The sequence below is a fragment of the Kineococcus deserti genome (genome assembly GCF_050871945.1).
GTDB lineage: Bacteria > Actinomycetota > Actinomycetes > Actinomycetales > Kineococcaceae > Kineococcus.
Map to the genome: position 1 here is coordinate 57672 of NZ_JBJLSI010000006.1, position 56371 is coordinate 114042.

At 72.9% G+C, this 56371-nt stretch carries 63 protein-coding genes (2 of these 63 only partly in view); 34 read left to right on the forward strand and 29 right to left on the reverse strand.

Going from position 1 to position 56371, the window contains the following annotated elements; all coding sequences use genetic code 11:
• From ACRYR2_RS06730 to dxs (ACRYR2_RS06745), 4 genes are all read left to right on the forward strand, one after another.
• On the forward strand, positions 1–455 hold the 3' end of the coding sequence (locus ACRYR2_RS06730; protein ID WP_432562067.1) for a ribonuclease D. 814 nt of this gene lie to the left of the window's left edge; 455 of the gene's 1269 nt are visible here — the last part of the coding sequence; its start codon lies beyond the left edge, outside the window; it ends in the stop codon at positions 453–455.
• A gap of 113 nt (positions 456–568) precedes the next feature.
• Positions 569–991, forward strand: coding sequence for an ATP-binding protein (locus ACRYR2_RS06735; protein ID WP_432562068.1), 423 nt, complete (start codon positions 569–571; stop codon positions 989–991).
• A gap of 84 nt (positions 992–1075) precedes the next feature.
• On the forward strand, positions 1076–1879 hold the full coding sequence (locus ACRYR2_RS06740) for a hypothetical protein (RefSeq protein ID WP_432562069.1): 804 nt from the start codon (positions 1076–1078) through the stop codon (positions 1877–1879).
• A gap of 49 nt (positions 1880–1928) precedes the next feature.
• On the forward strand, positions 1929–3869 hold the full coding sequence (dxs, locus tag ACRYR2_RS06745) for a 1-deoxy-D-xylulose-5-phosphate synthase (RefSeq protein ID WP_432562070.1): 1941 nt from the start codon (positions 1929–1931) through the stop codon (positions 3867–3869).
• 25 nt (positions 3870–3894) lie between these two features.
• On the opposite strand, the gene ACRYR2_RS06750 is transcribed toward dxs (ACRYR2_RS06745), so the two are convergent.
• Positions 3895–4761 (reverse strand): phosphotransferase, encoded by an 867-nt coding sequence (locus ACRYR2_RS06750; protein ID WP_432562071.1) that lies wholly within the window; start codon positions 4759–4761, stop codon positions 3895–3897.
• Between the two features lie 269 nt (positions 4762–5030).
• On the opposite strand from ACRYR2_RS06750, the gene ACRYR2_RS06755 reads away from it, so the two are divergent.
• The 3 genes from ACRYR2_RS06755 to ACRYR2_RS06765 all read left to right on the forward strand — a co-directional run bounded on the left by ACRYR2_RS06755 (position 5031) and on the right by ACRYR2_RS06765 (position 7703).
• Positions 5031–5540 (forward strand): DUF1648 domain-containing protein, encoded by a 510-nt coding sequence (locus ACRYR2_RS06755; RefSeq protein WP_432562072.1) that lies wholly within the window; start codon positions 5031–5033, stop codon positions 5538–5540.
• Between the two features lie 13 nt (positions 5541–5553).
• Positions 5554–6603 (forward strand): FAD-dependent monooxygenase, encoded by a 1050-nt coding sequence (locus ACRYR2_RS06760; protein ID WP_432562073.1) that lies wholly within the window; start codon positions 5554–5556, stop codon positions 6601–6603.
• Between the two features lie 167 nt (positions 6604–6770).
• Complete coding sequence (locus ACRYR2_RS06765) at positions 6771–7703, forward strand: cell wall-binding repeat-containing protein (RefSeq protein WP_432562074.1); 933 nt, start codon at positions 6771–6773, stop codon at positions 7701–7703.
• On the opposite strand, the gene dxs (ACRYR2_RS06770) is transcribed toward ACRYR2_RS06765, so the two are convergent.
• The 8 genes from dxs (ACRYR2_RS06770) to ACRYR2_RS06805 form a co-directional block, all read right to left on the reverse strand.
• Entirely contained in the window at positions 7631–9601 is a 1971-nt protein-coding gene (gene dxs / locus ACRYR2_RS06770; protein WP_432562075.1) for a 1-deoxy-D-xylulose-5-phosphate synthase, read from the reverse strand. The genes ACRYR2_RS06765 and dxs (ACRYR2_RS06770) overlap by 73 nt on opposite strands.
• 116 nt (positions 9602–9717) lie before the next feature.
• Positions 9718–10089 carry a hypothetical protein gene (locus ACRYR2_RS06775; RefSeq protein WP_432562204.1) on the reverse strand — a complete coding sequence of 124 codons (372 nt, stop codon included), beginning with the start codon at positions 10087–10089 and terminating at the stop codon, positions 9718–9720.
• 354 nt (positions 10090–10443) lie between these two features.
• The gene (locus ACRYR2_RS06780; RefSeq protein ID WP_432562076.1) at positions 10444–12870 is read right to left on the reverse strand and encodes a SpoIIE family protein phosphatase; all 2427 of its coding nucleotides are present in this window, start codon (positions 12868–12870) and stop codon (positions 10444–10446) included.
• Positions 12871–13553: 683 nt separating this feature from the next.
• The gene (locus ACRYR2_RS06785; protein ID WP_432562077.1) at positions 13554–13958 is read right to left on the reverse strand and encodes a YybH family protein; all 405 of its coding nucleotides are present in this window, start codon (positions 13956–13958) and stop codon (positions 13554–13556) included.
• A 417-nt stretch (positions 13959–14375) separates the two neighbouring features.
• A complete protein-coding gene (locus tag ACRYR2_RS06790; protein WP_432562078.1) occupies positions 14376–15389 on the reverse strand; it encodes a nitroreductase family deazaflavin-dependent oxidoreductase in 1014 nt (337 codons plus the stop codon).
• A gap of 10 nt (positions 15390–15399) precedes the next feature.
• Positions 15400–16665, reverse strand: a complete 1266-nt coding sequence (locus tag ACRYR2_RS06795; RefSeq protein ID WP_432562079.1) for a nucleotide disphospho-sugar-binding domain-containing protein — start codon at positions 16663–16665, stop codon at positions 15400–15402.
• Positions 16653–17273, reverse strand: a complete 621-nt coding sequence (locus ACRYR2_RS06800; protein WP_432562080.1) for a TetR/AcrR family transcriptional regulator — start codon at positions 17271–17273, stop codon at positions 16653–16655. Before ACRYR2_RS06800 ends, ACRYR2_RS06795 begins: the two co-directional genes overlap by 13 nt.
• A 180-nt stretch (positions 17274–17453) precedes the next feature.
• Entirely contained in the window at positions 17454–18065 is a 612-nt protein-coding gene (locus ACRYR2_RS06805; RefSeq protein WP_432562081.1) for a YdeI/OmpD-associated family protein, read from the reverse strand.
• A gap of 61 nt (positions 18066–18126) precedes the next feature.
• Here ACRYR2_RS06805 and ACRYR2_RS06810 point away from each other — a divergent pair, with 61 nt between their 5' ends.
• Complete coding sequence (locus ACRYR2_RS06810; protein WP_432562082.1) at positions 18127–18387, forward strand: hypothetical protein; 261 nt, start codon at positions 18127–18129, stop codon at positions 18385–18387.
• 98 nt (positions 18388–18485) lie between these two features.
• Positions 18486–18875 (forward strand): hypothetical protein, encoded by a 390-nt coding sequence (locus ACRYR2_RS06815; RefSeq protein ID WP_432562083.1) that lies wholly within the window; start codon positions 18486–18488, stop codon positions 18873–18875.
• 129 nt (positions 18876–19004) lie between these two features.
• On the opposite strand, the gene ACRYR2_RS06820 is transcribed toward ACRYR2_RS06815, so the two are convergent.
• Positions 19005–19250: a hypothetical protein gene (locus tag ACRYR2_RS06820; RefSeq protein WP_432562084.1), complete on the reverse strand. Its 246-nt coding sequence runs from the start codon at positions 19248–19250 to the stop codon at positions 19005–19007.
• 185 nt (positions 19251–19435) lie between these two features.
• Positions 19436–19660, reverse strand: a complete 225-nt coding sequence (locus tag ACRYR2_RS06825; RefSeq protein WP_432562085.1) for a hypothetical protein — start codon at positions 19658–19660, stop codon at positions 19436–19438.
• A 55-nt stretch (positions 19661–19715) separates the two neighbouring features.
• Between ACRYR2_RS06825 and ACRYR2_RS06830 the strand changes: the two genes are divergently transcribed.
• Complete coding sequence (locus tag ACRYR2_RS06830; protein ID WP_432562086.1) at positions 19716–20036, forward strand: EthD family reductase; 321 nt, start codon at positions 19716–19718, stop codon at positions 20034–20036.
• A 190-nt stretch (positions 20037–20226) separates the two neighbouring features.
• Positions 20227–20697 (forward strand): NUDIX domain-containing protein, encoded by a 471-nt coding sequence (locus tag ACRYR2_RS06835; RefSeq protein ID WP_432562087.1) that lies wholly within the window; start codon positions 20227–20229, stop codon positions 20695–20697.
• Between the two features lie 298 nt (positions 20698–20995).
• On the opposite strand, the gene ACRYR2_RS06840 is transcribed toward ACRYR2_RS06835, so the two are convergent.
• Positions 20996–21433: an HIT family protein gene (locus ACRYR2_RS06840; RefSeq protein ID WP_432562088.1), complete on the reverse strand. Its 438-nt coding sequence runs from the start codon at positions 21431–21433 to the stop codon at positions 20996–20998.
• 74 nt (positions 21434–21507) lie between these two features.
• Entirely contained in the window at positions 21508–21957 is a 450-nt protein-coding gene (locus tag ACRYR2_RS06845) for a DMP19 family protein (protein ID WP_432562089.1), read from the reverse strand.
• 473 nt (positions 21958–22430) lie between these two features.
• Between ACRYR2_RS06845 and ACRYR2_RS06850 the strand changes: the two genes are divergently transcribed.
• From ACRYR2_RS06850 to ACRYR2_RS06865, 4 genes are all read left to right on the forward strand, one after another.
• Positions 22431–23129 carry a hypothetical protein gene (locus ACRYR2_RS06850; protein WP_432562090.1) on the forward strand — a complete coding sequence of 233 codons (699 nt, stop codon included), beginning with the start codon at positions 22431–22433 and terminating at the stop codon, positions 23127–23129.
• 96 nt (positions 23130–23225) lie between these two features.
• The gene (locus tag ACRYR2_RS06855; protein ID WP_432562091.1) at positions 23226–23708 is read left to right on the forward strand and encodes a hypothetical protein; all 483 of its coding nucleotides are present in this window, start codon (positions 23226–23228) and stop codon (positions 23706–23708) included.
• 167 nt (positions 23709–23875) lie between these two features.
• Positions 23876–24511 carry a DUF305 domain-containing protein gene (locus ACRYR2_RS06860; RefSeq protein WP_432562092.1) on the forward strand — a complete coding sequence of 212 codons (636 nt, stop codon included), beginning with the start codon at positions 23876–23878 and terminating at the stop codon, positions 24509–24511.
• A 135-nt stretch (positions 24512–24646) separates the two neighbouring features.
• Complete coding sequence (locus ACRYR2_RS06865; protein ID WP_432562093.1) at positions 24647–25228, forward strand: DUF4396 domain-containing protein; 582 nt, start codon at positions 24647–24649, stop codon at positions 25226–25228.
• Here the strand turns inward: ACRYR2_RS06865 and ACRYR2_RS06870 are convergent.
• Positions 25216–25836, reverse strand: a complete 621-nt coding sequence (locus tag ACRYR2_RS06870) for an HIT domain-containing protein (RefSeq protein WP_432562094.1) — start codon at positions 25834–25836, stop codon at positions 25216–25218. The two genes, ACRYR2_RS06865 and ACRYR2_RS06870, sit on opposite strands and share 13 nt — an antisense overlap.
• Before the next feature lie 263 nt (positions 25837–26099).
• Here ACRYR2_RS06870 and ACRYR2_RS06875 point away from each other — a divergent pair, with 263 nt between their 5' ends.
• The 3 genes from ACRYR2_RS06875 to ACRYR2_RS06885 all read left to right on the forward strand — a co-directional run bounded on the left by ACRYR2_RS06875 (position 26100) and on the right by ACRYR2_RS06885 (position 28092).
• On the forward strand, positions 26100–26357 hold the full coding sequence (locus ACRYR2_RS06875; RefSeq protein WP_432562095.1) for a hypothetical protein: 258 nt from the start codon (positions 26100–26102) through the stop codon (positions 26355–26357).
• 188 nt (positions 26358–26545) lie between these two features.
• Positions 26546–26950: a YciI family protein gene (locus tag ACRYR2_RS06880; protein ID WP_432562096.1), complete on the forward strand. Its 405-nt coding sequence runs from the start codon at positions 26546–26548 to the stop codon at positions 26948–26950.
• Positions 26951–26955: 5 nt separating this feature from the next.
• Entirely contained in the window at positions 26956–28092 is a 1137-nt protein-coding gene (locus ACRYR2_RS06885; protein WP_432562097.1) for an RNA polymerase sigma factor, read from the forward strand.
• On the opposite strand, the gene lepB is transcribed toward ACRYR2_RS06885, so the two are convergent.
• Positions 28079–28756, reverse strand: coding sequence for a signal peptidase I (lepB, locus tag ACRYR2_RS06890; RefSeq protein WP_432562098.1), 678 nt, complete (start codon positions 28754–28756; stop codon positions 28079–28081). The genes ACRYR2_RS06885 and lepB overlap by 14 nt on opposite strands.
• Positions 28757–28842: 86 nt before the next feature.
• Between lepB and ACRYR2_RS06895 the strand changes: the two genes are divergently transcribed.
• From ACRYR2_RS06895 to ACRYR2_RS06915, 5 genes are all read left to right on the forward strand, one after another.
• Entirely contained in the window at positions 28843–29181 is a 339-nt protein-coding gene (locus ACRYR2_RS06895) for a hypothetical protein (RefSeq protein ID WP_432562099.1), read from the forward strand.
• Positions 29182–29242: 61 nt separating this feature from the next.
• Positions 29243–29668 carry a hypothetical protein gene (locus ACRYR2_RS06900; RefSeq protein ID WP_432562100.1) on the forward strand — a complete coding sequence of 142 codons (426 nt, stop codon included), beginning with the start codon at positions 29243–29245 and terminating at the stop codon, positions 29666–29668.
• On the forward strand, positions 29665–30138 hold the full coding sequence (locus ACRYR2_RS06905; RefSeq protein WP_432562101.1) for a hypothetical protein: 474 nt from the start codon (positions 29665–29667) through the stop codon (positions 30136–30138). The genes ACRYR2_RS06900 and ACRYR2_RS06905 overlap by 4 nt, the downstream gene beginning before the upstream one ends.
• Before the next feature lie 10 nt (positions 30139–30148).
• The gene (locus ACRYR2_RS06910) at positions 30149–31075 is read left to right on the forward strand and encodes a serine hydrolase domain-containing protein (protein WP_432562102.1); all 927 of its coding nucleotides are present in this window, start codon (positions 30149–30151) and stop codon (positions 31073–31075) included.
• A gap of 2 nt (positions 31076–31077) precedes the next feature.
• Positions 31078–31683: a DinB family protein gene (locus ACRYR2_RS06915; RefSeq protein WP_432562103.1), complete on the forward strand. Its 606-nt coding sequence runs from the start codon at positions 31078–31080 to the stop codon at positions 31681–31683.
• Here ACRYR2_RS06915 and ACRYR2_RS06920 read toward each other — a convergent pair.
• Positions 31672–32241, reverse strand: a complete 570-nt coding sequence (locus ACRYR2_RS06920) for a TIGR03086 family metal-binding protein (RefSeq protein WP_432562104.1) — start codon at positions 32239–32241, stop codon at positions 31672–31674. The genes ACRYR2_RS06915 and ACRYR2_RS06920 overlap by 12 nt on opposite strands.
• Before the next feature lie 105 nt (positions 32242–32346).
• Entirely contained in the window at positions 32347–32904 is a 558-nt protein-coding gene (locus ACRYR2_RS06925; protein ID WP_432562105.1) for an NAD(P)H-dependent oxidoreductase, read from the reverse strand.
• 115 nt (positions 32905–33019) lie between these two features.
• On the opposite strand from ACRYR2_RS06925, the gene ACRYR2_RS06930 reads away from it, so the two are divergent.
• Positions 33020–33631: a TetR/AcrR family transcriptional regulator gene (locus ACRYR2_RS06930; RefSeq protein ID WP_432562106.1), complete on the forward strand. Its 612-nt coding sequence runs from the start codon at positions 33020–33022 to the stop codon at positions 33629–33631.
• A gap of 86 nt (positions 33632–33717) precedes the next feature.
• Here the strand turns inward: ACRYR2_RS06930 and ACRYR2_RS06935 are convergent, their stop codons facing one another.
• The 4 genes from ACRYR2_RS06935 to ACRYR2_RS06950 are packed head-to-tail and all read right to left on the reverse strand — an operon-like array spanning position 33718 to position 37747.
• Positions 33718–34251, reverse strand: coding sequence for a GNAT family N-acetyltransferase (locus ACRYR2_RS06935; protein WP_432562107.1), 534 nt, complete (start codon positions 34249–34251; stop codon positions 33718–33720).
• Positions 34248–34631 (reverse strand): ATP-binding protein, encoded by a 384-nt coding sequence (locus ACRYR2_RS06940; RefSeq protein ID WP_432562108.1) that lies wholly within the window; start codon positions 34629–34631, stop codon positions 34248–34250. Before ACRYR2_RS06940 ends, ACRYR2_RS06935 begins: the two co-directional genes overlap by 4 nt.
• Positions 34632–34682: 51 nt before the next feature.
• Positions 34683–35525, reverse strand: coding sequence for an HDOD domain-containing protein (locus tag ACRYR2_RS06945; RefSeq protein ID WP_432562109.1), 843 nt, complete (start codon positions 35523–35525; stop codon positions 34683–34685).
• A complete protein-coding gene (locus tag ACRYR2_RS06950) occupies positions 35522–37747 on the reverse strand; it encodes a putative bifunctional diguanylate cyclase/phosphodiesterase (RefSeq protein WP_432562110.1) in 2226 nt (741 codons plus the stop codon). The genes ACRYR2_RS06945 and ACRYR2_RS06950 overlap by 4 nt, the downstream gene beginning before the upstream one ends.
• Positions 37748–37992: 245 nt before the next feature.
• Between ACRYR2_RS06950 and ACRYR2_RS06955 the strand changes: the two genes are divergently transcribed.
• Both ACRYR2_RS06955 and ACRYR2_RS06960 read left to right on the forward strand, forming a co-directional pair.
• Positions 37993–39099 (forward strand): MFS transporter, encoded by a 1107-nt coding sequence (locus tag ACRYR2_RS06955; RefSeq protein WP_432562111.1) that lies wholly within the window; start codon positions 37993–37995, stop codon positions 39097–39099.
• Positions 39096–40457 carry a hypothetical protein gene (locus ACRYR2_RS06960; RefSeq protein ID WP_432562112.1) on the forward strand — a complete coding sequence of 454 codons (1362 nt, stop codon included), beginning with the start codon at positions 39096–39098 and terminating at the stop codon, positions 40455–40457. Before ACRYR2_RS06955 ends, ACRYR2_RS06960 begins: the two co-directional genes overlap by 4 nt.
• 3 nt (positions 40458–40460) lie before the next feature.
• Here ACRYR2_RS06960 and ACRYR2_RS06965 read toward each other — a convergent pair whose 3' ends face one another.
• A complete protein-coding gene (locus ACRYR2_RS06965) occupies positions 40461–41951 on the reverse strand; it encodes a hypothetical protein (RefSeq protein WP_432562113.1) in 1491 nt (496 codons plus the stop codon).
• A gap of 4 nt (positions 41952–41955) precedes the next feature.
• Between ACRYR2_RS06965 and ACRYR2_RS06970 the strand changes: the two genes are divergently transcribed.
• The gene (locus tag ACRYR2_RS06970; RefSeq protein WP_432562114.1) at positions 41956–42246 is read left to right on the forward strand and encodes a hypothetical protein; all 291 of its coding nucleotides are present in this window, start codon (positions 41956–41958) and stop codon (positions 42244–42246) included.
• Between the two features lie 63 nt (positions 42247–42309).
• Here ACRYR2_RS06970 and ACRYR2_RS06975 read toward each other — a convergent pair whose 3' ends face one another.
• Positions 42310–45159 carry an aconitate hydratase gene (locus ACRYR2_RS06975; protein ID WP_432562115.1) on the reverse strand — a complete coding sequence of 950 codons (2850 nt, stop codon included), beginning with the start codon at positions 45157–45159 and terminating at the stop codon, positions 42310–42312.
• Between the two features lie 404 nt (positions 45160–45563).
• Between ACRYR2_RS06975 and ACRYR2_RS06980 the strand changes: the two genes are divergently transcribed.
• Complete coding sequence (locus ACRYR2_RS06980; protein ID WP_432562116.1) at positions 45564–45938, forward strand: hypothetical protein; 375 nt, start codon at positions 45564–45566, stop codon at positions 45936–45938.
• Between the two features lie 32 nt (positions 45939–45970).
• Complete coding sequence (locus ACRYR2_RS06985) at positions 45971–46171, forward strand: hypothetical protein (protein ID WP_432562117.1); 201 nt, start codon at positions 45971–45973, stop codon at positions 46169–46171.
• A gap of 73 nt (positions 46172–46244) precedes the next feature.
• Here the strand turns inward: ACRYR2_RS06985 and ACRYR2_RS06990 are convergent, their stop codons facing one another.
• Together ACRYR2_RS06990 and ACRYR2_RS06995 are read right to left on the reverse strand one after the other, a co-directional pair.
• Complete coding sequence (locus tag ACRYR2_RS06990) at positions 46245–47576, reverse strand: class I SAM-dependent RNA methyltransferase (RefSeq protein ID WP_432562118.1); 1332 nt, start codon at positions 47574–47576, stop codon at positions 46245–46247.
• Positions 47577–47592: 16 nt separating this feature from the next.
• Entirely contained in the window at positions 47593–49641 is a 2049-nt protein-coding gene (locus tag ACRYR2_RS06995; RefSeq protein ID WP_432562119.1) for an APC family permease, read from the reverse strand.
• A gap of 74 nt (positions 49642–49715) precedes the next feature.
• Between ACRYR2_RS06995 and ACRYR2_RS07000 the strand changes: the two genes are divergently transcribed.
• From ACRYR2_RS07000 to trmB, 5 genes are all read left to right on the forward strand, one after another.
• Positions 49716–50381: a potassium channel family protein gene (locus tag ACRYR2_RS07000; RefSeq protein ID WP_432562120.1), complete on the forward strand. Its 666-nt coding sequence runs from the start codon at positions 49716–49718 to the stop codon at positions 50379–50381.
• Positions 50381–51040 carry a potassium channel family protein gene (locus tag ACRYR2_RS07005; RefSeq protein ID WP_432562121.1) on the forward strand — a complete coding sequence of 220 codons (660 nt, stop codon included), beginning with the start codon at positions 50381–50383 and terminating at the stop codon, positions 51038–51040. The genes ACRYR2_RS07000 and ACRYR2_RS07005 overlap by 1 nt, the downstream gene beginning before the upstream one ends.
• A gap of 32 nt (positions 51041–51072) precedes the next feature.
• The gene (locus ACRYR2_RS07010) at positions 51073–53484 is read left to right on the forward strand and encodes an ATP-binding cassette domain-containing protein (protein WP_432562122.1); all 2412 of its coding nucleotides are present in this window, start codon (positions 51073–51075) and stop codon (positions 53482–53484) included.
• A gap of 76 nt (positions 53485–53560) precedes the next feature.
• Entirely contained in the window at positions 53561–53929 is a 369-nt protein-coding gene (locus ACRYR2_RS07015; RefSeq protein WP_432562123.1) for a hypothetical protein, read from the forward strand.
• Between the two features lie 40 nt (positions 53930–53969).
• Positions 53970–54662 (forward strand): tRNA (guanosine(46)-N7)-methyltransferase TrmB, encoded by a 693-nt coding sequence (gene trmB, locus ACRYR2_RS07020; protein WP_432562124.1) that lies wholly within the window; start codon positions 53970–53972, stop codon positions 54660–54662.
• A 12-nt stretch (positions 54663–54674) separates the two neighbouring features.
• Here trmB and ACRYR2_RS07025 read toward each other — a convergent pair whose 3' ends face one another.
• The 4 genes in view from ACRYR2_RS07025 to ACRYR2_RS07040 are tightly spaced (at most 24 nt apart) and all read right to left on the reverse strand, a layout consistent with a single transcriptional unit that may run on beyond the window.
• Positions 54675–54827, reverse strand: coding sequence for a hypothetical protein (locus ACRYR2_RS07025; RefSeq protein WP_432562125.1), 153 nt, complete (start codon positions 54825–54827; stop codon positions 54675–54677).
• Between the two features lie 24 nt (positions 54828–54851).
• Positions 54852–55598, reverse strand: coding sequence for a class I SAM-dependent methyltransferase (locus tag ACRYR2_RS07030; protein WP_432562126.1), 747 nt, complete (start codon positions 55596–55598; stop codon positions 54852–54854).
• Between the two features lie 5 nt (positions 55599–55603).
• Positions 55604–56284, reverse strand: a complete 681-nt coding sequence (locus ACRYR2_RS07035) for a DUF3159 domain-containing protein (protein ID WP_432562127.1) — start codon at positions 56282–56284, stop codon at positions 55604–55606.
• Positions 56281–56371: the 3' portion of an OB-fold nucleic acid binding domain-containing protein gene (locus tag ACRYR2_RS07040; protein ID WP_432562128.1), read on the reverse strand. The gene runs 311 nt beyond the window's last position; the window shows 91 of its 402 coding nt (coding positions 312–402); the start codon falls outside the window, past its right edge; its stop codon occupies positions 56281–56283. The genes ACRYR2_RS07035 and ACRYR2_RS07040 overlap by 4 nt, the downstream gene beginning before the upstream one ends.

The following is a 56371-nucleotide window of genomic DNA, read 5'->3' on the forward strand; positions in this document are numbered from 1 at the left end:
CCCTGCCCCGCACCCCGCAGACGCTGGCCGGCACCCCGGGTTTCACCGGTCGCGCCTCGCGGACGAAGCTGACCACGTGGGCCGAGGCCGTCGCCCGCGGCCTGGCCACGCCCGAGGCCGACCTGCCGGCCCAGTCCCCCCGCAGCGACGGCCCGCCGCCGCCGCGGGTGTGGGCGGCCAAGGACCCGCTGGCCGCGGCCCGGCTGAGCGCCGCCCGCGCCGCGGTGACCTCCATCGCCGAGCAGCACGGCCTGCCGGTGGAGAACCTGCTGCAGCCGGACGCGCTGCGCCGGGTGGTGTGGACGCCGCCGGAGCCGCTGGACGCCGCCGGGGTGCGCGCCGCACTGGCCGCCCGCGGAGCGCGGCCCTGGCAGCTGGACCTGGTCAGCGGCCCGGTCGCCGAGGCGGTGCTCGCGGCGCGCCCCGAGGAGAGCGCCGACTCCCCCACCGGCTGAGCGTCCTGGCACCTCCGCACACGTCTCGAATTGCCGGACGGGCCCGCGTGCGTCAAGGTCGGAACCACGTCACGAAGTGGTGACGTCAGGTGTCGAAGGCGACGGAGGTGGACGTGGAGCGTCTCACCCTGGACGAGCAGTTGTCGGCGGCCGCGATGGCCCGGCACTGGGTGTGCGAGCACTGCCCCGACGAGCACCTCCCGGCCGCCCGTCGCTGGATCGCCGAACTGCTCACCAGCGAACTGGTCCGCAACGCCGTGCAGCACGGACGGGGTCCGGTGGTGCTGTCGCTGACCCACGACGAGGAGGGGATCCTCGTCGGCATCACCGACAGCGACGACGGAACCCCCCGGCTGCGCGACCAGACCCCCCAGGCCACCGAGGGCCGCGGCATCGCCCTCGTGGACGCGCTGGCCACCACCTGGGGCGTCTACAGCAGCGAGGACTCCCCGGCCGACGACGACGGCGGCTGGCCCCGGCCGCGCGACGAGGGGTCCTCGGGCAAGACCGTGTGGTTCCACCTCGCCGCCACCTGAGGGGTGCTCACCGGAGGTGGCCGACTGGCCCGTCCGGGGGAAGCCGAGGGGGAGGCGGCCCCGCGCTCGCCTACCGTCGGTGAGGTGAGCACCGATCAGCCGCGCCCCGTCCGGGCCGTCCTGCGACGCAGCGTGCTCGCCGCCAGCGTCCTGGACGACCTCGACGTCGACCTGGACGACGACGGCGTGCGGATGCCGGGCTGCGCCCCGCTGCAGTGGGCGGACCTGGCGCGGGCCGCCGGCGAGGACTCGCCGCAGGAGGCCGTCCGGCTGCGGGTGGCCGACCTGCTGCACGCCCACCTCGAACTGCACCGGTCCCGCGCGCGCGTCGTCCCGCTGGCCGTTCCGGTCGGCGCCGACCGGCACCCGCGGTTCGGCTGGTCGCACCGGGAGTTCCTCGGCGGCGCCGTGCACCTCGGGCTCGGCGTCGTCGTGGTGCGGGGGCGCTCCGAACGGGCTCTGCCGCTGCCGGTGGTCTCGGCCCGGGCGACCGGGCGTCCCGCCCAGCCCGGCGCGCAGGACCTGGCGCGGCTGGAGGAACTCGGCGACCTCGTCGTGCAGCGGCTGCGCCGCGACGCCTGCGGCCGCGGGAACGGCGTCCTGCGTCCGGTGGGTGGCTGTGACGTGCCGACCCTGCTGACCGCGGCGACCCTGCGTGAGCACCTGGTCGCCGAGACGGAGGGGTCGGTGTTCCGCGCCGTGGCGGTCCCCGACCGCACCCGCGGCTGGTTCGACCTGGCCCGCATCGATCCGGCCTACGTCGGTGCGGCGTGGACGGCCACCGACCCCGCCTCGCGCGGGTTCCGGCGCGCGGTGTTCGTGACCCGCTCGGAGGTGGCGCTGGCCCCGACGAGCCCGCGCCTGGTGGAGAACGTGCTGGCAGACTGACCTGGCTGTGCCCGCAAGTCGTGGTGCCCGCAAGCCGAGAGGAGCACTCGTGAGCCTGCTCGAGTCGATCCAGTCCCCCAGCGACCTCAAACGCCTCTCGCACCCCCAGGTGCTCGAGCTGGCCGCCGAGATCCGCCGGTTCCTCGTCGCCGAGGTCGCCAAGACCGGCGGGCACCTGGGCCCGAACCTGGGTGTGGTGGAACTGACGCTGGCGATGCACCGGGTGTTCGACTCGCCCAAGGACCCGTTCGTCTTCGACACCGGTCACCAGTCGTACGTGCACAAGCTCGTCACCGGCCGTCAGGACTTCTCCCGGCTGCGCGAACGGGGCGGCATCGCCGGCTACCCGCAGCGCAGCGAGTCCGAGCACGACATCGTCGAGTCCTCGCACGCCTCCTCGTCGCTGTCGTGGGCCGACGGCATCTCCCGCGCCTTCCAGCTGCGCGGCCAGACCGACCGGACGGTGGTGGCCGTGGTGGGCGACGGCGCCCTGACCGGGGGCATGACGTGGGAGGCGCTGAACAACATCTCCCACGACAACGACCGCCGGCTGGTCATCATCGTCAACGACAACGGCCGCTCGTACGCCCCGACGATCGGCGGGATGGCCCGGTACCTGAACTCGGTGCGCACCCGCCGCGAGTACCGCACCCTGCACGAGAAGAGCCAGGCCGCGGCCAACCGGTTCGGCGCCGGCGCCCGGGCCGTCTACCGCGGTCTGCGCGGCGGCACGCACGGTTTCCTGGCGCGGTTCACCGGCAACGAGGCGCTGTACTCCAACCTCGACGTCAAGTACATCGGGCCCGTCGACGGGCACGACCAGCAGGCGGTGGAGCAGGCCCTGGAACAGGCCCGCGACTACGGGACCCCGGTGATCGTGCACGCCATCACCGAGAAGGGCCACGGCTTCGAGCCGGCCCTGCGCGACGCGGCCGACCAGTTCCACGCCGTGGGGCGCATCGACCCCACGACCGGAGAACCCCTCGAGGCCTCCTCGGGCCGGTCCTGGACGTCGGTGTTCGCCGACGAACTCGCCGACGTCGGCGACCGGCACCCCGAGGTCGTCGCGATCACCGCGGCCATGTTGCGTCCCACCGGGTTGCACCGCTTCGCCGAACGCCACCCCGACCGGGTGTTCGACGTGGGCATCGCCGAGCAGCACGCGGTGACGACCGCCGCCGGCCTGGCCTACGGGGGTCTGCACCCGGTCGTGGCGCTGTACGCCACGTTCGTCAACCGCGCGTTCGACCAGGTGCTCATGGACGTCGCCCTGCACCGGGCCGGTGTCACCTTCGTCCTGGACCGCGCCGGCGTCACCGGACCGGACGGCCCCAGCCACCACGGCATGTGGGACCTGGCCCTGCTGCAGGTCGTTCCCGGCATCCGCATCGCCGCGCCGCGTGATGCCGCCACGCTGCGCGAGGAACTCGCCGAGGCCGTCGCCGTCGAGGACGCCCCCACGGTGCTGCGCTTCCCGCGCGGCGCGGCGGGACCGGACGTTCCGCGGTCCTCGCGGTTGCCCGACGGGGTCGACGTGCTGTCCGAGGCCGCCGACGGCGCCCGCGACGTGCTGCTGGTCGCCGTCGGGGCGATGGCCACGACCGCGCTGGAGGCGGCGGCCCTGCTGCAGGCGCAGGGCATCGGCGCGACCGTGGTCGACCCGCGCTGGGTGGTGCCCATCGCCACCTCGCTCGTCGAGCTCTCGCGCGAGCACCGTCTGGTGGTGACCATCGAGGACGGGGTGCGGGTCGGTGGCATCGGCACCCGGTTGCGGCAGGACCTGCGCGCCGCCGACGTCGACACCCCGGTGACCGAACTCGGGTTGCCCGACGAGTTCCTCGAGCACGCCTCGCGCGGGCAGATCCTCGCCGACGCCGGGCTGACCGCCCAGGCCATCGCGCGCGACGTCATCGACCAGGTGATCGGGACGAAACTGCCGCAGGCCCGGCCGCTGCGGCCGTCCCAGTTCTCCGAGGGGCGCGGGCACTAGGGCGCGCGGGGTTCTCGCCCACCCGTCAGTCCAGCAACGTCCGCAACCACCAGCCGGGCGCTCCGCGGTAGTCCTCGGGAGGATCGGGCCAGGCCTCCAGCGCACGTTCCCAGCTGTGGGCGCGGGTCACCCGGCCCAGCCGCACCCCCAGTTCGACCGCCCGGGCCGCGTCGGCGTCGGCCAGTTCCGGCCAGGCGGACAGGTAGGCCTCGCGGGCCGCTGCACGGCCCTCGCGCAGCTCCGGCACGTCGAGGGCCACCAGCAGGCTGGCGAAGGGGTGCCCGACGCACGCGTCGCCCCAGTCGAAGGGCCGTCCGCCGCGCTGGAAGACGTTGCCGTCGTGCAGGTCGTCGTGCTGCAGCGTCGGCGAGGGGCCCAGCTCGGTGAGTTCGGCCGCCTCCTCGCTCACCCGGGACAGCACCGCGAGGGCCTCCGGAGCCCACCGGTCGGCGAGCCCGGCGAACACCGCGGGCAGCGTGGCCGGTCGCAGGTCCGGCACCCCCAGGGCCACGAGGTCGTCGGCGTGCGCCTCGGTGGCCCGCTGGGTCCGGGCGTACCCGACCAGCACCTCGGCCCACCGGCGGGCGGCGGCGGCGGGTGGCAGGGGAACCTCCCGGACCGTCGGCCCGCCGTCGGGCAGCAGGATCCAGCCCTCGTCGGGTTCCACGGCCAGTGGGACGAGCGCGTGCGGAACCTCCCAGCCCGCCAGCGCGTCGAGCAGCAGCACCTCGTGCCGGGTCAGCGGTGGGCAGGCCTTCAACCACACCGGGCCCGAGGCCGTCGCGATCCGCCACACCCTCGACCACGGGCGGTCCTTGACCAGTTCGACCTCGGCGGACGGGCCCGCCGGCCCACCCAGGACCGACAGGGCCCAGCGCACAGGGGCGTCCACGCGCCCAGGATGCCACCGGCGCGTGACGCAGGCGGGAACCAGCGCCGGGCAGCGGCTCACCTCCCGGGGCCGGGTCGCTCGGAGTTTCCTCGACGCCTGCGACGACGCCGCCGGGATCTGCTGCAGCGGGGGGCAGGGCGGGGTCACGGCGTCCGGCGCGGGCGCTCGATCGACTGCGCGGTGCCGTGGTCGACGAGAGCGGACCCGGCGCCTGACCCGCCCCGCCCCGGGGCACCGCCACCGCGGGCGCGGTGGCTACCGTGGAGCAGGTGCCGAGGCCCCGCCGAAACCCTGCGCTGCCGGTCTTCGTCGGCACGACCGTGCTGGCGTTCGCGGCCGTGGTGCTGGCCGCGTTCCTGTTGCCCGACCGCGTGCCGACGCACTTCGGCGGCAGCGGCGCGGCCGACGACTGGAGCAGCCGTGCGGGGGCGCTCACCTTCCTGAGCCTCCTGACGGCGGGGATGACGGCGTTGTTCGCGGGCCTGGCGTGGTGGATGCCGCGCGTGGGCTGGGAGTGGGTCAACCTGCCGGCCAAGCAGCGGTGGGCCGAACTCGGTCTGCAGGACGAGGTCCGGCGCCGGCTGCGCACGGACGTGCTGTGGACGGGTTCGGCGATGTCGCTGTTCGAGATCGCCGTGACGTCCGCAGTGGTCGACGCCGCGCGTTCGGGAACCGACCGGTTGCCGGGGTGGGCCCTGGTCGCCTTCGTCGTCTGGCTGGTGGTGTTCGTCGGGTACGCGGCCTCGACGCCGCTGCGGTACCGGCCACCCGCGGGCTGAGTACCCTCGCCGTGTGCGAGGACGTGCGGTGGTCGTCGGCGCAGGCATCGCCGGCCTGGCCGTCGCCCGGGGGCTGGTCGCGGGTGGCTGGGACGTGCAGGTGCGTGAACGTGCCGGCGCACCGCCGGGCACGGGAGCCTCGCTGGGCATGTGGCCGCACGCGGTCACCGCGCTGGAACGGCTGGGGCTGGGCGAACTCGTCCGGCACGGAACGGTGGTCGCGGCCTCGGGTGAGTTGTTGCGGCCCGACGGCCGGCGCCTGGCCCGCGTCGAGCCGCCGGGGGCGATGCGCCTGGTCGGGCGCCCCGACCTGCTGTCCGCGCTGGCCGACAGCCTGCCGGACGGGGTCGTCCGGTGGGGTGTGCGGACGTCCTCGGTCGCCGGACTACCGGCCGCCGACGTGCTCGTGGCCGCCGACGGGATCGGCAGCGTCGTGCGCCGCGAGGTGTTCGGGCCCGCGACGGCGCCGCGCGGGCTGGGCACCGTCGCGGTGCGCGGCACCGCGAACCTGCCGCGCCCGGACCTGAGCGAGACCTGGGGCGAGGGACGGATGTTCGGCCTGACCGCCCGGGTCGACGGGCGCACCAACGTGTACGCCTGCTTCCGCGGCACGCTGGCCGCACCGGCCGAGGCCGCCGATCCGGTCGCGCTGCTGCGGCGGGTGTTCGCCGGCTGGCACGAGGCGGTGCGGGCGGCGATCGAGACCCTGGACCCGGCTTCGCTCGACGTGCGAGCCCTGCAGGACCTGCGTCCGCTGCCCCGCACGACCCGCGGGAACGCCGTCCTGGTCGGCGACGCCGCCCACGCCATGGCACCCAACCTGGGCCGCGGCGCCTGCGAGTCCCTCGTCGACGCGGTCGTCCTGGCCGACCGCTTGAACTGCGCCCCCGACGTGGCCACCGCACTGCGCGCCTACGACCGCGCACGGCGCCGTCCGACCGCGCGGCTGGTGAGGATCTCGCGCCTGCTGAACCGGGCGAGCACCGCCGAGCACCTGACCGGGTTGCGCGACGGTCTGCTCGCGGCCGCCGGAGGAGTTCTCGCGGTGGGCTCGCGCCAGTAGTTCCGGCGGGGTGCAGGTGCGGGTGGTGGCGGAGTTTCCGTGCCCGACGGGCTCGTGGACCTCCGGGAGTGACCGCGTAGGGTCACCACATGCGTACCAAGAGTCATATGGCGGTTGCCGGAGGTGTGCTCTGCGCCCTCCTGCTCGGGGCGCAGCCGGCACAGGCGGTGAGCACCCCCTTCGCCTACGAGGGCACGGTGCGCGCCGCCGGCGGCGACCGGTACGCCACGGCCGCCGCCCTCTCGCGCGGTTCCTTCGCCCCCTCGCCCGGCTCGTCGGTGTTCCTCACCAGCGGCGAGGACTTCGCCGACGCCCTGGCCGCCGGACCGGCCGCCGCGGTGGAGGACGCGCCCCTGCTGCTGACCGCCGCCCGCACGCTGCCCGAGGCCACCCGCGCCGAACTCACCCGGCTGCGACCGGAGCGGGTGCACGTCATCGGCGGCGTCGGCCGGGTCGGGGAAGAGGTGCTGGCCGCCGTCCGCGCCGTGCTGCCGGGGGCGAGCGTGGACCGCACCGCCGGCGGGGACCGGTACGCCACGGCGGTCGCGGTGGCCCGCACGTTCTTCCCCGGGCAGCAGGACTCCTTCGTGCTGGCCCAGGGGAACGCCTTCGCCGACGCCGTCTCCGGTGCGGCCCTGGCCGGCGGGCGTGCCGAGCCCCTGCTGCTGACCGCACCCACCGACGTGCCCGACGTGCTCGCCTCCTGGCTCAGCGACGTGGACGCCGGGCGGGTCACCGTCGTCGGCGGCACGAGCTCGGTCCCGCAGGAGGTGGTCCGCGAGGTGGACCTGTTCCTGTCCGCGGTCGACGCGGTGCAGCGGCTGGCCGGCGGCGACCGGTACGAGACCTCCGCGGCCGTCGCCCGCAGCGGTCACCCGGAGGCGGAGGTGGCGGTGTTCGCCACCGGCCAGAACTTCCCCGACGCCCTGGCCGCCGTACCCGCAGCGGCCGTCAACTCCGCACCGCTGCTGCTGGTCCCGGGAACCTGCACGCCCGCGAGCACCGGTGCCTACCTGAGCGCGAACACCTACCTGCGCGGGACGATCGTCGTCGGCGACGAGGGCGTGCTCACCGCCTCCTCGACCGGGCGCACCTGCTGAGTGGCCTCGGCCCGCACCCCGGGCAGGCCCTGGGCGACGGCCTCGACCAGGGCGCGGGCGACGTCCTGCGGCGCCAGACCCACCTCGTCGAGGATGTCGTCGCGGGTGCCGACGTCCAGGAACCGCTGCGGCAGGGCGAAGACGTGCACCGGGGTGGTGAGGCGCCGTTCCCGCAGCAGGGCCGCGAGCGCCCAGCCGAAACCGCCGACCTCGCAGCCGTCCTCGAGCACGGCGACGTGCCGGTGCCGGGCGGCCAGGTCCACGAGCGCCTCGTCGACCGGGACGACCCAGCGGGGGTCGACGACGGTCACGCCGACGCCGTGCGCGCGCAGGCGCTGCGCCACGTCCAGCGCCCGGGGCACCAGGGCGCCCACCGCCAGGAGCAGGACGTCGTCGCCGGCGGCCCAGTCCAGGCCCTCCAGGACGTCGGCCTGCCCGGCCCGCGCGATCGCGGGGATCTGCGCGGGAACCTTGCCCTTGCCGAACCGCACGACCGTGGGAGCGTCCTGGACCGCGAGCGCCTCACGCAGTTCCTCGCGCAGGGTGACGGCGTCGCGGGGGGCGGCCAGCCGCAGTCCCGGCACCAGCCGGCACATGGCCAGGTCCCACATGCCGTGGTGGCTGGGGCCGTCGGGGCCGGTGACCCCGGCGCGGTCGAGCACGAAGGTCACCCCGGCGCGGTGCAGGGCGACGTCCAGCAGCAGCTGGTCGAAGGCGCGGTTGAGGAACGTGGCGTACACGGCCACGACCGGGTGCAGTCCCCCGGCGGCCATCCCGGCCGCCGAGGTCACGGCGTGCTGTTCGGCGATGCCGACGTCGAAGACGCGTTCGGGATGGGCCCGGGCGAACTCCTCCAGGCCCACGGGGATGCGCATGGCGGCGGTGATGCCCACCACGTCGCGCCGGGTGGCGGCCACCTCGACGATCTCGTCGGAGAACACGCTGGTCCACGACCGGCCGGAGCTGGCCTGCGCCTCCCCGGTCTCGGGGTCGATGACGCCGACGGCGTGGAAGTGGTCGGCGTCGTCGGCCAGGGCCGGCTGGTAGCCGCGGCCCTTCTGGGTGATGACGTGCACGATGACGGGTCCGCCGAAGGAACGGGCGCGGCGCAGGGCGTGCTCGACGGCTTCGGTGTCGTGGCCGTCGACGGGGCCGACGTACTTCAGGCCCAGGTCCTCGAACAGCCCCTGCGGGGCGACGATGTCCTTCAGGCCCTTCTTCATGCCGTGCAACGTCTCGTAGGCGAGCCGGCCGGGGGCGCCGCCGCGGCGGAGCGACTGCTTGCCCCAGTCCAGCAGCTTCTCGTACTCCCGGGTGGTGCGCAGGGTGGCCAGGTGCGAGGCCATGCCGCCGATGGTGGGGGCGTAGGAACGTTCGTTGTCGTTGACGACGATGATGACGGGGCGGTCGGCGGCGGCGATGTTGTTCAGCGCCTCCCAGGCCATCCCGCCGGTCAGGGCGCCGTCGCCGATGACCGCGACGACGCGCCGGTCGTTCTCGCCGCGCAGCTCGAAGGCCTTGGCCAGCCCGTCGGCCCAGGACAGGGACGTGGAGGCGTGGGAGTTCTCGACGACGTCGTGCTCGCTCTCGGCGCGGCTGGGGTAGCCGGCGAGGCCACCGGCCTCGCGCAGCCGGCTGAAGTCCTGCCGGCCGGTGAGCAGCTTGTGGACGTAGCTCTGGTGGCCGGTGTCGAAGACGAGCCGGTCGTGCGGGGAGTCGAAGACGCGGTGCAGGCCGATGGTCAGTTCCACGACGCCGAGGTTGGGACCGAGGTGCCCGCCGGTGCGGCTGACGGCGGCGACGAGGAAGTCGCGCACCTCGCCGGCCAGCGTGGGCAGCTCCTCCGGGGCGAGGGCTTTGAGGTCCTGCGGCCCCTGGATCTTCTCGAGCAGCCCCATGCGGGGTGGCCTCCTGTGTCGCGGCGGTGGAGCGGACGGACTCGGGCGAGTGTAGGAGCCCCGGCGAACGGCAGCGTCCCGAACCCGCCCGGGCGGCTCAAGCGTTCACCAGCGGCTCACAGTCGGGGCACGAACCTCTTGCCCTGCACGGCCTGGTGCAGCAGGTCGACGGCACGAGCGACCCGCCGCAGCCGCAGTTCCTCGCGGTCCAGGACGTCGAAGACCTGCGGTGCGGCCTCCGGCGGCAGGTGCCGGGCCAGGTCGTGGCGGGCGGTGCTGCGGGCCCGGGTGACGGCGTCCTGCTGCGCGGCGACGTGGTGGCCGACCAGCCAGACCAGCAGCAGGGGGTGGTTGCGGACGGCGGGGTAGGTGCGGTACTCGGGCGGCGCCTGGTCCAGCAGCCACGCCGCGGCCGGGACCTGCCAGTCCTCCACGTCCGGGGGCGGGACCTCCTGCGGCCACCCCGGTGGTCCGTGCCGCCTGCTCATCTCGAACACACGTTCGAGAGTAGACCGCCGTGACGGGTCCCCGTGTCGTGAGGCAGGACATCGGTGAAGCTTCCAGCCGTCGTGGTGGTGACACCTCCCGGCCGCGCGGCGCTGCCCTGGTGCAGTTCGCCGGTCACCGCGGAGCGCGCGGACCTCACCTGTGCGGCAGGCTCCGCGCCCGGGATGAGTGCGCGGCCGGCGGGCGGGCACGGCCAGGGCGAGCAGCACCGCCGGAGCCGTCAGCGGCTCACCCGCGCCGCCCCGACCGCACGGTCACGGACGTCACGGACATGCGGAAGGGCCGTACCGTCGCGACCGTGTGGAGTTCCTCGTGCGGCCGACCTCGGGTTCACATCAGTCCCGGCGGCCAGCGCGCACCTGAGACGTCGTGCGCGGTCGGGCCAGCACCAGAGTGGTGTCATCATCAGCACCGCCAGGCACCGCGGTCAGCAACCGATCAGCCAGAGCGTGCATCTGCCGATCGACACCGTCGAGCACGAACGGCTCGTCGTCGGCGCTGACTGCATCGTCTGCACCCCTCAGATCGGCGGCCGATCGGCCGGCCGCCTCAGCAAGCAGGGCGAGGGTCTGCTCCAAGCCGGCGTCGCGGCGCTCGACGAGGCCGTCGCTGTACAGCAACAGCAACGCATCCTCCGGCCACGGCAGACGGACCACCTCCTCCGCCGCTCCACTGGTCACCCCGAAACCCAACCCCAGCATCGGCCGGGAGGGAAGGTCCAGGACGTGCCCGGCTCCAGCGCTGATCAGCAACGGTGCGGGATGCCCGGCGCTGGCCAATTCCACCACCGCTGGGCGGCCGCGGCCCTCGTGGGCCACTGCACGGCCCGCTGTCTCGCCGGTGGCTGCGTGGTCCAGGACGGCCACGACAGCGGTGGCGGTGTGCCCGCCGGGCAGGGTGGCGACCAGCGCGTCCAGCCGGTCCAACGCCGAAGCCGGCGAGTGGCCTTCGAGCAGGTAAGCACGCAGGGCGGTCCGCAACTGCGCCATCGCCGCCGCGGCCGCCACCCCGTGCCCGGCGACGTCACCGACGACCAAGGCGATTCGGTGCTCGTCCAGCGGCAGGACGTCCCACCAGTCACCGCCGAGCTGGCCACCGGCGGCCGGTCGGTACCGGCTGTGCACGGCCACACCGGGCACCATCGGCGCCTCGTCCAGCACGATGGCGCGCTGCAGGGTTTCGGCGATGGTGATCTGGTCCCGCGAGCGCCCCAGCATGATCCCGGTGACCTGGCTGCGCAGCCGCTCCGCGGTCGCGCCGTGCCAGGGCCGCCAGGGGGTGCTGCGACCCAGGACGACTTCGCGCCACTTCTCGAAACTCAACCGCGGGCTGATCCGAACCTGCGAGCCCTCTTGGCGGGCGATCTCGGCGTTGTGCGGATCTCCGCCCCAGTCCACGACCTGGGGCTGCTCGGGACGCACCCACAACAGCCATCCGTCACCGTCGATCCCCACGCGCAACGCCCCTGCGGCGAGATCCGCCACATCGGCCAGACCGGGATCCAGCAACGACAGGTGATCGGTGAACGTGGCCGCACCGTCCTGACGGCTCAGCACCCGCGCGATGCGCCGCAGCGTGGCGTACGGCGGGACCTGCCCGCAGGTGCGCAGCTGATGCCCGTCCCACGCCGCCGCCCCACCGGCGTCCAGCAGCTGCAACAACCGCTGATCCTCGATCAGCGTGGCCAACGGTTCCCGGCCGCTGGCCGAGACCGACGCCAGGACCTCCGACATCAGCTCCTGAGCCGCCAGCGCCTGGTCGCGCTCTCGGGAGCGGACCCGCTCGGCGATCAACTGCGAGGCGGTCTGCCCCAGGAATTCAGCCGCCGAACGTGCGTCGTAGGACGGCCGGTGCGGACCGCGGTAGTGGTGGCAGGCCACCAAACCCCACAAACGCCCCTCCACGATGAGGGAAACCGACATGGACGCGTCCACACCCATGTTCTTCAGGTACTCGATGTGGATGGGTGAGACGCTGCGCAGCACCGAGTGCGACAGGTCCAGCGGCGCCCCGGTCCCCGGATCCAGCAGGGGCTGCAGCTGCGAGGGAACGTAACCGACATCGGCGATCAGCCGGGTCCAGTTCTCGGTGTACAGCCGGCGCGCCTGAGCCGGGATGTCCGAGGCCGGGTAGCGCAACCCGTGGAAGGCGTTGAGATCCGCGCGGCGGTCCTCGGCCACGACCTCACCGTTCCACTGGGCATCGAACCGGTAGACCATCACACGGTCGAATCCGGTCAGGATGCGGATCTCCCGGGCCAGGCGGTCACACAGCACGGTGACGTCCGCACTTCCCGCCAGCCGCCCCACCGCGGCCCGCGTCGCGCGGTAGGACACACCCACACCACCGTCGGGGGCAGGGGTGGGTTCCACCTCCACGACCAACCGGTCGCCGGACGCGTGCAGGACCACGTCGACTGCGACCGCCTGCCCGCCGACCTCGAGTTCGGCGTGCAGTGGCTCCTCGAGGTTGTCCAGCGACTCCGCCTCGCTGATCCGGCCGGCCAGTTCAGGGCCCATCAGCTCCGTCAGGGTGGCCCTCGGGACACGTCCCAGACGATCACCGAAGAGCTCGATCGCATTGCGGGAAGCGACAACCACTCGACGTGTCGAACGGTCCACAGCCAGCAGGACACCGTGCGGCTGGATCGCCCCGGGCACGTGGATGGGTTCGCTCTCGCAGGTGGTCAGGTCGGCCACCGGGTAGGCCGGAGTCAGCTGCTGAGGATCTCCAGGTACTCCTGCCGGGGTGGGGGTCACCACGCCCGGTCCCCCTGGGCGTCTGCGGGTTCAGGTGCCTCCCCGAGCACGAGAAGCTCGCTCGGATGGAGCCGGCCTCTGATGATGTCGTGCACCTGCCGCCCCTCATGCATCGGCCATCCATTGTGACCCACCGTCACCAAATGGTACGGGATGAAAGACAGGACCGCGCTGAAAGGTTCCCGGGCTGACGGTCTTGGTGCCCGCTGTGCGCGACGTCACGGGCTCGCGCGGTGGGAACGGTGGGCGCTGAGGTCCAGATGACGTCACACCGTCCCCAGTTGCGTCGGCCCGCACTGGTCGACGCCCCTCTGCACTCATGGGCACCCGCCGGTACCGCCCAAAGCTCATTCCCGGCCCAGGTGGGTGAAGTTCCCGGCTCACCCACCGCGGTCCTTGAGAGGGCTTTCGGACGTGGTGGTGGTCGGGGGCGCTTCAGCGTCCGCGCCGGCGGCGGTGCTGCGGCATGAGGGGCACAGTCGTGCCCGGTCGAGGCCGAGGTGGCGAACTCGTTGCCGCACTTACCTGGCGCGAAAGCGCGGTCATCCCCCGCGGTGGGCTCCGCCGGGGTGGAGCGCTGCTCGCCGGGACGAACCAGGAGAGGCAGCAGAGGACGGACGAAGTGAGGAACTCGTGGCCTGCGGGTGCGCGCACCGGCGGGGTGGGTCCGCTGCGCGCTGAGGTCCTCAGCTGCTCTCGGGCGTCTCAGGACCGTCGGCGGCGAAGGGGTAGTCGATGAGGAACAGCCAGGAGCCGTCGGGTTGACGTCGGGCGACTTGGCAGGTGGTTCCGCTGGCCTGTCCGTCGCCGACCTGCAGCGTCCAGTCGTTGCTGAGCAGGGCCAGATCACCGCAGGCCACGGCGTAGCGGGTGCGGATGGTCATCTTCCCGGCACTGGCCAAGGTGCCGGCGATCTGCTGACGGATGGCGTCCTTGCCGGTCCAGACGGCGCGGTCCTGATCGATCATGCTGGCCTCGGCGGAGAACATCGCCAAGATGCCGTCGAGGTCCTTGGCATTGATGCGAGTTTCGATCTGGGAGTGCAGGTCGGACAGTGCGTACCCGGTGGTCCCGGTGGTTCCGGCGGTCATGGCGGGCCTCCTCCTCGTCGGCGTCGTTGCCGCTGGCAGGGCTCATCCTGCTCTGGCGGGCTCGGTGAGCCAACCCCCGCCGGGGTCGGGAAGTCAGCGCCTGCGGCCGGTAGCCGACGGATCGACCGCACATGGCACGGAGCGGTGAGTACAACGGTGCCGGCTCGTGAGCTCGACGCGGTAGTGACGCTTCTGCCGCGCTCCCGCAAGGCCTTCCGACGACCCGCCGTTCGTGCACGTGTCGGCTCCACGTGTCAGGCCGCTGCCAACACCGCCACACTGCGTCGCGATGTCACCGTTCCCCTGACCGACGTTCGCCGGGCCGGACCTGGCAACTGCGCGTGGAGTGCCGCGGCCCGCCGAGGCAGCGCCACCTCGGTCTCTTCTCCGGGCGGCGCGTCGACGTTTCACCCCGGCCTACTCCGGTGTGCCGGCGCGCCGCCCCCAGTGGGCCATCACCGCGGCCATCACCAGGCACGTCGCGATGACCGGAGTGGCGATCGGGTCGCGGCCAGCGGGGCTGAGCACCGCGCGCGTCTCACGCTCGATGAGGTAGGCCGGCACCATGACGGTGCCCAGCACGCCCAGGGTGCGAGCCGCCACCGGATGCCGACCCCGGGCCAGGCCGACGGTGGCCACCGCCTGCAGCGTCATCATCGGCACCGGCGCGGAGTAGCCGGTGCCGTACAGCCAGGAGTCTCGCCCGATGCGCTCGGGCCGCCCGCGCCAGCGCAGCAGCGTCACGTCGAAGGCTGCGCCGCGGCGCAGCGCGAGGACCTGCCCGGCCAACTGGGCGGCGAGCTGGGCGGCCGCGGCGGCCGCGAGCCGGCGTTGCCGCGATGCCGCACTGCTGACCGCCCCGCTGACCGACCCGCTGACCGACCCGCTGACCGACCCGGAGGCCCGCGCCCGCAGGGCCGCCAGCACCGCCGCGCCCTGCGCATCGACCGGTTCCAGAACCACGACGGGCAGCTGTCGAGAGGTCCGACGCTGGTAGTCCTCCAAGATGGCGGCGGCCTGAAGGGCACGCTGCCACAGCCGCTCCCGCTCGGCTCCGGCCGCCGTACGCGCCACCGCGGTGAACTCGCGGGAACCGATCCGGACCCGCACCTCGGGGTCGGCCAGCAGGTTGCGGTACCACTGCGGATACTGCTGGCTGCCGCTGTTGCTGGCGATGACCGCCAGCTGGTCCCCGTCGCGCACGCACCCCAGCACGTGGGTCCTCGGTGCCCCGGAGACCCGGCCGGTGGTGGTCAGCAGACACAAGACGGCCGTGCCCATCCGGCCGCCGATCCTCCCGCCGGTGGCCTGGTACAGGCGCACGTGGCCGCGGAAGACGGCCGAAAGCACCCGGGCGCCGGTCGAGCCCGGGCGTACCGCCATGGCGGTGCGGGCGAAGGCGCGCGAGGCGGTGACGTTGAACGTCTCCACGATGTCCTCCTCAGATCGTCCGGCGCACGTGGCGCGGCAGCGCTTCCAGTTCGTCGATCAGCGCCGGGCAGGTGGCCCGGGCGCGGATGCCCTCCCCCAGCCCACAGGCGGCCCGGCCGAAGGAAGGATCGTGCAGCAGCCGACGCACGCCCGCCGCGATCTCCCCGGGCGGAGCGCTGCGGCGCAAGCCGAGCGCCGCGCCGTGTCGGGTGGCGCGCACGACGTTGTCGTACTGATCCCGGCCCATCGGCAGGCACAGCACCGGCACGCCGGCTGCCAGCGCCTTCAGCAGGGTGCCGTGCCCGGCGTGGGTGATGACCACGGCCGCCTGCGGGAACAGCTGGGTGTGCGGCGCCGAGCGCACCACGTCGACTCCCGGTGCGCCCGCGAACCCGGCCGGGTCCACGGCGGGGCCGGTCGTCACCACCGCCCGCACCGGCAGGGAACCCAGCGCGGCCACGACGCGGCGCAGCACCTCTTCCTGCCCCTTCATGAACGTGCTGGAGAAGTTGGCCACCACCAGCGGCGCGTCCCCGGGAGGTGGCTGGTAGGGCTGCACCCATGGCGGGTCGTCCAAGACGGCGCCGGTGTACCGCACGTTGGCCGGCAACCGAGCGGGCAGGTCGAAGTCGGGGTCGGTGAGCACCAGGACGCGGGCGGTGTGGTCCCACTGCTGCCACACGTCCTTCAACGGCGGCAGGCCGACGTGAGCGCGCGCGGTGTTCAGATCGCCCAGCCCGCCGTTCCACAACCGGCTGAGGACTTCGTCGAGAGCGGCGTCGCGCGCTCGCCCGACCGGCCCGCGGGCCTGGCGCAGGCCCAGTCCCAGTGGTGGCAATCCCGGGGTGGGACGGGTGTAGATGTTCGGGCACAGCGCCGCGGTCGGCACCCCCTGGGACTCGGTGCCGGCCAAGGCCCCCAGCAGGACGCTGCTGACGACCGCGGCATCGGCCGGTTCGGCGGCCAGCTGCTCGCGCACGTCGGCGGCGAAAGCGGCGGCCGGGCCGGTGATGAGGCGGTCGCGCACACGGGCGAACTGCCCCAGCGGAGTGCGGCACTCCCAGTCGCGGAAGTAGTCGTCCTGGCGGGCATCGCTGCGCCGGAACGGTGCCCGGACCCAGCAGCGGTACCCCGCCCCCATCCGGGTGGCGCCCAGTTCCAACGGCGGGTCGGCCAGGACGGTGACGCTGTGCCCGCGTTCGCGCAGGCGGCGCACGACACCGAGCTCAGCCGGGACGGTGCCTCCGCCGTCCCACAAGGCAGCTAGGACGTGCACGTTTCCTCCCGAAGTTCACCGCCCGTCCTCAAGACGGCGCGGAGCATGGACAGCAGGACGGCGCTGGTCGTCGCGCGCGAATGCCCCAGGTCGCGGCGCAGCAACTTCCACGTGCCGACGTCGGTGACGGCGTACAAGGCGGCCAGGGTTCGCCGACGCGGCCCGGCCTTGGTCGGCAGCAGTGCACCGAACACCTCCTCCAGCCAACGGGTGTGTTCGGTGCGGGCGTGCTCGAACGCCTCGGCCAGAGCGGGCAGGCGCGGCTCCAGGGCCAGGAACCGCACGTTGGCGTCGCCGTAGCGTTCGTACTGAGCCACGAGGGCGCGCACGGCCCCGGCAACGTCCCCCGGGCTGGTGCGTCCGCGCTCGGCGAGGATCCGCCGCCCCAGGTGCAGCATCGCCACCAGGAGCAGGTTCTCCTTGGAGTTCACGTGGTTGATGAGGGTCTGCTGGGTGACGCCCGCCGCGCGGGCGACGTCGACGAGGCGGATCTCGTCGTAGGGGCGGGACAAGAACGCCTCGGCCGCGGCCGTGACGATCGCCTCCCGCGTGCGCTCGACAGAGCGCGCTCGCTGCCCCATCCGGTAGCCGCGGGGTGCCTCCGTCACCACCCAATGCTGCTCTTCGTTTGAGCCGGAGTCAAGGGGATTGTGGCCCACGGGCCGCAACCTCGATCCGGGGCGGTGAAGCTGGTGCAACCTCAGGGGAGGATCGCACCCACCCCGCCGCCGGTGAACACACTGAGTGCCGGCAATCGCGACAGCGCTGCAACACCACGCGACACCAGTTCAGGACCAGCCCGCAGGCCGCGCCTTCTGCGGATGCACCGTCTGCCCCCGCGCCAACTTCGCCACGAACTCCCCGATCTTGCGCCGACGGGTCTCCTCGCGCTTCACCGACCCCAACCGGTGGATCAACGCGAACCGGTTCGTCCGCGTCAACACCTCGAACATCGCCGCCGCCGCAGGATCGGCCGCGATCGCCGCCGCCAGATCCGCCGGCACCTGCGCGTCCGCCTGCCCCGCGTACGCCGCCGCCCACCGCCCATCCGCCTGCGCCGCAGCCACCGCCGCCAGCCCCGCCGGCAGCATCCGCCCCTGCCCTTGCAGCCGGGCCACGTTGGCCACATTGCGCTGCGACCAGGAGCTGCGCCGCCCCCGCGGCGTGAACCGGATCAACGAGGTCTGCCCGTCCCGGGCCCTGCCCTGCCCATCGATCCACCCCACGCACAACGCCTCATCCACCGCCTGCGCCCACGTCAACGACGTCACCTGCCCGCCCTTGCGCGTCAACACCAGCCACACCCCCGGCGAGGTCGCGTGATGCACCCCCAGCCAGGCCCGCAGCCCCGCCGCATCGGCCACCACCAACTCCGCCAGCTCACCCGCACGAGTGCTCACCTGCCGCACGCTAACCACCACCCACGACACCAACCCACGGGTCAACCCGACGCCCCGCGACGTGTCGGACATGCCGAAGTGCGCGATGCGCGGCCAGCCCGTCGGCCGGGTCGGTAGACGGGCTGGGCCGTCCGTTGAAGGAGTGTTCGCTCCCTGGGGCAACGTCGTCCTGATCGTCGTGGCGGTCGGCCTGATGGCCTTCTGGATCCGCGATGCTCAACGTCGGCAACGGCGCGGCGAGAAGAGCTGGACCGGCGCACACAAGCTAGGTGTCGTCGCGATGCTGCTGCTCGTACTGAGCCAAGCGCTCCTGCTGATCTGACGCCACGGTCGTCCCGCGGTACGCGACCACGCGGTCATGGCGCCGATAGTGTGACCTCAGAACCGTTCCCACGAAGCTCGACCTGCAGTGGCGAACCGATGACCAGCAACGACGGGAGCAAGGTGACCGAGAGGAAGATCACCGTCCGCGCCCTGGCCGGTGTGGTCGCCGCCTGCACCGTCGCGGCTGGAGCGTGGCAACTGTTCACCCCGGCCGCACCGGCCAGCGGCACACCCCCACTCACGAACGAGGTGGTTGACGTGTCCCAGCCCTCGACACCGCCGTACGCGGACGACGACGACAGCGACGAAGCGGCCGTCTGGCGCTTGAAGCGGGACCACGAGCAATGGCTCGCCGACCAGAGCACAGGGGATCCGGACGACCCCATCTCGTCCTACTCGACCACCGACGACATGGCGATGCCGACGTCGAGTTCCAGCACCATCTACCTGGACGCGACTGACCTGCCCGAGCAGGACTCTGAGTAGGGCCCCGGAGCAAGCGCTCCCGAAGCGTGGAGCCCGCGCCGTACGGCGCACTACGCGGGTCCTCGGCGATCGTCCTGGCGCACTGCGCGTGACGTCACGGTCATCCCGCGGGCCGCGTGAGGGGCGAGGTCAGTAGGTGCCCTCGATCTTCGCCTGCTGAACCAGCTCGTCGTAGCGGTCCTCACCCTGATCGACTGCTTCAGGTGGCATCACGGCGACAAACCACGACACCTCGCATGGGCCGTCGTACTCAGGCTCAGGGCCCAGGGCTCTGCTCAACCGTTCCCGGATCTTGAACGTCTGCTCCTGCGAAGCCCACAGGCCGATCCTGATCTCGTAGGTGCCCTTGCTGTTCGCTGCCTTCGTCGGCGTCATCCCCTGACGCTAGGGGCACGGCTCCGTTCCCAGGGCGGACCGCTCGGGCATGGTGCGCCGCGCGCGGTCGCTGCTGCGACCATGACGCTGGCAGCGTCACCCCGCGAACCGACAGGGCATCCGCATCGAAAAGCTGACCACTGAACAGCTGGCCTCGGCCGCTGGCGGCGGGAGGAAGCGCTCGATCAATGTCGCCGTCCCTTCAGCACCGCCTTCAGCGCCGTGATCACCACCGCCATCTTCGGTGCCCGGCCCACTCCCGTTACCACCGACGGAACCACGGTAGCGACCAGCGGGTGCTCATCCTGGGACTGCCGACCAGCCTGGTCGCACTTCAGCACATCCGAGGTGTTCGAGATATCCGACGGCTCGCGCTCATGCCATGCGACGCCATCCCCAGGCGCGCCCATGCCAACAAGGCTGGCGACTCTTCCGACGCCGTCCTGCCCTCACTAGCGTCACGCCATGACGGTCAAAGTTGTGGCCCTGTACGGCCAGCCCCAGAGCCCGGACGACTGGGAGAAGCGGTACCTGGAAGAACACGTTCCCATGACCACGGACGTGCCCGGAGTTCGGGCGCGGCGAACCGCCAGAGTCCTCAGCACAGCGGACGGCTCTGAGTCCCCGTACTTCTACATCGCCGAGCTGACGTTCGACGACACTGGCGCGGCGCAGGCCGCGATTGCCAGCCCTGCCGGACAGGCCCTGGCTGCCGACTACGCAGAGCACGCCCCCGCTGGGTCGCTGCTGCTGATCGTCGAGGAGACACTCAACGACACCGTTTGAGCTCGCAGGAGTTCTTGCAGCAGCCGCTCCTGGCGTGGTGGAAGGCGTTCGGCAGCTCCGCGTGAGGCACAGGATGCCGTCGGCCAGACCCGGGGCGGGGACAGTGCGAAGCTGTGCTGAGCAGGCATCTCCTTCTCACAGTGCCGGACCTCGGCATCAACTTTTGAGCTGGCGCAGCACTCCCCCTGCAGTGAACGGCGCCCGACGGCGACGAGCACAGTGTCGACGCGAACTTCGCGCTTCTGGCGACGAGCGAGCACTCGCCGCGTGCGACGACCACCCCGTGTCTACCGATGAGCCGGAGCCCGGCGAAACCGTCCGGCAGGCCGCGATCCGCGAACTGCGCGAGGAGACCGGCCTGATCGCCGCCGCGGACGATCTGCAGCCGGTGGCCATCACCAGCGGCCACGCCGAAGCGGATTGGATCAGCGGCCTGGTCCGGGATGACTTCTTCCTGCTGACCATAGAGCACCACCGGGTCGACACCTGCGGGCAGACCGAGCAGGAACAGCGCGACCACGACGGCTTCTGCTGGTGGAACGTAGCCGAACTGCACCGAACCAGCGACCGGGTGTACCCACCCTCGCTGCCGCAGCTCCTGCCCCGGCTGATCGCCGCAGCGGACCAGGACCGGATCGTCCACCTGCCCTGGGCGTGGTGAGCAACGACGCAGGGAGCATCCGGCCTTGGCGCCTTGCGCCTCGTTGGTGACCTGGCCCCGACGCACGACGGCCGCCGGGCTGTTCAGCCCGGCGGCCGTCGACGTGAGGTGATCGATCCGGCAGTCGCCTCTCGGCGAAAGGCCGCTCACGGCGGCTGAAGGTGAGGCCCGGGGACATGCAGCAGATCGACCACCCTCTACAAGCCCAGGACGGGCCGCAGCATTCCCGGCGTCATCGCGCTGCAGCGCTGCCCATCAGACGCCCGGTCATCCCGCTGCGCGTGACTGCAAGCTCAGGTCAGAGAGCCGAGAGCCCTTCTCTCACCTGCGCAGCCGCACCGTCGAGCTCCTTGCGCGCACGAGGACGCCAGTCCGCACTGATGCGGAAGGCGTCACCGACGAAGCGGGGGAAGACGTGCAGATGAACGTGCGGAATCTCCTGGAACGCCGCCTCCCCGTCGGCCAGCAGCAGGTTGACGCCCTCGCACCGCAGGTCGCTTCGACGCAGTGCGCGACTGAGCTGGTGGCCGACCCGCCAGACGGCGACGCCGGTGGCCTCGTCGAGATCTTCGAGTAGGGGCGCGTGCTGCCGGGGTGCGATCAGGACGTGGCCAGGGTTGACCGGCTGGTAGTCCATGAACGCGACGACGTCCTGGTCTTCGTAGACGCGGCTCGTCTCAAGCCGGCCGTCGATGAGCCGGCACAGGATGCAGGCGTCGTCGGTCACTGCGCTCATCACTGCAGCATGGCGATGCCGACACAAGCGGCGCCAGCGAGTTCGCGGTCATGTCGCTGGTGTTGAGTGCCAACTCATCCACGCCCTGGATCGATCTGTGGCAGTCGGGCGGTGATCGCTGCCTCCAGCCGGTCGTCGGCCGCCAGCTCGAAGAACGCCGAGTCCAGCTCGCTCCACAGCCGCTCGTCCTCGGGCGACAGTTCTTCCCACCCGGTCGGACGGAACCGCAGATACTCCTCCCGGACCCGCAGGATGAGGTCGGCGACGTCGGTCAGGCCCAGCCACCGGTAGCCCTCGACTGCGTCGTCGACCGCGTGCATCCGGCCGTTGAAGAAGAGGCTCTCCACGGCTCCACCGACCAGTCCACCGTTCATCGCGATCCCGTGCAGCGCCAGGGCCGCTCCCAGTCGGCGTAGCCCAGGCGGAACGGCGGCGTCCTGCCGTTCGTAGGCGGAGATGGCCGGCACGTTGAAGGCATCCAGCAGCGGCGTCACGATGACTCCATCCTCGGTGGAGGTGATCACTGCGGACGATAAGCCCCGGCCACGACGTCGCAGGACCGTCCAGCGGCCCAGGCCGGTGGGGCCACGGCGCTGCTGCTGGCCGGTTAGGCCGCCTGCGCCGTGCCGATTCGACGCGGAGCGTGGTGGACCTGTCATGTCGCAGGACATCGGTGACAGTTCCGCATCAAGACATCGGTAGCGCTTCCAGCCGTCTTGGTGGTGACACTTCTCGACCCTCCGGCCTGCCCCTTGCACTCCGTTGGTCACCGCGTAACGCGCGAACTCACCTCTGCGCCAGGCGACGCGCACGATTAGCGCGCGGGCCAGCGGACGGGTCCGGCCAGGACGAGCAGCGCCACAGGAGCCGCCAGCGGCTCACCCGTGCCGCCCCGACTTCACGGTCATGGACGTCACGGTCTTGGCGAATTCCGGATGACTCCGCGACCTTGTTGGACCAGGCAGGAGATGCTGGAAAGGTGATCGAGGTACCCGGCATGGCACTGCTGCACGACCGCGCTCTGCTCGACTGGATGGGCAACTTCAGGGACGACGGTCTCACCGGCTTCGACCACCCTCTCGGTCAGACCAGCAGCTGGATCCTGCACGCCGCCTACCTCGACCCCACCGCCGCGGACACTCCCGGATACAAGCCCCGCGACGTCAGTGGTGGCGGCGGCGGCATCGACTCACCGGACAGCCAGCACCCGGCACCGGGCTGGCTGCGGCGACGCTGGGCAGACCTACCCAACATGCAAGACCCCGCCAAGCTCGAGGTGCCGCCGTCCTTCCGCTGGTTCCCTCCAGGCTCCTGGCCGCGATCGATCCACGGCCCCTGCGAGGGAACACTGGATGAGGTGTCTAGTCGGGCGCTGCTGCAGGTGCTCTTCCAACGCAGCCACGGGGCGGACAGCGAGGTCTACGCCTACTACTGCCCCCTGGTCGCCGACGACTACGACCAGCCCACCCTTTACCGCGGCCACCTCGGCGAACTGCCCCCACTGCTCCCCCCGCACGGTCGCTACCGCTTCACCCCCAGCAACCTGTGGCCCGCGGACCGCTCTTGGATGGTGTGGACCGACTACGACCTGTGGGCCAGCCGCATCAGCGGCCCCCCCGACCTCATCGACGCCGTAGAGCACCACCCCGACCTCGACACCCTCACCTGGCCCGCTCCGCACCCACCGAGCTCATAAGCGATATCGACCCAGCGGTCATGCCGATGGCCGAGCGAACGACTTGACCGAGCAGTCGCCTCACGCTCTATACCCCTAGGGGGTACTATCGAGGCTGTGAGCGTCGCGCACAGCCTCGCCTGGACCGCCACGGTCCTGCCGCGACTTCTGCTCGTCGTCGCCGTGACCCTGGGCCTGTGTGCGATGCACGTTTTCGCGGCCGCCGTCGACCAGCACCACGCCGCGGTCCACGCTGCTGCCAGCTCGCCGGCGACAGCCATGACTCACGCCTCGCCAGACGCGCCAACGAAGCCGGCCACGTCGGCCGACGCCTCAGCCCCCAGCGCACAGGTCGCCGCCCAGGTCACCACTCAGGCCGCCGGCCACGATCACCACGGCTCGATGGCCGACTGCGCGCTCTTCCTCAGCGCCGGCATCGCCCTGCTGGTCGTCTTCCTCGCCTGGGCTGTGGCCCGGGCGCTGCGCCCGTCGTACTGGCTGGCCGATCCGTGGCCGAAGAAGGTCATCGCCGGCACACCCTGGCGCGGACCGCCGCCGTGGCGCTGGCCGCGCACCTCTCTCTGCGTGATCCGGGTCTAGGCCGACTTCCCGCGCGCCGTGGACGACCTCTGTCGGCGCTGCCTCGTCGTGCCTTCCCACCCGTGACTCACCAAGGAGCCGTACCTCCGATGCCTAGCGCAACACGCACTACCCACCCTGCAAGCCGCACTGCCACCCGGCTCCGCGCTCTAGGCGCCGCCGCCGCCTTGTCCCTGGTCCTGGCCGCCTGCGGCGGCCAGGACACCGGCTCGATGGACCACTCCTCGATGTCCTCGGAGTCCTCGGAGTCCTCGGCGACTGCGTCGAGCCCCTCGACCAGCGCCACCAGCAGCGCTGCGGTGGACGCTGAGCACAACGATCAGGACGTGACGTTCGTGCAGATGATGCACGTGCATCACCAGGGCGCGATCGAGATGGCCGACACGGCCACCACCAAGGCCTCCAGTCAGGAGGTCGAGGAGCTGGCCGCCAAGATCGAAGCCGCGCAGCAGCCCGAGATCGAGCAGATGACCTCCTGGCTGAACGCCTGGGGTGAGCCGACCGCCGCCGACTCCTCGATGGAGGGCATGGACCACTCTTCGATGTCCTCGATGGGCGGCTCCTCGATGCCGGGGACGATGAGCGAGGAGCAGATGACCCAGCTGCAGAACGCCACCGGCACCGACTTCGACCGGATGTTCCTGCAGATGATGATCGAGCACCACACCGGCGCGGTGCAGATGGCCGAGACCGAGCAGCAGCAGGGCTCCAACACGCAGGCTCTGGAGCTGGCTGACTCGATCATCACGAGCCAGAACGCCGAGATCGGGCAGATGAACCAGATGCTCGCCACCTCGGGCTGAGCCCTCTTCCCGGTAGGTCGCGGGGTCGACTCGCGGCCTACCGGTCCCCTCTCCGCCTCAGCACTGCGAAATACCCCCATGGGGTATCACGTTGGGGCGGGCGCACCGTTCGTTCCGCTCCTGCAGGAGGCAGTGATGTCCCACGACCGCGCCAGCTCGCACCCCGCAACGGACCACACCGGCCACGACGATGCAGGCCACCCCGACTCCACCGTCACCATCCACGACCACGGCGGTCACGGCGCATCCCACGGCTCGGCCCACGGATCAGCCCATGGACCGACGTCATGGGCGATGGCCGCCCAGGCCACGTTGCACTGCCTGACCGGCTGCGCCATCGGCGAGGTCCTGGGCATGGTCATCGGCACCTCCCTGGGCTGGCACAACGCCGGCACCGTGACGCTGTCCATCGCCCTGGCCTTCGTCTTCGGCTACGCATTGACCATGCGCGGAGTGCTCAAGGCCGGCGTCGGCTTCCGCACCGCCCTGAAGGTCGCCCTGGCCGCCGACACCCTGTCCATCGCGGTCATGGAGATCATCGACAACACCGCCATGCTGGCCGTCCCCGGCGCCATGCACGCCGGCATCAGCAGCTGGATCTTCTGGACCTCGCTGGCCGGAGCCCTGGCTCTGGCCTTTGTGATCACGACCCCGGTCAACCGGTGGATGATCAGCCGCGGCAAGGGCCACGCCGTGGTCCACGCCTACCACCACTGAGCACTGGGCCTGCGTCCGTCGTCCCTGGTCACCCGACAGGACCGGGTGACCAGGGACGAGGCAGTTGATGGGTCAGCCCTGCTCATCGGTGCCGTGCGCGTCAGCGCGCTCAACCGGCGCAGGCAGTGCTCCGGCAGCGGCTCGGGAAAGCCGTCGGCCGGCCGGTGGAAGACCACCCGTCCCTGCTTGCGGCGACCGACCAGTCCAGCGGTGCGCAGGACCCGCAACGCGCAGCTCACGGCGTCGTCGTTCAAGCCCAACGCCAAGGCCACGTCCCCCACGCCCAGCTCCTCGACCAGGTCCAGGGCGTAGAGCACACGCGCCCGCGTCGGATCGCCGATCAGACCCCACACCGCGGTCGCTGGTTCCTCATGCAGGTCGGCATGGTGATCGGCTTCTCCACACCCGCCAGACGGCGACGCCGTGGCCTCGTCCAGGTCCTCGAGCAGGGGCGCGTGCTGCCGGGGTGCGACCAGGACGTGGCCCGGGTTGACCGGCTGGTAGTCCCTGAAGGCGACGACGTCCTGGTCCTCGTCGACGCGGCTCGTCTCAAGCCGGCCGTCGATCAGACGGCACAGGATGCAGGCGTCGTCGGTCGCTGCGCTCACCACTGCAGCACGGCGATGCCGACAGGAGCGGCGTCGAGGTGGTGACGGACGGCGGGGTGCGGAAGCGGCTGAGGCAGTGTGGTGCGGTGACTCGTCATCGGGCAGCCGCAGGTGTTCTGGCCTGCGCCACGGTGTTGACGTCCTGCTCGAACTCGGCGTCGGCCAGCCTTGAGGGACCTCTGCTGATCTCCGAGGGCAGCTGGAACGCGGGGATGGCCGCGTCGGTGGGAGGCGAGCTCGCGTGGGTCGGTCGCTGCGTCGGAGTGGGCGAGACGGTGGTGGTGTGGCCCAAGGGTGTCAGCTGGGACGAGGAGCAGGAGTCCCTGGTGCTGGCCGACGGGACCTCGGTGGCCGTGGGCGAGGACGTCTCCGGGGGCGGGGGAAGCATGGAGACCGCCGCCGTCAACTCACTGTTCGGTTCCGATGCGGCCCAGGCGTTGCGGGAGTGCGGCGTCGAGGTGGGCGCGCAGGTGGTGGTCTTCGACGTCGGCAGTGACGTCACGGCAGGTCCAGCGTCCTGAACCGTCTCGCTCTGGGGACGCGGGGAGCTCCACCTCCCGCTCGGTCCTCCCGCCCTCCGCCCGGGTGCAGCCTCGACGTCGCGGAAGTTCTCGCGCAGCGGTGTCGAGAACGGGCGACCGGCTCCGTCCCCGGGGTGACGGACCACCTGCTGCGGCCACACTAGTCGCACCTGACGGAGGAGACACTGATGGCCAAGTACCTGCTGCTCAAGCACTACCGCGGCGCACCGGCGGCGGTGAACGACGTCCCCATGGACAAGTGGACGCCGGAGGAGATCTCGGCGCACGTGCAGTACATGGCCGACTTCGCCGACCGGCTCACCGGGACCGGCGAGTACGTCGACGGCCAGGCGCTGGCCCCGGAGGGCACGTTCGTCCGCTACGACGGGGAGGGCCGCCCGCCGGTCACCGACGGGCCGTTCGCCGAGACCAAGGACCTCATCGCCGGCTGGATGATCATCGACGTCGACAGCTACGAGCGGGCGCTGGAACTGGCCGGGGAACTGTCCGCGGCCCCGGGTGCCGGTGGTGAGCCGATCCACGAGTGGCTGGAACTGCGGCCGCTGCTGGGCGTGCCGGCGAACATCGAGTGACGCTCGTGGACGAGTCGTCGCTGCGCGTCCTCGTCCCACGCGTCCTGGCCGTCCTCGTCCGCCGCGGAGCCGACTTCGCGGCGGCCGAGGACGCCGTGCAGGACGCCCTGGTCGAGGCGCTGCGCACCTGGCCCGACACCCCGCCGCGCGATCCGGCGGGGTGGCTGGTCACGGTGGCCTGGCGCCGGTTCCTCGACGCGACCCGTTCGGCCGACGCCCGCCGTCGGCGTGAGGAACTGCTGGAGGCCGAACCGCAGCCGGGCACGACGTCGGCGGTGGACGACTCGCTGCAGCTGTACTTCCTGTGCGCGCACCCCTCGCTCAGCCCGTCGTCGGCGGTCGCGCTGACGTTGCGGGCCGTCGGTGGGCTGACCACGCGGCAGATCGCCCGGGCCTACCTCGTTCCGGAAGCGACCATGGCCCAACGCATCAGCCGGGCCAAACGCGCCGTGGCCGGTGCCCGCTTCGACGCCCCCGGCGACGTGGCGACGGTGCTGCGGGTGCTGTACCTGGTGTTCAACGAGGGGTACTCCGGCGACGTGGACCTGGCCGCGGAGGCGATCCGCCTGACGCGGCAGCTGGCCTCGGTCGTCGACCACCCCGAGGTCGCCGGGTTGCTGGCGCTGATGCTGCTGCACCACGCCCGCCGTCCCGCCCGCACCGCCGCCGACGGTTCCCTGGTGCCGCTGGCCGAGCAGGACCGGCAGCGCTGGGACACCGGCCTGATCGCCGAGGGGGTGACGATCCTGCAGACGGCGCTGTCGCGCGACCGGCTGGGGCAGTACCAGACGCAGGCCGCGATCGCGGCGCTGCACGCCGATGCGCCGACCGCCGCCGAGACGGACTGGGTGCAGATCGTGCAGTGGTACGACGAACTCCTGCGGCTGACCGACAGCCCCGTGGTCCGGCTCAACCGCGCCGTCGCGCTCGGTGAGGCCGACGGACCCCGCGCGGGCCTGGCCGAGCTGGCGGCGCTGGATCCCGGTCTGCCCCGGTACACGGCGGTGGCGGCCCACCTGCACGAACGCGACGGCGACACCGCGCGCGCGGCCCGGTTGTACGCCGAGGCGGCGGCGCAGGCGCACGACGCGGCCGAGCGCGACCACCTGACCCGTCAGGCCGCCCGGCTCAACTCCCGCTGACCTCCTCGAGCGCGGAGGGAGTTTCCAGCCACGCCCAGTGCGGCAACGGCCACACGACGGCGCGCACCCGGCCCACGACGTCGTCCACGGGCACGAACGGCGCGTCGTGGTGCTCGCGCGAGTCGGCGGAGTCGGAGCGGTTGTCGCCCATCACCCACAGCGCGCCGGCCGGCACGGTGACGTCGAAGGCCTCCTCGCTCGGCGCGACCCCCTGCGCCAGGTAGGCCGTCTCGTCGACGGGCTGGTCGTTCACCGTGAGCCGTCCCGACGCGTCGCAGCACACGACGTGGTCGCCGGGCAGGCCGACGATGCGCTTGACCAGGTGCTCGTCGGAGTCCTGCGGCAGCAGGCCGACGAACGTCAGCGCACCGGCCAGCGCGCCGCGGTCCGGCTGCGGCGCCGGCGGCAGCCAGTTCCCCGGGTCGGAGAACACCACCACGTCCCCGCGGTGCAGGTCGAACGGTCCCGGGGTCAGCTTGCTGACGACGATGCGGTCGCCGACGTCGAGGGTCTGCTCCATCGATCCGGACGGGATGAAGAACGCCTGCAGCAGGAACGTCTTGACCACCAGGGAGACCACGAGGGCCACGGCGACGACCAGGACGACCTCCCGCACCGCCGCGGCGAGCCGCCCGAGGCCGGACCGCTGCGACGGGGAGACCACGGACGACACCCTAGCCAGCCGGCACCCCCGCCGACGGCGGTGGGCATCCGGTTGCCGCGCACGGGGACCCCTCCGAAGATCGTCGCGTGCCCGCACCTGCCGACGACGGCCCGCCTCCCGTGACCCCCGACGGTCGCTACCTCGTCGTGCGCGGACGGTTGTGGCGCCGCGCGAACCCGGCGCTGGCGCAGGAGCGGCGCGAGGAACTGGTCGCCGAGCTCATGAGTGCGCGCCGGGCCAAGGGCGCGGCGGTGCGTGCCGGCGACGCCGCCGCGCGCGAGGAGGCCCGCGCCCGGGTCGACCGGGCCAAGCACGCCCTCGGCGAGCGCGGGCCGGTGTGGTGGGACGACGGCGCACCGGACCTGAACCGGCACCTGGTGAGCACGACGCCGTACGCGGGGTGGTTCGCCCAGCTGGGTGGTTGAGGGCGCACGGTCGCCCGGGCGGCGCATCCAGGACGGCCCGGCGTGGGCCGAACGTTCCACCATGTTCTCGTCCGCCGCCCCCGGGCCCCGCGTCGTGGGGTTCACCCGCGACGCCGGCCGGTGCCGGGCACCGGGGTGCCGGCACCCGCTGCCCGACGGCGCCGCGCTGGTCGCCACCCCGGACGGCGCGGTGCACCACTACGGCCCGGCGTGCGTGCGTCGCGCCCTGGGCGTGCACGTCACCGTCGACGACCTCGTCGCGATCGAGGCCCGCCGGCACGCCGCCTTCGTCATGGGCCTGGCCTTCGCGCACGCGGCCTTCGTGGCCGAGGACCTCCGGCAGTGCACCGCCATCGCGCGGACGCTGGACGCGCTGGCGCCGGCGTCGGTGGCCGAACGAGTGGTGCTGGAGAACGTCCGCACGCGACTGCGGACGGTCGGCCGGGACCCCCGGCTCCCCACGGCGCTCGGTACCGTCGAGGGGTGAGCCCTCTGCCGATCAGCCACCCGCACCAGCGGTACAGCATCAGCGGCTACCAGGAGGAGGAACTGGCCGACGCAGCCGTCGCCTGGTCGTGCGACCTGCTGCGCTACGGGCAGAGCTTCGGCCTGGTCACCGACCACGGCCACGGCGAGGGAGCCGACTTCACGTTCACCGACAGCGGCTACGGGGCGGAGTTCCTCGCCGCGGCGCGCGAGTTGCACCCCGGCGCCGCACACCCCGCCGACGTCCTGGTCGGCGAACTCGCGACGATCCGGCAGATGAACTCCCTGGACCAGGTCGCCTACTGCCTCGAGGGTGACCGGTTCGAGGAACTCGGGGAGCACCGCCTGGCCGAGCCGGGCCGGACGTTCGCCGACGTGCGGCGGGAACTGGCCGCGCGCTACCCCGACGGGGGTCCGCGGATCTGGGACAGGAACGTCTCGGCGATGGTGCCGGTCCACCCGCCGCACTAGGCTCCGCTGCGTGTCGGGCAGCGTCGCGCTCTCGCGGACGGACCGGCCGCCCCGGACGTGGACGCCGGGCCGGACCGGTGGCCGGTCGCGTCCGCTGCACACGAGGTTCCAGGCCGGTTCGATCAGCAAGCAGTTCCTGTCCGTCGTCGCCCTCGCCCTCGCCGAACGGGGCCGGCTGGACCTGCACTCCTCCATCACCCGGTGGTTGCCGCACGCCCCGGCCGCCTGGCGGGACATCACCCTGCACCACCTCCTGAGCAGCACGTCCGGGCTCGGGCACTGGGGCGACGTTCCCGGGATGCCGTCCCTGCAGCAGGCACCACCGGCCCCGGAGGTGGTCGAGCGTCTGGTCGAGCGCGCCGGGCTCGTGCACCCGCCGGGAACGGCGTGGCGCTACAGCGGGCCGGGTTTCCTGCTCGCGGCCCGGGTGCTGCAGGCCGCGACCGGAACTCCCTACTCCGAACTGCTGCACCGGCTGGTGCTCGCCCCGGCGCGCACCGTCGCCACGACGTCCGGGCGCTTCCCACTGGGTGAGCCCGATGTCGCCGAGGGTCACCGCCGCGGGGTTCCCGTCCACGTCGACGCGGGTTTCACCGCGCTGCCCGGAACCGGCGACCTGTGGACGACGGTGGCGGACCTGTTGCGCTACACCGCTTCGCTGCGGGCCCGCGAACTGCTGGCCCGGCCCGAGGCGTTGTGGAGCCCCTACGCCGACGTCCCCGCCGGCACGGGTGACCCCGTGGCCAAGGCGTACGGCTACGGAACGTTCCTGGGGACGGTCGCCGGCCGGCGCGCGTGGTTCGTGCCCGGCGACAACCCCGGGTACCGCTCGCTGCTGGCGCACCTGGCCGACGACGGCACCGACCTGGCGATCCTCAGCGACGACGAGGACCGCGATTTCCACGACGTCCTGGCCGACCTCGTCCACCCGGAGTGAGCGTGTACGCACCGGCACTGCACGACGAGAGCACCTCGCTGCGCCACCAGCTCGACGCGCAACTGTCCGCACTGCACGCCTGCGTGCTGGGACTGACCGAGGAACAGGTCCGCGCCACCCCGTGCCGCAGCGTCCTGTCGGTCGGCGGGTTGCTCAAGCACGTCACGCACGGCATGCGCGGGGCGATCACCCGGCTCACCGGCGGGACCGTCCCGGCCTACGACGAGGCCGTGTACGCCGCCTACCAGCGCAGTTTCACCCTCACCGGCGACGAGTCCGGGCACAGCGTCCTGGCGGACTTCGAGCAGGTCCGCCAGGAGTTCCTGGCGGTGGTCGCCGAGGCCGACCCGGACACCGAGCTGCTGGAACCCCCCAGCCCCTGGTACGGCATCCCCGACGCCCGCCCCGTGCGCACCCGCTACCTGCTGCTGCACCTCGTGGAGGAGTTCGCCCGGCACGCCGGCCACGCCGACATCGTCCGCGAACAGCTCGACGGGCTGTCCGTCCCGGCGTTGCAGATGACCGAGGAGGGGGTGCGGCCCAACGAGTTCTTCACGCCGTACGTGCCGGCGCCGGGCACGGTGGGCGCGCCGGTGTCACGGCCCTGACGGCACGGTCCTGACGTCACGGCCGATGAAGGCCAGCAACCGGGTCTGCACGTCGGCGTCGGCGGGCACCTGCACGGCCGGGCCGAAGTGTCCGCTGGCGCGCATGGCCTCCTCCTGGGCCAGGGACCCGGCCAGCACCTGCTCGCACGTCGCGGCGTCCAGGCGCTCGTCCTGCCCGGTGGCGCGGGCCAGGTCCCAGGTGTGCAGGAACACGTCGGTGGTGAAGATGGCGTCGAGGACCGCGTCCAGCCGGCCGACCGACACCGGCGTGGACACGGTGCGCGCGGACAGCCCGGGGTCGTCGAACAGGGCCTGGACCGCCTCGGTGTGCACCTGCCAGGCCCCGACGGGGTCCTGGGCAGCCGGCGGCCCGGCGGGCAGGTCCACCCCGGCGCCCCGCAGGTACCCGGTCGACCAGCTCACGAGGTGGTCGACGACGTCGCGGGCGGCCCAGCCCGGGCACGGCGAGGGGTCGTCCCAGGCGCCGTCGGGCACCCCGAGCACCCGGTCGGTGAAGATCGCGGAGATCCGCCGGTACCGCTGCGCTGGCTCGCTCACGACGTCTCGACCCGCGGGCGCGGGGAAACTCATCGCCGCTCACCCGCTGAGCACGCGAGGTCCCCACCTCCGGTGAGCACCGAGGTGGGGACCGCCGGTCGAACGTCAGGCCGCGGCGACCTGGGTGGCGGCGACGAGGCCGCCGAGGACGACGGTGAGCTTCTCCACGACCTCGGCGTCGTCCTTGGGGTGGACGTCGGCGAAGCGGACGACCGAACCCGGGATCGCCATGGTCACCTCGGTCAGGACGTTCGCGCCGGCGATGCCCAGGGCCTTGCGGGCGTCGTCCTGCGCCCACACGCCGCCGTACTGGCCGAACGCGGAACCGATCGCGACCAGCGGCTTGCCGGTCAGCGGGGAGGCGCCGTACGGACGCGAGGCCCAGTCGATGGCGTTCTTCAGCACGGCCGGGATCGTGCCGTTGTGCTCAGGGGTGACCACGAGGATCGCGTCGGCGGCGGTGATGGCGGCACGGAGGTCGAGGGCCGGCTGCGGGACGCTGCCCTCGACGTCGACGTCCTCGTTGTAGAAGGGCAGGTCCCCCAGGCCCTCGTGGATCGAGAGCTCGACGCCCTCGGGAGCCAGCGCCACCGCGGTCTCGGCGATCTGACGGTTCGTGGAGGCGGCGCGCAGGCTGCCGACCAGCACCAGGACGTTGGTCATCGGGGATCTCCCTCGCGAAGCGTGTCGGGGCGGCGATCCGCGCCCTCATGCGGACTGTAGTCCGTTTGTCCTCTCACCTTCAAGCACTCCGGTCCGAACGGCCTAGGGTGGGCACGTGGCACGGACGCTGAGGATCCTGGGAGCCCCGGGACCGCCGGCGCGCGCGGACGCCTCGCGCAACCGCGAACTGCTGCTGTGCACCGCCCGCCGGCTGGTCGAGGAGCTGGGCGTGACCGGGTTGAGCATGGACGCCCTGGCCGCCGAGGCCGGCCTGGGCAAGGGCACCGTCTTCCGCCGGTTCGGCTCCCGGGCCGGGCTCTTCGCGGCCCTGCTCGACGAGTACGAGCGCGACTTCCAGACCGCGTGCCTCACCGGTCCCCCACCGCTGGGCCCCGGCGCCGATCCGGTGGACCGGCTCGTCGCCTTCGGCCACGACCGGCTGCGCTTCACCGCCGAGCGGGCCCACCTCATCCGCGAGGCCAACGCGCAACCGGCCGCGGCGAACGCCCCGTCGGCCTTCAGCCGCCTGCACCTGCGCGTCCTGCTGCGGGCCACGGGCGTGCGCGGCGACGTCGACGTGCTGGCCTTCAACCTGCACGCGGCCTTGGAGGCCCCGCTGGCGTACCACGTCGAGGGACACCTGGACGGCGTTCCGCACGTGTCCGCCGAGCGCCTGGCCGACGGCTGGACCGACCTCGTGCGGCGGGTCGTCGGCTCCGGGGGATGACGCGGGCCCCACCCCGGGGCGGCGGGGGGTCACGAACCCGCCGGACCGGACGGCCGAACCCGGCTGCACCGGGCGAGCCGGCCGAACTACCCGGCGACCCGCTGGTACAGGACGTGGTCCTGCCAGTTCCCCGCGATGCGCAGGTACCGCCGGGCCACCCCGATCCGCTCGAACCCGTTGCGCTGCAGCACAGCCTGCGAGGCGGAGTTCGACAGCAGAGTTCCGGCCTGCAACCGGTGCAACCCCAGCCCGGCCGGGTCGAACGCCCTGTCCACCAGCGCGGCCACCGCGGCCGTCGCCACCCCACGGCCGTTCACGGCCCGGGCGACGAAGTACCCGACGTCCCCGGACTGGAACGCGCCGCGGGCGATGCCGGAGACGGTGAGCCGGCCGACGAGTTCGCCGCCGTACTCGATGACGAACGGCACCACCCGTCCCTGCTCGTGCTCGGCCAGGGCGTGCGCGAGCACGTCGGCCTGGCCCTGGGTGGTGAAGAACTCCGCCGGCCGCTCGGGTTCGAAGGGGGCCAGGAACTCCCAGTTGTCCCGCAGCAGCGCCGCGACCGCGGCCGCGTCCTGCACGGTGGCCAGTCGCAACCGGGTCCCCGCCGGTGCGCTCACGAGATCACGAACCAGACCGTCTTGCCGCTCTCGGCGTGCTCGACGCCCCAGCGGTCGGAGATGATGTCGACCAGGGCCACGCCGCGCCCGCCCTCGGCCTCCGGGGCCACGTCGCGGCGCACCGGCGGGTGGGGGTTGCCGTCCGAGACGGCCACGTGCAGGGCCGGGCCGTCGCCGTCGCAGGAGACCCGGACGAGCACCGGCGGGCCACCGTGGCGGACGGCGTTGGTCACCAGCTCGGACACCAGCAGCTGGGCCTCGTCCAGGACCCGGGCGTGGTGGGCCGCGCAGTACGCCTCGCACAGGAAGGCCCGGGCCCGCCGGGCGGAGTGCTCCTCGTCCGGCAGGGTGATCTCGGCCGCCGGGGTCGCCTCGCACACGTGACCATCCAACACCATGTCCGGACGTGGGACCCGGCGTGTGAGCACGTGTCAGGACGTGAGCAGCTGGACCAGCTCGGCCGCGGTGCGGGTCACCCCCGCGCGCAGGGCGTCGACCTCGGCGTCGCGGACGTGGCCGGCGGACAGCTGGTCGGCCGGGCGCGGGGTGCGCGCCGGGTCCAGGATCCGTTCCGACAGTTCCACTCCCAGGCGCACGCAGGTGGCCAGCGGGGTCGCCCAGCCGGGGCGGTCGACCTGGACCAGCGCCTCGGCCAGGTCGTCCGGGAACGCCCACGCCGCCAGCGCCTCGGCCGAGACCCGCGTGTGCGTGGCGCCGTAGCGACGGACCTCCGCGGCCAGCAGTTCCTCGCGGTCGGCGGCCGCGGCCACCACCAGCGGGTACTCCACCGGGTCGCAGCGCACCAGCAGCGCCTGCCCCAGCCGGGCCAGCAGCCCCACGGAGAACGCCTCCGGCGCCTGGGCCCGCAACCGCGGCGCGAACTCGGCGGCGGCGACCGCGGTCAGGACGCTGCGGTCCCAGAAGCCCTCCAGGGCGTCGGGGACGTCGTCGAGCCCGGCCATCGCCGAGACGGCCAGGCTGCGGACGGTCGAGAACCCCACGACGGTCACGGCGAACGCCGGCGCCGAGACCCGCCCGGACAAGCCGAAGTAGGCGGAGTTGGCCAGCCGCAGCACCTTGGCCGTCAGGGCGGGGTCGTAGCTGAGGGTCCTCCCCAGCGACTTCGCGTCCGAGCGGTGGTCGTCGGCGGCGGCGATGACCTTGGCCGCGACGGGCCGGTGCGCGGGCAGGTCGTCCAGGGCGGCCGAGATGCGGCCCAGGACCTCCACCGCCCCCGGCGGGGTCGTCGGGACGGCGTTCGACAGGTGCGTCACGCGGTCACCTCCAGCTGTGTCGCCCCGGCCGGGTGCAGTTCGCCACCGTCGCGCAGCAGGTCCACGAGCGCCTCCCGGGTCAGCGGGCGCGAGTACAGCCACCCCTGGACCGCCTCGCAGCCCAGGTCGGTCAGGACACCGTTCTGCTCGGGGGTCTCCACGCCCTCGGCGACCACGCCCAGCCCCAGGGTGCGGGCCAGCGACACCACGGCGGCGGCGACCGCGCGCGCCGGGCCCCCGGCCGGGCCCTCACCCGAGGAGGACCCCGGGTGCAGGTCGCGGACGAAGGAGCGGTCGACCTTGAGGTGGTCGACGGGCAGGTCCTTGAGGTAGGCCAGCGAGGAGTACCCCGTCCCGAAGTCGTCGATGGCCACGCGGGCCCCGTCGCGGCGCAGTTCCTCCAGGACCGTGCGGCAGGCGCGCAGATCGCTGGCCAGCGCGGTCTCGGTGACCTCCAGGCACAGGTCGCGCAGCTGCAGACCCGCCGCGGCGACGCTGTGGCGCACCCGGGTGGCGAAGTCCTCGGCGGCCAGGCTCACCGCCGAGACGTTCACCGCGACGTAGTCCGGGCTCGTCGGCAGCTGCCCGGCCGCGTGCGCGGCCCGCCAGCCGGCCAGGTCCCGGCACACCACGTCCAGCACGTGGGCGTCCAGGGCCGGCACCAGGTTCGCCCGCTCGGCCAGCTCGATGAACGTCTGCGGCGGGATCGGCCCCAGTTCCGGGTGCGTCCAGCGGCACAGCGCCTCCAGGCTGAGCAGCTGCGCGGGACGGCCCGGGCGCACGATCGGCTGGTAGTGCACGTCCACGGACCCGCGGACCAGCGCCTCGCGCAGGTCGGCGACCAGCCGCAGGGCCCGGCGGGCGCGCTGGCGCACGTCCTCGTCCAGCAGCGTCCAGCGACCGCCGCCGGCGGCCTTGGCCTCGTGCACCGCGATGCCGGCGTCGCGCACGACCTCCTCGGCGCTGCAGGTCAGGCCCTCCAGCAGCACCACGCCGATGCTGGCGACCAGCCGCAGTGCCAGGCCGTTGACCTCGACCGGGGCCAGCACGGCGTCCAGGACGCGCTGGGCGGTGGCCCGCACGGCGTCCAGGTCGGTCAGGTCGGAGCAGACGAGCACGAACTCGTCACCACCGGGACGGGTGACCATGTCGCCGCCGCGGACCGTGCGGGCCAGCCGGCGGGCGATCTCGACCAGGACGGCGTCGCCGGCCTCCGGCCCCAGCCCGTCGTTGACGGTCTTGAAGTCGTCGAGGTCGACCATGAGCACCCCGACGTTGCTGCCCGGTCCCCCCGGCTGCGTGCCCGCCTGCCCCGGCAGGGCCAGCAGGTCGGCCAGGCGTTCCAGCAGCGCCAGGCGGTTCGGCAGCCCCGTCAGCAGGTCGTGCTGCGCCTGGTAGGCCAGCCGGTGCTCGCGGGCCAGGCGGTCGGTGACGTCCTCCACGGTGCCGATGAACCCCGCGCCGTACCCGGGCGTACGGCTGGGCGCCAGCCGCACGGTGACCCAGCGCACCTGCCCGGCGGCGTTGCGCAGCCGGGTGTCGAGGACCACCCGTTCCCCGGCCAGCACGCGCGCGACGGCCTCCACGACCCCGGCACGTTCGTCGTCGACGACGTGGGTCAGCCAGCCGGTGCCGCACAGCTCCTCGGCGGGCAGGCCGACCAGCTGGGCGAACGCGTCGTTGACGCGCGAGAGGCGAGCGCCGACGTCGGAGACGATCGTGGGGACCGGAGAGCTCTGGGCCAGGGTGGCGAACCGCTCCTCGGCGGCGCGCAGCGCGGCCTGTGCGCGTTCGTCCTCGGGCAGCACCACGGTGACGACCCAGAACCACTCCTGGCCGTCGCGGCCGTCCCGCTCCGGCACCGGCCACGCGACGAGCTCGGTGTGCCGCAGTTCGCCGCCGGAGGTGACGGCCTGGACGGCGAACCGGCTGCGGCGCTCGCGGGAGAGGCGGTCCCCCTCGCTGTCGCCGGACGGGTGCGGACGCAGGACGCGGGTGACGGCCAGGTCGACGAGGTGGTCGGCCTCGATCCCGAAGAAACCGGCGGCCGCAGTGTTGGCCCAGCGGACGCGGGCGACCTCACGGGCGGCGGGAGCCGCGGGACGGGACACGACCAGGACCGGCTGGTCGGCGGCGGCCGCGTAGTGCAGCAGGGCAGCCTCGACCCCCGCCGGAGAGCCCTCGCTCCCGCGCGGGTGACTGCGCCACACCTCGTTCAGCACCTGGTTCCGTCCACGAAGGTTCCGGCGGCACCATCCGTGGCGCCACATCCACAGGAGTTATCGGCACCGACCGCCACGAGTTGATCGCTTCGGGTGGTGCAACCGGCCGTCCGGACCGGCGCCTGCGCCGCGGTGGTTGCGCTGCGTGACGACGGAACTCCTGTGCCGACGGCGGGGAGCGCGGGTAGCCTGCGGGCAAACGTCCGGTCCCCAGACCGGTCCGCCCCGGTGGGAGAGGACGCGCCGTGCTGACGGCGTTCTTCGTCACGGCTGTGCTGGGACGGGTCGGGATCGCGATGACCCCCCTGGCGCTGCTCTGGCTCGTGCACGAGCGGACCGGTTCCTTCGCGACCGCGGGGCTGGCGACCGCGGGACTGGCGGTCGCCGAGGGGGTCGCCGGCCCGCAGACCGCCCGCCTCGCCGACCGGTTCGGGCAGCCGCGGGTGCTGCAGTTCCTGGCTGCGGCGCAAGCCCTCGCGCTGTGGGCGCTCGTCGCGGGCACCTCACCCGCGTCGGCGCCGGCCGGGGTGTTCGCGCTGGGTGCGGGCGTGGGGGCGAGCCTGCCCCAGCTGGGGGCCTTCACCGCCGCCCGGTGGTCGCACCGGTTGACGCCCGCGACCGGGTTGTCCCGGGCGTTCGGGCTGGAGGCCGTCGCGAACTCGACGGCCTTCCTGCTCGGGCCGGTGCTCGTGGCGACCCTGGCCACCCACGGACGGACCTGCACGGCCGTCGTGGCCGCGGGGGTGCTGGTGGTCGGCGGCACGTCCGGGCTGGCGTTGCTGCGCGCCTCGGCGCCCCCGCCGGCCGCGGGCGACCGGGGTGTCCTGGGGTTGCCGCGCGCGGTCGGTCTGCCGCTGGCGGTGAACGTCTGCGTCGGGATGCACTTCGGGGCCCTGCCGCTGGCGGTCACCGCGTCCGTCGTGGCCACCGGCGACCCGCAGGTGGCGACGGCACTGTTCGCCGCCTCCAGCGCCGGCGGGCTGCTGGCCGGCCTCGTCCTGACCCACCGGCGGAGGCCGGTCGCGCTGCGGCCGGCGAGCCGGGCGCTGGCGGTGGCCGGGCTCGCGCTGTTGCTGCCCTGGCCCACCGCGGCGCTGGCCGTGGTGCTGTTCGCCGTCGGGGCCGCGGTCCCGCCGGTGGTCGTGGCGGCCTCGGTCCGGGCCCGGCGGGACTGTCCACCCCGGCTTTTGACCAGCACGTTCGCCTGGCTCGCCTCGGTCTCGGCCGCCGGCTCGGCCGCGTCCTCGGCGGTGGCGGGCGCCGGGGTCGAGGCGGCCGGACCGGTGAGCGCCTTCGTCCTCGCCGGGCTGGCGGCCACCGGCGCCGCCGTCTGCGAGAAGATCACCCGGTGAGACCGCTGCGCCCCACCCGGCTGCTGAGCCTGGACTCGGGGTTGTGGGCGCTGGACGAGACCCAGCCCGTCGCCGCGGTGCTGGACCAGCGGACCGGCAAGGTCGAGCGCCTGGTCAGCTGGCCGGACGTGCCGCCCGAGCCGGTTCCGGCCCCGTGGCCACCGCCGCGGCTGCTCCCGGACGGCCCCGCCTTCTGGACCCACCCGCACGGGGAGGCCCCGCTCGTGCGCATCGGCCCGGACGGGGTCGAGCTGGCGGTGTGGACGCACGGTCTGCGGCTGGCCGCGGTGGGTCCGGACGGGGTGTGGTGCGCTCCCCCACCGCCGCCGCAGGACATCGTGCGCAGCACCGACGGCCGGCCCAGCTGGGGTCTGCAACCGTCGCAGCTGCTGCACGTCTCCCCCGGCGGCCGGCCGCGGCGCACGAACGTCGAGGCCCCCGTACGGGCCGCGCAGGCCGAGGAGTCGGGACTGTTCGTCGCCCTCGACGACGAACCCTGGCACCTGGAGCCGCTGGGTGCGGACCTGCACGAGGTCGTCTGGAGCACCCGCTGGTTCCGGGTGCCCTGGGGAGCGGCTGTCGGCGACGAACTGCGCGACGTCGCCGAACCCGTGGAGCACGGCCCCCAGCTGCGGACCGAGGACGGCCGCGGGACGCACTCCTGGCTGGATCCCTGGAACGCCGGCGCCGACCGCCACACCGTCCGCCTCGAGGGCGCCCGCTGGGGTTTCGGCTGGCGCGCGGACGCCGTGGCCGCCGCGGCCGGCCGCCTCGTCGCCCTCACCCACGACTCGCAGGGCGACCCGTTGCGGCGCATCGACCTGGGTCGGGGCACCACGACGTCGGCGGCCCTGGTCGGCTCGGGCACCGCGGAACGCCTGGTGGTCTCGGTGCACCGGGACGAACCCGGGCTGCTGCGCCCCGGCGTCGACCTGGTGACGGTGCAGCGCAACGGCGACGTCACCCCGCTGCTGCGCGCAGGGTCGGTGGACGTCGGCGACCGCGTGCGGCCGCTGTTCCCCCGCCCCCTGGAGGCGGGTTCCTACGTGCGTCAGGTGCTGGCCGCCAACGGCAGGCTGCAGGAGTACTGGCGCACCGACTCGGGGTTGTCCCCCCTCATCGAGGGGATGTCGGCGGTCCGCGCCCGGCTGGTCGGCGACTGGCCGGAGACGTTGCTGGAGTGGACCTTCGAGCACCCCGACCGTCCCGGGGTGCGGTTGCGCCGGCGGATCCCGCTGTTCGACGAGGTCGGCCGGATCACCCCGCCGGACACCGCGGCCGTGCTGCTCATGGAGGACTTCCAGACCGGGCAGGTGCCGCCGCTGGACGCGGCGCTGGGCGGGTTCATCGACTTCTGAGACTCACTCCTCGCGGAACAGCACGAGCACGTCCGGGCGCTGCACCGTCCCGGCCGTCGTCGGCCACCGCCGCACGCCCTCCGGGGGCGCGACGGCCGCACTGGCCCAGCGCAGGACCCACGGCGTCGGCTGCGCCGCACCCGCGTCGCGGCGGGCGTAGTTCCACTCCAGCAGGGTTCGCAGGACCGGCCCGGCGTCGTCGATGCGTGCCTCGATCAGCGGCTGCAGCACCGCCGGGTCGGAGAACTGGTCGACGAGTCCGCAGTCGCAGGCGTAGGCCAGCGTGCCGATCTCCCCCGGCGCGGCCACCCGTTCCTCGCCGACCAGCTCGCCGACCTCGGCGCCGATCGCGCGGTACTCCGCGGGCGTGGCGAAGTTCCCGAACACCGGCGGGTAGGCCCACGGCAGCGGCAACGCGGCCGCCGGGACCGCGACGTACAGCCCGGCCAGCGCCGCGACCGGGACCACGACCAACCCGACGCCCGCGGCCCTCCGGGCTCGGCCGGCCAGCAGGACGCCGGTGCCGAGCACGGCGACGAACGACAGCGAGGCCACCGGCGGGACGTAGTACCACTGGTAGGGCGGAACGCCCAGGAGGCTGTAGACGGTGAAGTAGGCCACCCCGCCCAGGCCCAGGCCGGTCAGCCCCGCCCGGACGCCACCACGGGAACCCCTGGCGACCAGCAGCGCCAGCAGGACCACCAGGCCCACGAACGCCGCGACGACACCGACCACGACCGCTTCGGGGACGTCCGGGAAGTAGTGCGTCCACAACCCGCGCAGGTAGGTGCGCCCCTCCCCGAAACTGCCCTGGTTGGTCTTGATGACGAAGGTGTCGGGGATCGCCGACCCCAGCCACCACCAGCTGATCGCGAACCACGGCAGGGCCGCCGCGGTGCAGGCGAGGACGGCCGCGCCCAGCCGGCGTCGGATCCCGTTGCAGGCCAACGCGATCAGCACGACGAACACGACCATGTCCAGCCGGGCCAGCAGACTCGCGGCCGCGGCGAGGCCGTACACCACCGGACGGCCCGCCAGCCCCGCCGCCAGCAGGGCCGTCATGGCCGTGAACAGCAGGACGACCTCCAGCCCCAGCGCCGAGACCAGCAACGGGTTCGCCAGGACCACGACGAGCGCGACCAGCGCCCACCCGGCGTGCAGGCCGGCGCGACGGACGACCCGGCCGGTGCACCACGCCGCCAGCGCCCCCAGCGCCGCGGTGAGCACCCCGAGCGCGAGTTCCCCGTCCGCCCCGGCGAAGGGACGCACCAGCAGGAAGGACAGCGCCAGCAGCACGACGTTCAACGGCGACGTCGCGGCGTTCGAGGTGGTTCCCGGCGTCATCCCCCAGTGCCCGTGCTCGGCGAGGTTGCGGGCGTAGGCCAGCGTGATGTACGTGTCGTCGATCAGCCCGCGGGAGGCGACCCAGGCCGCACCCCCGCCGAGGACGGCGCCGGACAACGGCAGCAGGGCACGACGGAGCAGGGCGGACACGGGAGTGATCAGACCACACCGGCCTGGCGCCGCGTCCACGGGGACGCGACGGACCGGACCCGCGGCGGCCAACGCCCTCACCGAGGCGGCGGAGATCGTGCGCGGCGCGTCGCCGTCGAACGACGGCACCGACCTCGACGGGACCGAGCGGGCCCCCGAGGGCGCGCCCACGACGATCGCCGGGGAACGCTGCGAGGAGTTCGCGCCCGGGCTCGACCCCGACCTGCTCGAACTCGTCCAGGCCACCGCGGACCGGGGGATGGAGCTCGTGGTGACCTGCGGCCCGCTGACCTGAGGCGGCCCGCCAGGAACGACGGAGGGCGGTCACCCCGTGGGGTGACCGCCCTCCTCGCGTGCCTCAGGCGCCGGTCAGCGACCGCAGCACGTAGTGCAGGATCCCGCCGTTGCGGTAGTAGTCCGCCTCACCGGGGGTGTCGATGCGGACGACGGCGTCGAACTCGACCGTCTCGCCGGACTCCTTGGTGGCCGTGACCTTCACGGTCTTGGGGGTGCGGCCCTCGTTGAGCTCGGTGATGCCGGAGATGTCGAACGTCTCGGTGCCGTCCAGGCCGAGCGAGGCCGCCGACTCCCCCTTGGGGAATTGCAGCGGGACGACGCCCATGCCGATGAGGTTCGAGCGGTGGATGCGCTCGAAGCTCTCGGTGATGACGGCCTTGACGCCCAGCAGCGCGGTGCCCTTGGCGGCCCAGTCGCGCGAGGAACCCGAGCCGTACTCCTTGCCGCCCAGGACGACGAGCGGGGTGCCGGCCGCGGCGTAGTTCTGCGCGGCGTCGTAGATCGTCGCCTGCTCGCCGCCGTTGGTGAAGTCGCGGGTGAAACCACCGGAGACGTTGTCCAGCAGCTGGTTCTTCAACCGGATGTTGGCGAACGTGCCGCGGATCATCACCTCGTGGTTGCCGCGGCGCGAGCCGTAGGAGTTGAAGTCCTTGCGCTCGACCCCGTGCTCGGACAGGTACACACCGGCCGGGCTGTCGGGCTTGATCGAGCCGGCCGGGGAGATGTGGTCGGTGGTGACCGAGTCGCCGAGCAGCGCCAGGACGCGGGCGCCGGAGATGTCGGTCACCGGCGCCGGCTGCGCCTGCATGCCCTCGAAGTACGGGGGCTTGCGCACGTAGGTCGACTCGCCGTCCCAGGCGAAGGTGTCGCCCTCGGGGGTGGGCAGACCGCGCCAGCGCTCGTCACCGGCGAACACGTCGGCGTAGTCCTTGACGAACATGTCCTTGCTGATCGCCTCGCCGATGACCCGCTCCACCTCGGCCGCGTCGGGCCAGATGTCGCGCAGGTACACGTCGTCGCCGGCCTCGTCGGTGCCGATCGGGTCGTTCTCGACGTCCCAGTCCATCGTCCCGGCCAGGGCGTAGGCGATGACCAGCGGCGGGGAGGCCAAGTAGTTCATCTTGATGTCGGGGTTGATCCGGCCCTCGAAGTTCCGGTTCCCGGACAGCACCGCGGTGACGGCCAGGTCGTTGTCCTGGATCGCCGCGGAGATCTCCTCCGGCAGCGGGCCGGAGTTGCCGATGCAGGTGACGCAGCCGTAGCCGACGAGGTGGAAGCCGAGCTTCTCCAGGTACGGGGTCAGGCCGGCCTTGTCGTAGTAGTCGGTGACGACCTTCGAGCCCGGCGCGAGGGAGGTCTTGACCCACGGCTTGCGGGTCAGGCCCTTCTCGACGGCGTTCTTGGCCAGCAGGGCCGCGGCCACCATGACCGAGGGGTTGGAGGTGTTGGTGCAGCTGGTGATGGAGGCGATCGCGACCGCGCCGTGGTCGATCTCCGTCTGCGTGCCGTCGGCGAGGGTGACCGGGACCCGCTTGGACGGGCGGCCCGCCGCGTGGCCGGGGGCCTGCGGGGCGTCGCGGCCGTCGGTGGTGGAGGTCGACGGCGCGTCGGAGGCGGGGAAGCTCTCCTCGCTGGCCTCGTCCTGCGACGAGGGGCTGACCGCGTCGATGGCGTCGGTCATCGCGCTCGAGGGTGCGTTCGTGGTCGTGACGTCCTCGGTGACGTAGTCGCCCAGGGCGGCGCGGAACGCCTCCTTGGCCTCGGTCAGGACGATGCGGTCCTGCGGGCGCTTGGGGCCGGCGATGCTGGGCACGACGGTCGACAGGTCGAGTTCGAGGTACTCGGAGTAGCTCGCCTCGACCGAGGGGTCGTGCCACAGGCCCTGTTCCTTGGTGTACGCCTCGACGAGGGCGACCTGCTCGTCGGAACGGCCGGTCAGGCGCAGGTAGTCCAGCGTGACGTCGTCGATCGGGAAGATCGCGGCGGTCGAGCCGAACTCGGGGCTCATGTTCCCGATGGTGGCGCGGTTGGCCAGCGGCACCGAGGCCACGCCCTCGCCGTAGAACTCGACGAACTTGCCGACGACGCCGTGCTTGCGCAGCATCTCGGTGATGGTGAGCACGACGTCGGTGGCGGTGGCTCCGGCCGGGATCTCCCCGGACAGCTTGAAGCCGACGACGCGCGGGATGAGCATCGAGACGGGCTGGCCGAGCATGGCCGCCTCGGCCTCGATGCCGCCGACGCCCCAGCCCAGCACACCCAGGCCGTTGACCATCGTGGTGTGCGAGTCGGTGCCGACGAGGGTGTCGGGGTAGGCCTGCAGCTCGCCGCCGACCTCGCGCGGGAACACCACGCGGGCCAGGTGCTCGATGTTGACCTGGTGGACGATGCCGGTGCCCGGCGGGACGACCTTGAAGTCGTCGAACGCGGTCTGGCCCCAGCGCAGGAACTGGTAGCGCTCGCGGTTGCGGCCGTACTCCAGGTCGACGTTCTGCTCGAAGGCGTCGGGGCGGCCGAAGACGTCGGCGATGACGGAGTGGTCGATGACCATCTCGGCCGGCGACAGCGGGTTCACCTTGGTGGCGTCGCCGCCGAGGGCGGTGATGGCCTCGCGCATGGTGGCCAGGTCGACGATGCAGGGCACACCGGTGAAGTCCTGCATGAGGACTCGCGCGGGGGTGAACTGGATCTCGGTGTCGGGCTCGGCGTTCGGGTTCCAGCCGCCGAGGGCGCGGATGTGGTCGGCGGTGATGTTCGCGCCGTCCTCGGTGCGCAGCAGGTTCTCCAGGAGGACCTTGAGGCTGAAGGGCAGCTTCGCCGATCCCTCGACCTTGTCCAGACGGAAGATCGTGTATTCCGTCCCACCCACTATTAGGGTAGCCTTGGCTTCGAAGCTGTTGTGGCTGCTCACCCTGAGCTCCTCACTCGTCTTCCGTCGTCGTCGTCGGGCTGGTCGTCGTTCCGATGGTCCCACCGGCCGAGGTGGAACCGCCCGCGGGGTCGTGACCGGTCCCCACGGTGTCACGCTCATTTATCTCGACGTCAAGATACCAGACTGGCCGTGCTCGGGACGAGGACCGGGGCCGACCGCGACCCGGGGCCGAGCGCAGGTCGCGCAGGTCGGGTCCGGTGCCGTTGCCGTGGAGGCCGGCGGGGAACCGGCGGTCGGCAGACGGTGCGCTCGCGGTGGAACGGTGGCGCACAGCGACGGACCACCCGGACGGATGCACTCGGACGCACTACTCACGGCTTGAGTCGGATCACGCTGGGTCAGCACAGTGGAGGTCGACACCGCCCGACGGACTGGAGCAGCCCGTGCACCCCCTGACCACCCAGACCATCCCGGTCCGGCCCGCCCCCACCCGGCCCGCCCCCCAGCGCGGTCCCCAGCACCGGGCCGACGGCCGTTCCGGCGGCGTCGCGCTGCCCGCGCACCGGCCGCCGCGGGCCGTGGAGCTGACCGACGCCGAGTCCGGGACGGTCCTGACCTCCGTCCTGGCGGGCCTGCAGGCGATCCCCGGCGAACCGGCGGTGGGCCTGCCCACCCGGCTGGTCCGGTCCCTGCGCGAGGTCGTGGCGCGCCTCGACCTCGCCGGGTACGCCCTGGTCGCCGGGGCGGGGGCCGCCGCGTCGCTCGCCCTCACGCTCGTGCTGGTCCTGTGGCTGGCCGGCTCCGGCCGCCTCGGCTGAGACCGCCTCGACCGAGAACCCGGAGGAGACCCGTGTCCCTGCTCGCCCGGCGCCCCCGGCGCTACGTCCCGCGCCACTCCACCCGCGAGCCGTTCCGCCGCTGGAACCAGGAGGAGATCGTCGACGTGACCGCCGCCGAGAAGTCGCCCTCCGACGTCCTGCAGTCGGTCCTGGCCGGCCTCGACGGGCTCGACGACCTCGACGCGGGGGACCGCCGGCCCGTCGGCGCCTGACCCGGCGCGTGCACGGCCGGCAGGCGGCACGTCGTCGGGCGCTGGGTGCCGGACGACGCGCCCGGACCGGCCCTCAGCCGCGCACGAACGTCGCGACGCACTCCACGTGGTGGGTGTGCGGGAACAGGTCGAACGCCCGCAGCCCGTCCAGCACGTACCCGTGCCCGGCCAGGAACGCGGTGTCGCGGGCCAGCGCGGCCGGGTCGCAGGCGACGTAGGCGATGGCGCGAGGGGCCAGCGCGGCGATCCCGGCGACGACGGTGCGGCCGGCGCCGGTGCGGGGCGGGTCCAGGACCACCACGTCGGTGCGGCGCCCGGTCAGCTCGTCGTCGGCGAGCGCCTCCTCCACGGCCCCGGCCCACAGTTCGACGTGCCGCTGCTCGTGCAGCGACTTGCGGGCGTCGCGCACGGCGCGCTCGTCACCCTCGACGGCCAGGACGCTGCCGTCCTGCCCCACCGCGTCGGCCAGCAGCGCGGTGAACAGGCCCACGCCGGAGTACAGGTCCAGGGCGCTCTCCCCCGGCTGCACCTGCAGCGCGGCGAGCACCGTCTCGCCGAGCACGGCGGGCGCGGCGGGGTGCACCTGCCAGAAACCGGCGCCGCCGACGCGGAACGCGTGGTCCCTGCCCCCGACGGTGATCCGCTCCCCCACCCAGGTCCGGCCGGAGACCCGGTGCAGGCCGTCGGCGGTGCGGACGGCCACCGAGGCGTCGGGCAGCTTGGGCAGGTGGGCGTGGCGGTCGCCGTCGGGGGTGACGACGACCAGCGGCGCCGCGCCGTCGGACCCGGCGGCCACCTCGACGGTCTCGACGTTGCCGAAGCGGGCTTCCAGCACGCCGCTGCCCACGACGGGCTCGGTGCTGATCGGGCAGTCGGCCAGCGGCACGACCTCGTGCGAGCGGTGCTTGCGCAGGCCGGTGCGCCCTTCGGCGTCGACGGCGAACTGGGTGCGGGTGCGCCAGCGCAGCCCGTCGGCGCGTTCGTGCGGCACCTCCTCGACGGTCACGTCGAGGTCGAGGTCGGCCAGCCGGTGGAACTGCTCGGCGACGACGGAGGCCTTCAGCTCGCGCTGCTTGGCGGGTGTGGCGTGCTGGAAGTCGCAGCCGCCGCACAGGCCGGGGCGGGCCACCGGGCAGGGCGGTTCGACGCGGGCCTCGTCGGCCTGCAGCACGCGGACGGCGTCGGCGCGCCAGAACTTCGCCCCCTCGGCGCCCTCGGTGACGCGGGCGACGACACGCTCGCCGGGCAGGGCGTGCCGGACGAAGACGACCCGGCCCTCGTGGCGGGCCACGCAGTGCCCGCCGTGCGCGACGGGACCGACCTCGAGCTCGAGTTCGGTGCCGCGGGCGTCGGGGCCGGCGGGGGCGGCGGCGCGGGTCCTGCGCTGACGGGTGGGGGTGTTCACGAGTCTCGGGTTTCCTTCACTTCTCCGGTTCCGACACGGTGGTGTCGGTGGGTGCGGGACCGAACGTCCCGCGGCGCACGGTTCCGGGGGCGGCGCGTTCGACGCGGTCCTCCAGACCGGCCGAGCTGCTCAGCTGCCAGGGGACGCTGGCGACCATGACACCGGGCTGGTACCGCAGCCGGGCCCGCAGGCGCAGGGCCGACTGGTTGTGCAGCAGTGTCTCCCACCAGTGCCCCACGACGTACTCGGGCACGTAGACGATCACCAGGTCGCGCGGGTAGCGCCGCCGGGTCGCCTTGACGTACTCCACGACCGGCCGGGTGATCTCCCGGTACGGGGAGTCCAGGACGGTCAGCGGCACGGGGATGCCCAGGGACTCCCAGCGCTGCTGCAGCGCGGCGGCCTCCTCCGGCTCGACGGCGACCGTGACGGCCTGCAGGTCGGTGGGCCTGGCCGCCCGGGCGAAGGCCAGGGCCCGCAGGGTCGGTTTGTGGATCTTGGAGACGAGGACGATCCCGCGCACACCGGTCGGCAGCGCCTTGGCCTGGGCGTCGGGGGCGACCTCGAGCTCGCGGCTGACGTTGGTGTAGTGGCGCCGGATGAGCTTCATGTTCACGAAGACGAACACCATCGCCAGGATCGCGATCCACGCGCCCTGGGTGAACTTCGTCAGCAGGACGATGACCAGGACCAGGCCGGTCAGGCCCAGGCCGATGCTGTTGATGACCCGCGAGCGCTTCATCTGCGCCCGCCTGGCGGGGTCCTGCTCGTTGCGCAGGTGCCGCGTCCAGTGCCGGATCATGCCGGTCTGGCTCATGGTGAAGGAGACGAAGACGCCGACGATGTAGAGCTGGATGAGCCGGGTGACCTCGGCGTCGAAGGCGACGATGAGGACGATCGCCGTCAGCGCCAGGGCGATGATGCCGTTGGAGAAGGCCAGCCGGTCGCCGCGGGTGTGCAGCTGCTTGGGCAGGAAGCCGTCGCGGGCCAGGATCGAGGCCAGCACGGGGAAGCCGTTGAACGCGGTGTTGGCGGCCAGGACCAGGATGACGCCGGTGGCGGCGGTGACGACGTAGAAGGCCACCGGGAAGTGGTCGAAGACGGTCGCGGCCAGCTGGCCGATGACCGGGTCCTGCACGTAGCTGTCCCCGACCGGCACCCCGTCGCGCAGCAGCTGGTGCTCGGGGTCCTCGGCGAACCGGACGCCGGTGAGGTTGGCCAGGGCGATGATGCTGACGAGCATCGTCACGCTGGTCAGGCCCAGCAGCGCCAGGGTCGTGGCGGCGTTCCTGCTCTTGGGCGCCCGGAAGGCCGGGACACCGTTGCTGATGGCCTCGACCCCGGTCAGGGCCGCCGCACCGGAGGAGAAGGCGCGCAGGATGAGGAAGGCACCGGCCAGGCTGGTCAGGCCGCCGGAGATGTCGTGCTCGGCGGTCAGGTCGAACTGCGCGCTGGGCGCGTCGGGCAGGTCGCCGAACAGCATGCGGGCGAAGCCCCAGACCGCCATCCCGATGATGGAGAACATGAAGATGTAGGTCGGGACGGCGAACGCGGCGCCGCTCTCGCGCAGCCCGCGCAGGTTGGCCGTCATCAGCAGCAGCACGAGCGCGACGGCGAAGATCGCCTCGTGCCCGCGCAGGGCGGGGACGGCGGCCGCGGCGTACTGGGCTCCGGAGGAGATCGAGACCGCGACGGTCAGGACGTAGTCCACCAGCAGCGCGCTGCCGACCGTCAGCCCCGCGTTGGGGCCGAGGTTGACGGTGGCGACCTCGTAGTCCCCGCCGCCGGAGGGGTAGGCGTGGACGTTCTGCCGGTAGGAGGCGACGACCACGAACATCACCAGCACGACGGCGCCGGCGATCCACGGGGAGAACGCGTAGGCGGCGATCCCGGCGATCGACAGGGTCAGGAAGATCTCGTCCGGGGCGTAGGCCACCGAGCTCAGGGCGTCGGAGGCGAAGACGGGCAGCGCGATGCGCTTGGGCAGCAGGGTCTCGGACAGGCGTTCGCTGCGGAACGGCCGGCCCACCAGGACGCGCTTGACCGCATCGGTCACAGATGGCACGTCTGACGATGGTAGGTGGTGCAGCTGGGTGCTGCCGGGCGACGGCCGACGGCCGACGCGGTAGCGTTCCAGGCGTGCACTTCGTGATCATGGGCTGCGGCCGGGTCGGTTCGAGCCTGGCGCTGACCGTCGAGCAGCGCGGGCACAGCGTCGCGGTCGTGGACCAGAACGCCGACGCCTTCCGCCGTCTCGGCCCCTCCTTCGCGGGCCGGCGCGTGACGGGCATCGGCTTCGACCACGACACCCTCGTCGAGGCCGGCATCCACGAGGCCACCGCCTTCGCCGCGGTCTCCTCGGGCGACAACTCCAACATCCTGGCCGCGCGGGTGGCCCGGGAGAAGTTCGACGTCGACAACGTCGTGGCCCGCATCTACGACCCGGGCCGCGCCGAGGTCTACCAGCGCCTGGGCATCCCCACCATCGCGACCGTCCGCTGGACCGCCGACCAGGTGCTGCGCCGGCTCGTTCCCGAGGGCACCCTCAGCGAGTTCCGCGACGCCTCCGGGCGTGTCGTGCTGGTGGAGGTGCTGGTGCACGAGGGCTGGATCGGCCGGCCCCTGTCGGCGCTGGAGGCGGCCGCCGGGGTGCGCGTGGCGTACGTGACGCGGCTGGGTCAGGGAGTGGTGCCCCACAAGGGCATGGCGTACCAGGAGGGCGACGTCCTGCACGTGGTGGTGGCCGACGAACGCACGGCCGTGGCCTCGGCCGTGCTGGCCGCCGCCCCCGGAGGGGAGTCCTGATGCGGGTCGTCATCGCCGGGGCCGGCATCGTCGGCCGCTCCATCGCCCGGGAACTGCTCGGCAACGGTCACCGGGTGCTGCTCATCGACCGCAGCCCGGCGGCCATGAAGATCCCCAGCGTCCCCGACGCCCAGTGGCTGCTGGCCGACGCCTGCGAGATCGCCAGCCTCGACGAGGCCGAGCTCGCCGACTGCGACGTGGTGGTGGCCGCCACCGGCGACGACAAGGCCAACCTGGTGGTCTCGCTGCTGGCCAAGACCGAGTACGGGGTGCCGCGCACGGTCGCCCGGGTGAACAACCCCAAGAACGAGTGGTTGTTCGACGAGGCGTGGGGTGTCGACGTCGCCGTCTCGACCCCGCGGCTGATGACCGCGCTGGTCGAGGAGGCCGTCAGCGTCGGCGAACTGGTCCGGCTGTTCACCTTCCAGCAGGGGCAGGCCTCGATGGCCGAGTACACCCTGGAGGAGGGCAGCCCGGTCCTGGGCCGCACCGTCGGTGAGGTGCGGCTGCCCGTCGACACCGTCCTGGTGGCCATCGTCCGCAACGAGCGGCCGTTGCCGCCGACCCCGGACGACGTGCTGGAACCGGGTGACCACCTGCTGTTCCTGTCGGTGCCGGCCGCCGAACCGGAGCTGAGGTCGTTGCTGGGAGCCCACTGACTGGCGGCGTGATCGCTGGCAGGATCGGGGCCATGAGCCGTCAACCTGCCGACGTCCACGTCGCTGACAGCCACGACCTCATCCGCGTCCACGGCGCCCGGGAGAACAACCTCAAGGACGTCAGCGTCGAACTGCCCAAGCGGCGGCTCACGGTGTTCACCGGGGTGTCGGGATCGGGCAAGAGCTCGCTGGTCTTCGGCACGATCGCCGCGGAGTCGCAGCGGTTGATCAACGAGACGTACTCGACGTTCGTCCAGGGTTTCATGCCCTCGCTGTCGCGGCCGGACGTGGACGTGCTGGAGGGCCTGACCACGGCGATCATCGTCGACCAGCAGCGGATGGGTGGGGACACCCGCTCGACGGTGGGCACGGCCACCGACGCGAACGCGATGCTGCGGATCCTGTTCAGCCGGCTCGGCCGGCCGTACGTCGGCGGACCGCAGGCGTTCTCGTTCAACGTCGCCTCCGTCTCGGCCAAGGGGGCGATGACGGTCGAGAAGGGCACCGGCAACGGCGCAGGGAGCAAGAAGGTCGTCGCCGACTGGTCGCGCACCGGCGGCATGTGCCCGCGCTGCGAGGGCCGCGGTTCGGTGAACGACCTGGACCTCGACGAGTTGTACGACGCGTCGAAGTCGATCAACGAGGGGGCCATCAAGGTCCCCGGGTACTCGATGGACGGCTGGTACGGCCGGATCTTCAACGGGTGCGGCTTCTTCTCCTGCGACAAGCCCGTCGCGGAGTTCACGAAACCCGAACTCGAGGCGTTCCTGCACAAGGAGCCCACGAAGATCAAGGTCGACGGCATCAACGTCACCTACGAGGGGCTCATCCCGAAGATCCAGAAGTCGATGCTGTCGCGGGACGTCGACTCCCTGCAGCCTCACGTGCGGGCGTTCGTCGAACGCGTCGCCACGTTCACGACGTGCCCGGACTGCGACGGAACCCGCCTGGCCCCGGGAGCGCGGGCCTGCAAGATCGCCGGGATCAGCATCGCCGACGCCTGCCGGATGCAGATCAGCGACCTGGCCGAGTGGGTCGCGGAACTGTCCGAACCCTCCGTCGCCCCGCTGCTGGCGAACCTGCGCGGGGTGCTGGACTCGTTCGTCGAGATCGGCCTGGGCTACCTGTCGCTGGAACGTGCCTCGGGCACCCTGTCCGGCGGGGAGGCGCAGCGGGTCAAGATGATCCGCCACCTCGGGTCGTCGCTGACCGACACCACCTACGTGTTCGACGAACCCACGACCGGGCTGCACCCGCACGACGTGCAGCGCATGAACGACCTGCTGATCCGGTTGCGGGACAAGGGGAACACCGTGCTCGTCGTCGAGCACAAACCCGAGGCGATCGTCATCGCCGACCACGTCGTCGACCTCGGCCCGGGAGCGGGTTCGGCGGGCGGGACGGTCTGCTACCAGGGTCCGGTCGAAGGCCTGCGGTCCAGCGGGACCGTCACCGGCCGGCACTTCGACGACCGCGCCGCGGTCAAGCCCTCGGTCCGCACACCGACCGGTGCGCTGGAGGTCCGCGGAGCCCGCACGCACAACCTGCGGAACGTCTCCGTGGACGTCCCCCTGGGTGTCCTGGTCGTGGTCACCGGTGTCGCCGGGTCGGGCAAGAGTTCGCTGGTCCACGGGTCGATCTCCCCCCGCGAGGGTGTCGTGACGGTCGACCAGGGCGCGATCCGTGGTTCCCGCCGCAGCAACCCCGCGACGTACACCGGCCTGCTGGAACCGGTGCGCAAGGCGTTCGCGAAGGCCAACGGGGTCAAACCCGCGTTGTTCAGCGCGAACTCCGAGGGAGCCTGCCCGACCTGCAACGGCGCCGGGGTGGTCTACACCGACCTGGCCATCATGGCCGGTGTCGCCACGACGTGCGAGGAGTGCGAGGGCCGGCGGTTCCAGGCCTCGGTGCTGGAGTACCGCCTGGGCGGGGCGAACATCGCCGAGGTGCTGGCGATGCCGGTCCTCCAGGCGCGGGAGTTCTTCGGCTCGGGTGCGGCCCGCACGCCCGCGGCGCACGCGGTCCTGGACCGGCTGGTCGACGTCGGGCTCGGCTACCTCACCCTGGGGCAGCCGCTGACGACGTTGTCCGGCGGTGAACGGCAACGGCTGAAGCTGGCCACGCACATGGGCGCCGACGGCGGGGTGCTGGTGCTGGACGAACCGACCACGGGTCTGCACCTGGCCGACGTGCGGCAGTTGCTGGGCCTGCTGGACCGCCTGGTCGACTCGGGGAAGTCGGTGATCGTCATCGAGCACCACCAGGCCGTCGTGGCCCACGCCGACTGGATCGTCGACCTGGGGCCCGGGGCCGGGCACGACGGCGGGCGGGTCGTCTTCGAGGGAACTCCCGCCGACCTGGTGGCCGACCGTTCGACGCTGACCGGTGAGCACCTCGCGCAGTACGTCGGGGCGCCGGCGCGTGCACGGCGGCGCACGCGCTGACCTGCGGACCGGCTGACGGGAAGCCGCCGTTCCGCTCGGCGTGCACCCGCCGTGCGCATGCGGTGGAATGGGTCAGGTGCAGCTAGGAGCTACTGCGGCGGAGTCCGTCACCATCCGGGGCAGCGACGTCTTCCTCCACGCCGAGGGACGTACCGAGGTCTACGACCTGGCCTACGTGCGGATGATCGTTCCCTACCTCACCGGTGAGCGCGACGTGCCACCGATGCGGCTGGCGCACTTCCGACCGGGCATCAAACCCTGGATCTGCCTCAGCGTCATCGAGGACGACGGGTTCGAGCCCAACCTGTCGGGCGTCGCGATCTACTCGGGTCTGGGCTCGCACCGCGAGATGGGTCTGCACCTGAGCCGGGCCGAGGCGTGGCGGCTGGCCGAGATGCTGCAACGGGCACTGCCGGAGTCGGACCTGGACCAGGAGGCCGCCTGAGGCGGACTGAGCACCGTCACCGGTGCCCGATGATGGAGCGGTGACCTCGTCCACCTCCACCAGCGCGCCCACGTACGAGCCGGTTCCGTCCTACAAGCTGCGGCGCGGCCGGATGGGCGTCGTCCGCCAGGAGGCGCTGGAGACCCACCTGGGTCGCTACGCCGTGCCGGCGGGCGAGGGGCCGCTGGACCTGGCCGCCCTGTTCGGGAACGACCGCCCGGTGGTGCTGGAGATCGGTTCCGGCATGGGCGACGCCACCCTGGAGATGGCGCAGGCCGACCCGGGAACGAACGTCGTCGCGGCCGAGGTCCACACCCCGGGCGTCGCCCGGCTCGTCCAGGGCCTGGCCGGGCGCGGGCTGACCAACGTCCGGATCCTGGAGGGCGACGGGCAGCACCTGCTGGCCCAGCGCATCGGCTCCGGCTCCCTCGCCGGGGTGCGGGTGTTCTTCCCCGACCCGTGGCCGAAGGCCCGCCACCACAAGCGGCGCCTGGTCGCGCCGGCCTTCGCCGCCCTGGTGGCCGACCGCCTGGCCGCGGGTGGGCTGCTGCACTGCGCGACCGACTGGGAGCCCTACGCCGAGCAGATGGCGCAGGTCCTGGCCGCCGAGCCGCGACTGGCGCTGTCCGCGGACCGCGCGCGACCGGCGTGGCGTCCGGTCACCCGCTTCGAGGCGCGCGGGCTGGCGCTGGGCCACGTCGTCAACGACCTGCAGGCGCGACGGGTGGCGTGAGTCCCCGGCGGGTCAGTCGGCCTTGACCAGCCGGCGGCGCTTGACCGTGTAGCCCTCGGGCAGCGTGCCGTCGTTGAGCATGCGCAGCGGACAGCGTTTGCAGCGGTCCTTGGACTCGCAGCACTTGGTCTTGGGCCACAGCGCCTTCTTGCTCTTCTTCGACACACGCCGGACGCTACACGAGCCCGGTCAGAGCTCCGGGCCGTTGCGGCGCAGCAGGATCAGCGGTGTCAGGTAGTGCTCACGGACGGTACCGCCGAGCTCGTCGACGGCGGCGGCCGCTTCGGCGGCCTCGGCGGCCGACCAGTTGCTGAACGTCGTGAACAGGTCGCGGACCTGTGCGCCGGTCAGCTCCACGCTCCAGCGGAACTCCTGGACGTCCCGGACGGTGAAGTGCCCGGTGCGGGACAGTTGCCGCGCCCACTGCCCGGTGTCGAGTTCCCCGGGCCCGGGTCGTGCCGCCTCCTCGCGACGGGCCGTGATCTGCGCGACGCGGCGCCGGAACGCGGTGGGGGCAGCCTGCGGGTCGCCGAAGGCGTTGCGCCACACCGCCAGGTGCCCGCCGGGCACCAGGGCGGTGTGCAGCTTCGGCAGGACGACGTCGAGGTCGAGCCAGTGCACGGCCGTGGCCACGGCGGCCAGGTCGAAGGCCGCGGCGGGCAGCGGCGCGGCCTCGGCGGTCGTGGTCAGGACGACGGCCGCCGGGTGGCGGGCGCGCAGCCGGGCCGCCAGGGCGGGCCCGGGTTCCACCGCGGTGACCTCGGCCCCGGCGGCGAGCAGCGGCCCGGTGGCCAGGCCGCTTCCCGCGCCCAGCTCCAGGACGCGCACGCCAGGGCCCAGCAGCGGGGCGAGCGCGCGCCACAGGGCCTCGGGGTAGGGCGGGCGGGCCCGGTCGTAGACCTCGGCGTGGACGTCGAAGTGGAACGGGTCGGGCACGAGCCTCACCCCTCCAGCGCGTCACCCTCGGCCGGGCCGTGCGGGACCTGCAGCGGAGTGCGGCCCCGCAGCAGCATCGCCCCGGCGATCGCGATGCCGGCCAGCAGCAACGGCCAGCCCAGCACCAGCTTGCTGACGGCCAGGGCGGTGGTGTTCCCGGCCAGGTACAGCGGCAGCTGCACCGCCACCCGCACGAGGTACCCGGCCAGCAGCAGCGCGGTCAGCTTCTGGCACAACGAGACGATGCCGCGGTCCCGGCGCCAGGCGGTGGGTTCCTCGGTGACGGCGCCGACCAGGAAGCCGACGACCGGCCAGCGCGTCGCCATCGAGACGACGAAGACCACCGACAGGCCGAGGTTGAGCAGGATGCCGGGCAGGAACACGTCCTGCGCCCGGCCGGTGCGGGCGGCGACGAACGCCGCCACCGCGGTCACGACGATGCCGCCGATCGCGTGCTGCAGCGTCTCGCGGCGGGCGATGCGCGCGACCAGCGCGACCAGCATCACGGCGATCGAGGCGCCCAGGGAGATCGTGAGGTCCTTGGTCGTCAACCACCCGACGAGGAAGGCCAGCGGGGCGGCCGCGGAGTCCAGCAGCCCGCGCCAGCCGCCCAGGGCGACCGACAGGCGGTGCCGGACGAGCTCCTCGACGGTCTGCGGAGCCCTCACCCCGTCCCGCGAGCTCACGCCTTCTCGGGACAGACGAGTTCGTACACGGGGTTGAAGATCACCCGCTGGCCGTCGTCGGTGGCCACCAGGCCCTTCGCCTTGACG

Bases quoted from the DNA above. Each gene is read 5' to 3' on its own strand.
- dxs (WP_432562075.1), bottom strand. From the start codon at position 9,601: ATGGGGCTGCTCGAGAAGATCCAGGGGCCGCAGGACCTCAAAGCCCTC.
- ACRYR2_RS06775 (WP_432562204.1), bottom strand. From the start codon at position 10,089: ATGAGCAGGCGGCACGGACCACCGGGGTGGCCGCAGGAGGTCCCGCCC.
- ACRYR2_RS06785 (WP_432562077.1), bottom strand. From the start codon at position 13,958: ATGACCGCCGGAACCACCGGGACCACCGGGTACGCACTGTCCGACCTG.
- ACRYR2_RS06815 (WP_432562083.1), top strand. From the start codon at position 18,486: ATGACCAGCAACGACGGGAGCAAGGTGACCGAGAGGAAGATCACCGTC.
- ACRYR2_RS06820 (WP_432562084.1), bottom strand. From the start codon at position 19,250: ATGACGCCGACGAAGGCAGCGAACAGCAAGGGCACCTACGAGATCAGG.
- ACRYR2_RS06825 (WP_432562085.1), bottom strand. From the start codon at position 19,660: ATGGGCGCGCCTGGGGATGGCGTCGCATGGCATGAGCGCGAGCCGTCG.
- ACRYR2_RS06830 (WP_432562086.1), top strand. From the start codon at position 19,716: ATGACGGTCAAAGTTGTGGCCCTGTACGGCCAGCCCCAGAGCCCGGAC.
- ACRYR2_RS06840 (WP_432562088.1), bottom strand. From the start codon at position 21,433: ATGAGCGCAGTGACCGACGACGCCTGCATCCTGTGCCGGCTCATCGAC.
- ACRYR2_RS06850 (WP_432562090.1), top strand. From the start codon at position 22,431: ATGGCACTGCTGCACGACCGCGCTCTGCTCGACTGGATGGGCAACTTC.
- ACRYR2_RS06865 (WP_432562093.1), top strand. From the start codon at position 24,647: ATGTCCCACGACCGCGCCAGCTCGCACCCCGCAACGGACCACACCGGC.
- ACRYR2_RS06880 (WP_432562096.1), top strand. From the start codon at position 26,546: ATGGCCAAGTACCTGCTGCTCAAGCACTACCGCGGCGCACCGGCGGCG.
- ACRYR2_RS06900 (WP_432562100.1), top strand. From the start codon at position 29,243: ATGTTCTCGTCCGCCGCCCCCGGGCCCCGCGTCGTGGGGTTCACCCGC.
- ACRYR2_RS06925 (WP_432562105.1), bottom strand. From the start codon at position 32,904: ATGACCAACGTCCTGGTGCTGGTCGGCAGCCTGCGCGCCGCCTCCACG.
- ACRYR2_RS07005 (WP_432562121.1), top strand. From the start codon at position 50,381: ATGCGGGTCGTCATCGCCGGGGCCGGCATCGTCGGCCGCTCCATCGCC.
- ACRYR2_RS07010 (WP_432562122.1), top strand. From the start codon at position 51,073: ATGAGCCGTCAACCTGCCGACGTCCACGTCGCTGACAGCCACGACCTC.